This window comes from Bacillus sp. PK5-006, assembly GCF_054161415.1.
This window is the reverse complement of sequence record NZ_CP096414.1, coordinates 3394631-3452301: the sequence shown is the minus strand read 5'-3', so window position 1 is coordinate 3452301 and position 57671 is coordinate 3394631. Positions and strand designations below refer to the sequence as shown.

General features: G+C 43.2%; 54 protein-coding genes (2 of these 54 running past the window's edge). 45 read left to right on the top strand and 9 right to left on the bottom strand.

Annotation, left to right across the window (positions count from 1 at the left end; all coding sequences use genetic code 11):
• Positions 1-648, top strand: the 3' portion of a protein-coding gene (locus M1D84_RS17520; protein WP_133744713.1) for a glucose 1-dehydrogenase. Its footprint begins 132 nt before the window's first position; only the last 648 of its 780 coding nucleotides appear in the window; its start codon lies beyond the left edge, outside the window; it ends in the stop codon at positions 646-648.
• A 20-nt stretch (positions 649-668) separates the two neighbouring features.
• Here the strand turns inward: M1D84_RS17520 and M1D84_RS17515 are convergent, their stop codons facing one another.
• Together M1D84_RS17515 and M1D84_RS17510 are read right to left on the bottom strand one after the other, a co-directional pair.
• A complete protein-coding gene (locus M1D84_RS17515) occupies positions 669-1709 on the bottom strand; it encodes an acyltransferase family protein (protein WP_458106353.1) in 1041 nt (346 codons plus the stop codon).
• 211 nt (positions 1710-1920) lie between these two features.
• Positions 1921-2913: an LLM class flavin-dependent oxidoreductase gene (locus M1D84_RS17510; RefSeq protein WP_458106352.1), complete on the bottom strand. Its 993-nt coding sequence runs from the start codon at positions 2911-2913 to the stop codon at positions 1921-1923.
• A gap of 412 nt (positions 2914-3325) precedes the next feature.
• Between M1D84_RS17510 and M1D84_RS17505 the strand changes: the two genes are divergently transcribed.
• The 15 genes from M1D84_RS17505 to M1D84_RS17435 all read left to right on the top strand — a co-directional run bounded on the left by M1D84_RS17505 (position 3326) and on the right by M1D84_RS17435 (position 18483).
• Positions 3326-3928 carry a TerD family protein gene (locus M1D84_RS17505; RefSeq protein WP_024427228.1) on the top strand — a complete coding sequence of 201 codons (603 nt, stop codon included), beginning with the start codon at positions 3326-3328 and terminating at the stop codon, positions 3926-3928.
• Positions 3929-3948: 20 nt separating this feature from the next.
• Positions 3949-4530: a TerD family protein gene (locus M1D84_RS17500; RefSeq protein ID WP_044333579.1), complete on the top strand. Its 582-nt coding sequence runs from the start codon at positions 3949-3951 to the stop codon at positions 4528-4530.
• 41 nt (positions 4531-4571) lie between these two features.
• On the top strand, positions 4572-5150 hold the full coding sequence (locus tag M1D84_RS17495) for a TerD family protein (protein WP_007498343.1): 579 nt from the start codon (positions 4572-4574) through the stop codon (positions 5148-5150).
• Positions 5151-5290: 140 nt separating this feature from the next.
• Positions 5291-6070: a TerC family protein gene (locus M1D84_RS17490; protein ID WP_024424355.1), complete on the top strand. Its 780-nt coding sequence runs from the start codon at positions 5291-5293 to the stop codon at positions 6068-6070.
• Positions 6071-6169: 99 nt separating this feature from the next.
• Positions 6170-7357 (top strand): HpcH/HpaI aldolase/citrate lyase family protein, encoded by a 1188-nt coding sequence (locus M1D84_RS17485; RefSeq protein WP_151040490.1) that lies wholly within the window; start codon positions 6170-6172, stop codon positions 7355-7357.
• On the top strand, positions 7347-8678 hold the full coding sequence (locus tag M1D84_RS17480; RefSeq protein ID WP_151040648.1) for a phosphoribosyltransferase family protein: 1332 nt from the start codon (positions 7347-7349) through the stop codon (positions 8676-8678). The genes M1D84_RS17485 and M1D84_RS17480 overlap by 11 nt, the downstream gene beginning before the upstream one ends.
• Positions 8671-9780 (top strand): cysteine protease StiP family protein, encoded by a 1110-nt coding sequence (locus M1D84_RS17475; protein WP_172881259.1) that lies wholly within the window; start codon positions 8671-8673, stop codon positions 9778-9780. Before M1D84_RS17480 ends, M1D84_RS17475 begins: the two co-directional genes overlap by 8 nt.
• A complete protein-coding gene (locus M1D84_RS17470) occupies positions 9777-10592 on the top strand; it encodes an HAD family hydrolase (protein ID WP_024424351.1) in 816 nt (271 codons plus the stop codon). The genes M1D84_RS17475 and M1D84_RS17470 overlap by 4 nt, the downstream gene beginning before the upstream one ends.
• Before the next feature lie 70 nt (positions 10593-10662).
• On the top strand, positions 10663-12279 hold the full coding sequence (locus tag M1D84_RS17465) for a YceG family protein (RefSeq protein WP_024424350.1): 1617 nt from the start codon (positions 10663-10665) through the stop codon (positions 12277-12279).
• A gap of 14 nt (positions 12280-12293) precedes the next feature.
• Positions 12294-13388: a toxic anion resistance protein gene (locus tag M1D84_RS17460; protein ID WP_024427234.1), complete on the top strand. Its 1095-nt coding sequence runs from the start codon at positions 12294-12296 to the stop codon at positions 13386-13388.
• Positions 13389-13787: 399 nt separating this feature from the next.
• Complete coding sequence (opuAA, locus tag M1D84_RS17455) at positions 13788-15053, top strand: glycine/proline betaine ABC transporter ATP-binding protein OpuAA (RefSeq protein ID WP_024424349.1); 1266 nt, start codon at positions 13788-13790, stop codon at positions 15051-15053.
• A 10-nt stretch (positions 15054-15063) separates the two neighbouring features.
• Entirely contained in the window at positions 15064-15909 is an 846-nt protein-coding gene (opuAB, locus tag M1D84_RS17450; protein WP_024424348.1) for a glycine/proline betaine ABC transporter permease subunit OpuAB, read from the top strand.
• Positions 15909-16790 (top strand): glycine betaine ABC transporter substrate-binding protein, encoded by an 882-nt coding sequence (locus M1D84_RS17445; RefSeq protein WP_341080285.1) that lies wholly within the window; start codon positions 15909-15911, stop codon positions 16788-16790. Before opuAB ends, M1D84_RS17445 begins: the two co-directional genes overlap by 1 nt.
• A 107-nt stretch (positions 16791-16897) precedes the next feature.
• On the top strand, positions 16898-17650 hold the full coding sequence (locus tag M1D84_RS17440) for an alpha/beta fold hydrolase (protein ID WP_024424346.1): 753 nt from the start codon (positions 16898-16900) through the stop codon (positions 17648-17650).
• A gap of 110 nt (positions 17651-17760) precedes the next feature.
• The gene (locus tag M1D84_RS17435) at positions 17761-18483 is read left to right on the top strand and encodes an SDR family NAD(P)-dependent oxidoreductase (RefSeq protein ID WP_044333557.1); all 723 of its coding nucleotides are present in this window, start codon (positions 17761-17763) and stop codon (positions 18481-18483) included.
• A gap of 47 nt (positions 18484-18530) precedes the next feature.
• On the opposite strand, the gene M1D84_RS17430 is transcribed toward M1D84_RS17435, so the two are convergent.
• The gene (locus M1D84_RS17430; RefSeq protein ID WP_034623963.1) at positions 18531-19658 is read right to left on the bottom strand and encodes a M20 peptidase aminoacylase family protein; all 1128 of its coding nucleotides are present in this window, start codon (positions 19656-19658) and stop codon (positions 18531-18533) included.
• Positions 19659-19811: 153 nt separating this feature from the next.
• Between M1D84_RS17430 and M1D84_RS17425 the strand changes: the two genes are divergently transcribed.
• The 3 genes from M1D84_RS17425 to M1D84_RS17415 all read left to right on the top strand — a co-directional run bounded on the left by M1D84_RS17425 (position 19812) and on the right by M1D84_RS17415 (position 24077).
• On the top strand, positions 19812-21242 hold the full coding sequence (locus M1D84_RS17425; protein WP_024424344.1) for a YfcC family protein: 1431 nt from the start codon (positions 19812-19814) through the stop codon (positions 21240-21242).
• A 221-nt stretch (positions 21243-21463) separates the two neighbouring features.
• Positions 21464-22411, top strand: a complete 948-nt coding sequence (locus M1D84_RS17420; RefSeq protein ID WP_122631524.1) for an L-lactate dehydrogenase — start codon at positions 21464-21466, stop codon at positions 22409-22411.
• Between the two features lie 43 nt (positions 22412-22454).
• Positions 22455-24077 (top strand): L-lactate permease, encoded by a 1623-nt coding sequence (locus M1D84_RS17415; protein ID WP_103132604.1) that lies wholly within the window; start codon positions 22455-22457, stop codon positions 24075-24077.
• 249 nt (positions 24078-24326) lie between these two features.
• On the opposite strand, the gene M1D84_RS17410 is transcribed toward M1D84_RS17415, so the two are convergent.
• The gene (locus M1D84_RS17410) at positions 24327-25316 is read right to left on the bottom strand and encodes a LacI family DNA-binding transcriptional regulator (protein ID WP_122631523.1); all 990 of its coding nucleotides are present in this window, start codon (positions 25314-25316) and stop codon (positions 24327-24329) included.
• A 109-nt stretch (positions 25317-25425) separates the two neighbouring features.
• On the opposite strand from M1D84_RS17410, the gene M1D84_RS17405 reads away from it, so the two are divergent.
• The 7 genes from M1D84_RS17405 to M1D84_RS17375 all read left to right on the top strand — a co-directional run bounded on the left by M1D84_RS17405 (position 25426) and on the right by M1D84_RS17375 (position 31997).
• Complete coding sequence (locus M1D84_RS17405; RefSeq protein WP_151863117.1) at positions 25426-26751, top strand: DegT/DnrJ/EryC1/StrS family aminotransferase; 1326 nt, start codon at positions 25426-25428, stop codon at positions 26749-26751.
• Positions 26726-27592 (top strand): HAD-IIB family hydrolase, encoded by an 867-nt coding sequence (locus tag M1D84_RS17400; protein ID WP_171463921.1) that lies wholly within the window; start codon positions 26726-26728, stop codon positions 27590-27592. Before M1D84_RS17405 ends, M1D84_RS17400 begins: the two co-directional genes overlap by 26 nt.
• Complete coding sequence (locus M1D84_RS17395) at positions 27589-28635, top strand: Gfo/Idh/MocA family protein (protein WP_024424339.1); 1047 nt, start codon at positions 27589-27591, stop codon at positions 28633-28635. The genes M1D84_RS17400 and M1D84_RS17395 overlap by 4 nt, the downstream gene beginning before the upstream one ends.
• Positions 28636-28689: 54 nt before the next feature.
• Positions 28690-29880, top strand: a complete 1191-nt coding sequence (locus M1D84_RS17390) for an MFS transporter (RefSeq protein WP_268415553.1) — start codon at positions 28690-28692, stop codon at positions 29878-29880.
• 92 nt (positions 29881-29972) lie between these two features.
• Complete coding sequence (locus tag M1D84_RS17385) at positions 29973-30602, top strand: LysE family translocator (protein ID WP_024424337.1); 630 nt, start codon at positions 29973-29975, stop codon at positions 30600-30602.
• A gap of 191 nt (positions 30603-30793) precedes the next feature.
• Complete coding sequence (locus M1D84_RS17380; RefSeq protein WP_249117545.1) at positions 30794-31090, top strand: UPF0715 family protein; 297 nt, start codon at positions 30794-30796, stop codon at positions 31088-31090.
• 148 nt (positions 31091-31238) lie between these two features.
• Positions 31239-31997 (top strand): YqcI/YcgG family protein, encoded by a 759-nt coding sequence (locus M1D84_RS17375; protein ID WP_073203702.1) that lies wholly within the window; start codon positions 31239-31241, stop codon positions 31995-31997.
• Here the strand turns inward: M1D84_RS17375 and M1D84_RS17370 are convergent.
• Positions 31992-33308: an amino acid permease gene (locus M1D84_RS17370; RefSeq protein ID WP_029706583.1), complete on the bottom strand. Its 1317-nt coding sequence runs from the start codon at positions 33306-33308 to the stop codon at positions 31992-31994. The genes M1D84_RS17375 and M1D84_RS17370 overlap by 6 nt on opposite strands.
• 112 nt (positions 33309-33420) lie before the next feature.
• Here M1D84_RS17370 and M1D84_RS17365 point away from each other — a divergent pair, with 112 nt between their 5' ends.
• The 9 genes from M1D84_RS17365 (at position 33421) to M1D84_RS17325 (ending at position 43313) form a co-directional block, all read left to right on the top strand.
• Complete coding sequence (locus M1D84_RS17365) at positions 33421-34017, top strand: DUF1989 domain-containing protein (protein ID WP_024424336.1); 597 nt, start codon at positions 33421-33423, stop codon at positions 34015-34017.
• A gap of 198 nt (positions 34018-34215) precedes the next feature.
• On the top strand, positions 34216-35037 hold the full coding sequence (nadE, locus tag M1D84_RS17360) for an ammonia-dependent NAD(+) synthetase (RefSeq protein ID WP_024424335.1): 822 nt from the start codon (positions 34216-34218) through the stop codon (positions 35035-35037).
• A gap of 315 nt (positions 35038-35352) precedes the next feature.
• Positions 35353-36210 carry a citryl-CoA lyase gene (locus M1D84_RS17355; RefSeq protein WP_458106351.1) on the top strand — a complete coding sequence of 286 codons (858 nt, stop codon included), beginning with the start codon at positions 35353-35355 and terminating at the stop codon, positions 36208-36210.
• Complete coding sequence (locus tag M1D84_RS17350) at positions 36207-37640, top strand: aldehyde dehydrogenase family protein (RefSeq protein WP_458106350.1); 1434 nt, start codon at positions 36207-36209, stop codon at positions 37638-37640. Before M1D84_RS17355 ends, M1D84_RS17350 begins: the two co-directional genes overlap by 4 nt.
• A gap of 9 nt (positions 37641-37649) precedes the next feature.
• Positions 37650-38423 carry a type I 3-dehydroquinate dehydratase gene (gene aroD / locus M1D84_RS17345; RefSeq protein WP_458106349.1) on the top strand — a complete coding sequence of 258 codons (774 nt, stop codon included), beginning with the start codon at positions 37650-37652 and terminating at the stop codon, positions 38421-38423.
• Positions 38424-38461: 38 nt separating this feature from the next.
• Positions 38462-40222, top strand: a complete 1761-nt coding sequence (locus M1D84_RS17340; protein WP_133744725.1) for a thiamine pyrophosphate-binding protein — start codon at positions 38462-38464, stop codon at positions 40220-40222.
• Positions 40223-40245: 23 nt separating this feature from the next.
• Positions 40246-40626 (top strand): cupin domain-containing protein, encoded by a 381-nt coding sequence (locus tag M1D84_RS17335; protein ID WP_024424330.1) that lies wholly within the window; start codon positions 40246-40248, stop codon positions 40624-40626.
• A 125-nt stretch (positions 40627-40751) separates the two neighbouring features.
• Positions 40752-41954 (top strand): CaiB/BaiF CoA transferase family protein, encoded by a 1203-nt coding sequence (locus M1D84_RS17330; RefSeq protein ID WP_024427254.1) that lies wholly within the window; start codon positions 40752-40754, stop codon positions 41952-41954.
• 45 nt (positions 41955-41999) lie between these two features.
• On the top strand, positions 42000-43313 hold the full coding sequence (locus M1D84_RS17325; protein ID WP_039176349.1) for an MFS transporter: 1314 nt from the start codon (positions 42000-42002) through the stop codon (positions 43311-43313).
• A 39-nt stretch (positions 43314-43352) separates the two neighbouring features.
• Here M1D84_RS17325 and M1D84_RS17320 read toward each other — a convergent pair whose 3' ends face one another.
• Positions 43353-44468, bottom strand: a complete 1116-nt coding sequence (locus M1D84_RS17320; protein WP_458106348.1) for a hypothetical protein — start codon at positions 44466-44468, stop codon at positions 43353-43355.
• A 392-nt stretch (positions 44469-44860) separates the two neighbouring features.
• Here M1D84_RS17320 and M1D84_RS17315 point away from each other — a divergent pair, with 392 nt between their 5' ends.
• From M1D84_RS17315 to M1D84_RS17295, 5 genes are all read left to right on the top strand, one after another.
• Positions 44861-45634 (top strand): IclR family transcriptional regulator, encoded by a 774-nt coding sequence (locus M1D84_RS17315; protein WP_133744727.1) that lies wholly within the window; start codon positions 44861-44863, stop codon positions 45632-45634.
• A gap of 85 nt (positions 45635-45719) precedes the next feature.
• On the top strand, positions 45720-46277 hold the full coding sequence (locus tag M1D84_RS17310; protein ID WP_003214270.1) for a shikimate kinase: 558 nt from the start codon (positions 45720-45722) through the stop codon (positions 46275-46277).
• 344 nt (positions 46278-46621) lie between these two features.
• Entirely contained in the window at positions 46622-47569 is a 948-nt protein-coding gene (locus tag M1D84_RS17305) for a dihydrodipicolinate synthase family protein (protein WP_024424325.1), read from the top strand.
• 77 nt (positions 47570-47646) lie between these two features.
• The gene (locus tag M1D84_RS17300; protein ID WP_024427258.1) at positions 47647-48654 is read left to right on the top strand and encodes a LacI family DNA-binding transcriptional regulator; all 1008 of its coding nucleotides are present in this window, start codon (positions 47647-47649) and stop codon (positions 48652-48654) included.
• Positions 48655-48775: 121 nt separating this feature from the next.
• On the top strand, positions 48776-50152 hold the full coding sequence (locus M1D84_RS17295; RefSeq protein ID WP_025092801.1) for an MFS transporter: 1377 nt from the start codon (positions 48776-48778) through the stop codon (positions 50150-50152).
• A gap of 211 nt (positions 50153-50363) precedes the next feature.
• Here M1D84_RS17295 and M1D84_RS17290 read toward each other — a convergent pair whose 3' ends face one another.
• On the bottom strand, positions 50364-51137 hold the full coding sequence (locus M1D84_RS17290) for a class I SAM-dependent methyltransferase (RefSeq protein WP_185854073.1): 774 nt from the start codon (positions 51135-51137) through the stop codon (positions 50364-50366).
• Positions 51138-51253: 116 nt separating this feature from the next.
• Here M1D84_RS17290 and M1D84_RS17285 point away from each other — a divergent pair, with 116 nt between their 5' ends.
• Positions 51254-52159, top strand: a complete 906-nt coding sequence (locus tag M1D84_RS17285) for a LysR family transcriptional regulator (protein ID WP_185854515.1) — start codon at positions 51254-51256, stop codon at positions 52157-52159.
• A 243-nt stretch (positions 52160-52402) separates the two neighbouring features.
• Here M1D84_RS17285 and M1D84_RS17280 read toward each other — a convergent pair whose 3' ends face one another.
• Entirely contained in the window at positions 52403-53188 is a 786-nt protein-coding gene (locus M1D84_RS17280; RefSeq protein ID WP_024424321.1) for a carbon-nitrogen family hydrolase, read from the bottom strand.
• 211 nt (positions 53189-53399) lie between these two features.
• On the opposite strand from M1D84_RS17280, the gene M1D84_RS17275 reads away from it, so the two are divergent.
• The gene (locus M1D84_RS17275) at positions 53400-54356 is read left to right on the top strand and encodes an acetylxylan esterase (protein WP_024424320.1); all 957 of its coding nucleotides are present in this window, start codon (positions 53400-53402) and stop codon (positions 54354-54356) included.
• A gap of 35 nt (positions 54357-54391) precedes the next feature.
• On the opposite strand, the gene M1D84_RS17270 is transcribed toward M1D84_RS17275, so the two are convergent.
• Complete coding sequence (locus M1D84_RS17270) at positions 54392-54706, bottom strand: hypothetical protein (protein WP_024424319.1); 315 nt, start codon at positions 54704-54706, stop codon at positions 54392-54394.
• A 92-nt stretch (positions 54707-54798) separates the two neighbouring features.
• Here M1D84_RS17270 and M1D84_RS17265 point away from each other — a divergent pair, with 92 nt between their 5' ends.
• The 3 genes from M1D84_RS17265 to pruA all read left to right on the top strand — a co-directional run.
• Complete coding sequence (locus M1D84_RS17265; protein WP_034624023.1) at positions 54799-55569, top strand: nucleotidyltransferase domain-containing protein; 771 nt, start codon at positions 54799-54801, stop codon at positions 55567-55569.
• A 161-nt stretch (positions 55570-55730) separates the two neighbouring features.
• Positions 55731-56648 carry a proline dehydrogenase family protein gene (locus tag M1D84_RS17260; protein ID WP_151863125.1) on the top strand — a complete coding sequence of 306 codons (918 nt, stop codon included), beginning with the start codon at positions 55731-55733 and terminating at the stop codon, positions 56646-56648.
• A 23-nt stretch (positions 56649-56671) separates the two neighbouring features.
• On the top strand, positions 56672-57671 hold the 5' portion of the coding sequence (gene pruA, locus M1D84_RS17255) for an L-glutamate gamma-semialdehyde dehydrogenase (protein WP_024424316.1). The gene runs 548 nt beyond the window's last position; the window shows 1000 of its 1548 coding nt (coding positions 1-1000); its start codon is at positions 56672-56674; its stop codon lies beyond the right edge, outside the window.

Sequence of the window (57671 nt, the reverse complement as noted above, 5' to 3'; positions counted from 1 at the left end):
GCTGAAGAGACCGTAAAAGCCATTCAGCAGCACGGAGGTGGGGCGGTGAAAGTACACGCAGATGTCTCCAAAGAGGAAGGCATCCAAGCCATCATGGATACAGCACTGGAGCATTTCGGTACAGTAGATGTATTCGTCAATAATTCAGGCTTCAACGGCGAAGAAGCGCTGCCGCATGAGATGACGCTGGAGCAATGGCAAAACGTCATCGATGTGAACATAACAGGTGCATTTTTAGGCGCAAAGGCTGCGCTCGCCTATATGATGGAGCATGACATCAAAGGGTCTATTTTAAATATTTCCAGTGTCCATCAGGAAATTCCGCGCCCGTTCAATGTTCATTATTCCACTTCAAAGGGCGGAATGAATATGATGACGAAGACGCTGGCTCTTGATTATGCCGAAGCAGGTATTCGAATCAACGCGATTGCGCCGGGTACCATGGCAACCGAATCGAATGATGATTTACAGGATGAATTGAAAAAACAAAAGCAGCTTGAGAAAATTCCGATGAGAACCTTTGGTGAACCGAAGGAGATTGGGGCCGCTGCTGCATTCCTCGTTTCTAAGGAAGCGGCGTATATCACAGGCACCACCTTATTTGTGGATGGTGGAATGACACTTTATCCTTCTCAAATCAATGATTAATCCAAAAAACATCCGCCTGTTCATCCGGCGGATGTTTTTTGTTCGTAGCGTTGAGCGGCTTTGGCTGGTTTGCCGAGCAGCACCGGGTACTTGCTCAGGAAGGAGATACATGGCACCATGAGCAGCAATGTGCCAATCGTATAAAAAAGTGTCCAAGAGAGCTGTGCTGTATCAGTAATATTGATACCGAGTCCATAAAAAACAAATGCTTTCATGATATCGATGCCGGCAAACTGCAAGACAAGAATGACAATAGAATTACGTCCTAGATACGTCAAAATAGGGGATGTTTTCAATTTAAAGCTTAAATAAATCACGGCAGCTGAACCGAGCAGAGCACATGCATAGAAAATAAAGAGATCACCGTAGTCGTTGACGCGCATATCGATCCGTGAATTAAAGCTTTGCATGTACGCCGTTAGCACAAGCAGACCTGTACATAAAAGAAGGGTTGGATCTGTTTTTAATTCCACAAACCATTGCTTTGCTAAAAATCCAATCGAATAAAACACAACAGCCGTCAAGGCGACATTGGCGTTCCAAGGAAGACTTTGATCTAAAAGCAAGGTAGAGGCATATCCAGCACCTCCGCAAAGAACAGTTAGCAAGATCACGGCAGCAGGTTTTCCTTTAGAAAGACGATGCATAAAGAAAAATAAAATTTCCACTAAAAAGAGCGTCGTTAAAAACCAAATCGCTGGGTTATGTGTGAGTCTTGCTTCATCTGCATTGGATATGAAAATACCTGTAAACGGAACGAAAGGATCAATATCCGTTTGTCCCTTGAATGCGAAAAAACGGGTAACGGAGAACCAAAATACATACGTAATGATGGAGAAATAGAGATAGGGCAAGAGTAAGCTTTTGGCTTTTTTCTGAATAAATGACAAAGCAGGGGATGAGGATGATCGAAACATCATGCCTGATAGTAAAAAGAAAAGCGGCATATGAAAAGAGTAAATGAATTGCTTGAGCGAATCTGGAATGGGCACATGCGCCATGACCACGAGCAGAATGCCAATTCCTTTAGCTGCATCAACCCAATCGAGTCTCTTTTTCATGTCTGTCATCTCCTTCTTTCTCAGCTTCGTAAACCGTTCTTTGAATATGTACCTCTACTATATAAAAGGTACACCTCTTATGCGTTTACAGTTCGCTAACGATTAGAAGACACATTTGCGATCAGATGACAGACGGAAGGATTTTGACATCTTGATGTTACATTTCCCATTTTTTATGACAATGTAAAAAAAGAAGCCTGAAAAGCTGGCTTCAAAATAATTCTGCTATTCGTTTGTAGGAGCGTTGTTTTTCGATCGGATCAAAGGAATTGTTCAGAATCATGATGTCATTCGTTTGATAGCGTTCTATCAAGGTCTGTAATTGCTCTTTCACCGTTTTCTTCGAGCCGACAATCATCCGCTGGCGGTTTTGCAGCACTTTTTTCTTTTCCTGTGTGGTGTAGTGATAGGCGCTTGCTTCTTCTATAGAAGGAACGCGGCTGTCCAGTCCTTTTTCAACACGAAGCAGCCATAAATCTGTACTGCTGGCGATTCGGTCTGCTTCTTCATCTGTTTTACCGCAGATGACAAAGATGGCAAACATAGATTGTGGCTGCCTAGAAAAGACAGATGGAGAAAAGTGTGATCGATACGTCTCAAATGCTTGTTTGCCGCGTGCAGGATGAATAAAGTGGCCAAAAATATAGTTGATTCCAAGCTCCGCCGCCTGTATGGCACTATTTTCTCCTAGTCCAAGCAGCCAAACCGGAGGATGAGCATCAACAAGCGGAGCAGCTTTCACGCCTGCATGCGGATGACCAGAAGGCAGGCTGTCTGATAAGTAAAAAAGAAGGTCCTTCAGCTGGCGGTCAAACTGAGACAGATCTTTAGGCACGCCGTCCGTCAAAGCGAGCCTCGTCCTTTCGATCCCGCCTGGAGATTTGCCGACACCAATCTCAATCCGTCCAGGATAAAGGGCTTCAAGCTGCCGCGTGACCTCTGCTACTTTAAAAGGACTGTACTGAGGAAGTAAAATACCGCCAGATCCGGTACGCAAGGTCGTTGTATGAGCCGCAATATGAGCCATTAATATTTCAGGCGCTGTACTAGCGAGCCCCCTTGTGCTGTGGTGTTCAGCGAACCAATAGCGCTCATACCCAAGCGTTTCAGCCAGCTGAGCCAACTGCGTTGTATGAATCAATGTCTCCTGAGCAGACTGACCTTTAGGAATGGCGACTTGATCTAATATATGAAGTGATGGCATCATCAACATCCTTTCATCAACATGCTGAATATAAGTATAAAGAAATCCATGGATGGAAGGAAACGAAAGGATTTATCCTTTGAACACATGCTTTTATCTTTTCTATATCAACATATGAAACCACATCTTACGCTCCTTATCAGCAAGAGCTGTTCATCGGGAACTTTCGACAATGTTTCACATGAAACACTTCATTAACGACATGAACCATTCCAATGTGCATCTTTCGTTAAAAAAATATAAAGTGTTTGAAACCTATCTTGAACATAGATCGTATATACTAGTAAATAGAAAAAAGAGTAAGAGGCTCCAATGTCATTTCATGAATTTTGTCGAATTTTCATGTATGATGATTTTAATAGGGTCCATCGCTTAATAAATAGATTTTTATTATGCTGGAGGAGTGATTGATTTGGCGATTACATTAGAAAAAGGTCAACGTATTGATTTAACAAAAGGGAAAACAGGGCTAACAAATATTCTTGTTGGACTTGGCTGGGACCCTGTATCACAAGGCGGCGGATTTTTAGGAAAGCTGTTTGGCGGCGGAGGCGGCGCTGATGTTGATTGTGATGCTTCAGTGCTCATGCTGAAAAATGATAAGTTTACGGAAAATAAAGATTTGATTTATTTTGGCAACCTAAAGAGCAAATGCGGCAGTGTTGAGCATACAGGTGACAACCTGACTGGCGAAGGAGACGGAGATGATGAACAAGTCCTTGTCAACTTGAGCAAGGTGCCGGGTAATGTGAATAAATTGGTGTTTGTCGTCAACATTTATGATGCCCTTAGAAGGAACCAACACTTTGGTATGATTCAAAATGCTTACATCCGTATCGTTGATCGTTCAAACAATCAAGAATTAGTGAAATATAATTTAAAAGATGATTATGCAGGAAAAACATCATTAATCGTCGGGGAGCTTTATCGTCACGAGAATGAGTGGAAGTTTGCGGCGCTTGGAAATGGTACAAATGATGCGAAGCTTGCAGATATTACGAGAAACTATATTTAAACAGAAGGGAGAGGTTCCTAGTGGGAATTTCTTTAGCGAAAGGTCAAAAAATTGATTTAACAAAAACGAATCCGGGTTTAACAAAAGTAGTCGTCGGTCTTGGCTGGGACGTCAATAAGTATGACGGCGGACATGACTTTGATCTAGACGCAAGTGTATTCCTTTTAGATGCGTCAGGTAAAGCAAGCTCTCCATCTGACTTTGTCTTTTACAACCAAACAACTGGCGGAGGCGGCAGTGTCGTACATACAGGCGATAACCGCACTGGCGAAGGGGACGGAGATGACGAGCAGGTCAATGTTGACCTTGCAGCTGTACCAGCAAGTATTGAGAAGATTTCATTTGTCATTACAATTCATGATGCAGAAGCGCGCAGTCAAAATTTCGGACAAGTGTCTAACGCATATGTACGTATTTTAAATGCAGCATCGAATGAAGAACTCATTCGCTACGATTTGGCAGAGGATTTCTCAATTGAGACAGCCATTATTGTAGGTGAATTATACCGTCACGGCGGGGAATGGAAATTCTCAGCTGTCGGATCAGGCTATCAAGGCGGTCTTGCCCGCATTGCAACGGACTTTGGCTTAGATATCGGATAACGCAATAGTTTCCTATTTTCAAAGACAGGAGAGATACGAATATGGCGATTCAGCTTTCAAAAGGACAACGTGTCGATTTAACCAAAACCAACCCAGGGCTGACGAAAGTGATGATCGGTCTTGGCTGGGATACGAATAAATATTCTGGCGGAGCCGAATTTGATTTGGACGCTTCGGCTTTCTTGGTGGATGCAAACAATCGTTGTCAGCAAGATACAGATTTTGTGTTCTATAATAACCTTCAGCATCCGAGCGGCAGTGTCACTCATACAGGTGATAACCGTACGGGTGAAGGAGATGGAGATGACGAGCAAATTCTCGTTGATTTCTCGAAAATTCCTGCTAACATTGATCGTATCGGAATTACAGTTACGATCCATGATGCAGAGGCGCGCAGCCAGAATTTTGGACAAGTCTCTAATGCATTTGTTCGTGTTGTAAATGAAGAGGGCGGGGAAGAATTGATTCGCTTCGATTTAGGCGAAGACTTCTCAATTGAAACAGCTGTTGTGGTATGTGAATTGTACCGACACGGAAGTGATTGGAAGTTTAACGCGATCGGAAGCGGATTCTCTGGCGGACTTGCAGCTCTTTGTCAAAATTATGGGTTAGAAGTGTAAATAAGAGAAACAAATCAGTTCAAGAGATGCTGTCAAAAGCTCATATGAGGGCCTTTTCCTAAGTGAGAAAGAAACAGTGATCAAGAATAGCAGCAGGCGAAAGCCTGCTGATGCTTCTACACTTATAGGAGGAAAACCAGTTGGACATTTTGAAACATATGTTGGATACATATGCCTCGTTTTTTGATTGGCATATGTGGGCAGAGGTATTAACAGACCCTGTCTCTTGGGGGCTTATTGGGACTCTTGTCGTGCTTGAAGGATTGTTATCAGCAGATAACGCACTTGTATTAGCTGTGATGGTGAAACATCTACCAGAAAAGCAGCGTAAAAAGGCATTAACCTACGGATTAATTGGCGCTTATTTCTTCCGTTTTCTATTCATTGGCGTAGGGATGCTGCTTATTAAGTTCTGGTGGATTAAGGTTCTTGGAGCTGCTTACTTAGCATGGCTTGTTATTAAGCACTTCTGGTTAGGTGACGGCGATGATGAAGCGAAGGAACTGAAAAAAGAAGGCTGGTTGATTCGAGTCTTTGGTGTGTTCTGGGCAACTGTTATTTCTGTTGAAATTATGGACCTTGCCTTCTCGGTTGATAGTATTCTTGCAGCATTCGCTGTATCTGAGGAAGTATGGATTCTACTATTAGGCGGAATGCTTGGAATTCTCATGATGCGTACAGTCGCGCAGTTATTCCTTGTTCTCATTGACCGTATTCCAGAGCTTGAGAATACAGCGTTTATTCTCATCGGGATCATTGCGATCAAAATGGGCTTGAGTGCTGCTCACATTGAAATCCCGCATCTTGTATTCTTTGCGATTATTATCCTAGCATTTATCGGAACGTTTATCGTTCATAAAATCAATAAAAAGAAACATCAAGAAGTGACAAACGAAGCTGCGGCTTCAAAAGAAGAATAGGACGATCAAAAAGGAATGGAGTTGATTAGCGGCTCCATCCTTTTTTGAATCATCAAGTCATTTGTTCGATTTTCTCTCAACAACAGGAGGTGGCACAGCATGCGGTATTTTCAGTTTTTATCAGAGGCGAGGCAGCACGATATTTTTTTCAAACGGCCGGGGGCGATGCATTTGATGACGCCAAGGCACGTACTTGCGCATGCATTAGGTGCTACTTTGTATATGCCTGCGACAAGACAGGATATAGCAGCCATGCTGCTGTCGCAGAAATATGAAGCGCTTTGCTCTGTTGTATTTTGTTTAGAGGATGCCATCGGTGATCAAGAAGTGGAAATGGCTGAACAGAATCTAGTGGTACAACTCGCCAAACTGTCGGACAAATTAACGCATACACCTGAAATGGCTGAACAAATGCCGCTTTTATTTATTCGGGTTCGTTCGCCGAAGCAGCTGCTGAAAATGGCAGATTTGCTTGGTCCATCTCTTCGTTTATTGACGGGTTTTGTATTTCCAAAGTGTTCTATTCATAATGCGAAGGATTATTTGGACAGCTTGAAACAGGCGTCCGCACAAACGAAGACAACGCTGTACGGTATGCCCATTTTGGAAACACCCGATTTATTAGAAAAAGAAACAAGATATACGGTGCTGTCTAAGTTAAAGCAGATCATGCTGAATGATGAAGAATATATTTTGAATATTCGTATTGGGGCAACTGATCTTTGCGGCTTATATGGCATTCGCCGTGATCGCGACACCACCATCTATGAAATCAGATTGATTGCTGATTTGATCACAGATATTATCAATTATTTTGGCCGTTCCTTTGTTGTATCAGGTGCTGTATGGGAGCATTTTGGCCCTGCAGGAAAGGAACAAAAACCATTCATCCGTGCGCTTTCTAAGGGCGGTGAGCTGTCCTTATCTGAATTCGATGACGTACAAGGTTTACTCAAAGAGACAAGACTCGATGTAGCCAACGGCATACATGGAAAGACAGTGATCCATCCAACACATCTCAAGCCAGTGCAAAGCATGTACGTTGTGACAAAGGAAGAGTACTTGGATGCATTAAGCATTCTAGAACATGCTGACGGCACAGTTGGCGTGATGAAGAGTGCTTTCTCTAATAAGATGAATGAAACAAAGCCGCATTACAGGTGGGCAGAGCATATTTTAATGAAGTCAGACATTTACGGGGTGTTTCATGAAAATAGAAGCTATATCGACATACTCACAGAATCAGAAGCAGCATACGCTGAACATCTTGGAACATATGGAGGTTGAGCTTGATCTCAAAGAAGGTGCACTCCAGCTGGAAAAAGAGCATCTTTTTGAGATGGCGGCAAGGGTGAACAAAAAAAGAGCCTTTTTATTCGTGAGTAAGGTGCTTGGAAAGCATATTCCTGTTCATCCAGTAAAACCGCTTCTTGTCTCGGGTCTTTTAGCGATGGCATATGCCAAAGAGCAAACGGGACAGACGCCCCCGCACCAAGATCTTCTTGTAGAGGCACTCAAGACGGATGATTACACGGTGTTAACGGCAGCCTATGAAACACTCAAAAAAGAAAAGCTTTCAGCTGGCAATGAGCCTGTCGTCATCGGCTTTGCGGAAACAGCAACAGCCCTTGGACATGGTGTGTATGATGTGATAGAAGGCGCATCATACATTCATACGACACGTGAACAGCTGCTGGATCTTGACCCGTCATTGGTATTTGAAGAAGAACATTCGCATGCAACAGATCAGCTTTGTTATGCAGACGAAGCATTCCTTCGCACAGACCGCCCCATCGTGTTAGTAGATGATGAAGTCACGACAGGCCGTACCAATATCAACATCATTCGTGACCTTCATGCAAAGTATCCAAGGCATTCTTATACCATTCTTTCCATTTTGGACTGGCGGATGGAGGAGCATGAGAAAGCCATGAGCCAGCTTGAAGAGGAGCTTGGAATTCACATCACATCATTGTCTTTATTAAAAGGGCAGATGATTTTTCGAGGCAAAACGCTCGATGAGCCAGCTTATTCGTATGAGATTGCGGAGCAAGAGAAGCAGCCAAGTCTCTCTTTTCACTCTCTTCAACCTTTCTTTAAGCAAGTGCCCTATTCACTTTCTCATGCAGCAAATTCGGCAGGTCATTCGCCATATATACATGAAACGGGTCGTTTTGGTTTAAATGCAGCAGATACGGAAGCGCTCGACCAAGCAGCTGCTAAAGCGGGATTGAGGCTGCGGCAGGAACGCAAAGGAAAACAAACACTCTGCTTAGGGACAGGTGAGCTGATGTATGTGCCGATGAGACTGTCTGCACACATGGGGGAAGGCGTTCTCTTTCATTCAACAACGAGAAGCCCTATTCACCCAGTCGATAAGGATGGATACGCTGTCCAAAATGGGTTTACCTTTATGAATCCAGAGGATGCCCGAATTCAGCACTACGTGTACAACATTCCAAAAGGTGAATATGATGATGTATTTCTCTTTTTTGAGAAAAAGGTTTCTCAGGAGGCATTGCTTCCGCTTGTTCACTTATTTGCTGAGCGGCATGTGAAGCATGTGCATATTGTGACTTTATCAGACGAGGTGAAGGTGAATGGCTAATGTGTATACAAAGATGGGGAGCTATCCAGAGCAGGATGTAACCTTCTTACTCAAAGATTTATCCTCTATTGAGATGGAGAAAAGTACAGAAGAGCGGGAGCGTTCGATTCAGAGCGGCGCGCATTATTCAGAAATGCTGCCAATTGAGTACAAACCAACGGCATCTTATATGACTTTATTCTATCAATCTCTTGAAGAAAGTAAGGAAAAGGTAGCAGAAGCAGTAGCTGTTGTAGCAGAACAGATTGTGAAGAAGCGAGGTTTCCAAACCGTGCTTTGCAGTTTGGCGCGTGCAGGGACACCGATCGGGGTGCTGATCAAACGATATATTCGAAAGGCGTATGGTGTCGATCTGCCTCATTACAGCATCTCTATTATTCGCGACCGCGGAATAGACGAGAATGCACTGCATTATATGCTGAAAGAACATCCAGGTTTTGAAATTGCTTTTATCGATGGATGGACTGGAAAAGGGGCGATTTCGAAAGAGCTCCAAAAAGCTGTTCTTGATTTTGAAAAAAAGTATGGTGTACGTCTCTCGAGTGAGCTGGCTGTGCTGGCAGACCCCGGCTATTGTACACATGTATACGGAACGAGGGAGGACTTTCTCATTCCAAGTGCCTGCCTGAATTCGACAGTATCAGGGCTTGTCAGTCGTACGGTATTAAACAACCGCTGGATCAATGCCGATGATTTCCATGGGGCAAAGTATTATAAAGAGCTACTTGATGAAGATGTGTCCAATCTATATGTGGATACAATTGAAGAAGCATTTTCCAGCCTCGGACCAAATGTACAAGAGAAAGCAGAAACCATACTTACGCAAGGAGCACCGGCAGATTGGCGGGGAATGGCATCCATTGAAGCAATCGGTCAGGAGTTTCAAATTGAAAATACCCACTTGATTAAGCCGGGTGTTGGTGAAACGACCCGCGTGCTGCTTAGAAGAATCCCTTGGAAAATCTTGATTCAGCCTGAATCTCAGGAGAAGCTGAAGCATATCTTGCTTTTGGCAGAGGACAGAGGTGTTCCTGTCATTGAATATGCCAATATGTCTTACACGTGCTGCGGGTTAATTCGTCCGCTGGAGCAAACGTCATGAAGACATTTGCATTTGCCAGTGATTTAGACAGGACGCTGATTTACTCACATCGAGTGCTTGACCAGTATGCGTATGAAGGAGAGTATGATTTAGTTGAGGTGCTGGACGAACGGCCGCTTTCCTATATGTCTGTTAAAACGAAAAAATCTTTGCAGACGATTCATCAATCAGGCTGGTTCATTCCAGTGACGACAAGAACAACCGCACAGTATGAACGAATCACCTTCTTTGAGCAAGAGCTTAAACCGGAGTATGCCGTGACAACAAATGGGGGCTGTATTCTTCACCATGGCAAGCCGCTTGAGGATTGGCAGGCCATTGTTGATGAGAGACTTAGGGAGTGTATGCCAGTCAGAGAGATGCTGAGGGCGATCTCGGAACTTCCGGTTGCGGCATGGGTGAAGCGTACCCGTACAGCAGAGGGAAGATTTCTTTATTTAATTATGAAAGAGGAGTATCTATCTCACATTCCGCTTGCTGAATTGAAGCTGTGGGGCGAGGAGAGAGGCTGGCAGGTTTCTCTTCAGGGACGGAAGCTTTATTTTATTCCACAGCCGCTTAATAAGTGGGATGCTGTTGCTTTTCTAAAGGACAGGCTGCAGCTTGAATACGTCTATGGTGCGGGTGATTCTCTGTTAGATGCAGGGCTCATTCGTCAATCAGATATGGGCTTTGCCCCAAGGCATGGAGAAGTTCTGGACTTTGACCCATCACTTGAGCCGACAGCAGCATCTGGCATGGCCGCAGCGGATGAAATCACCGCTTCTGTCATCGATCAGATGATGAACGCAAAAAAGCCTTCGATTCGATAGCAGAAGTAGAAGACTGAATGATATGATAGTAGTAGCTTTCGAGAAAATATAGGAGAAAGGAAGGAGCGGCGTGAGTTATAAAGAAATCAATGTCACCCATACACGGGCGGAGCAGGAAGCCTGGAAAAATGTGCTGAAAAAGCCGCTCCCTGAAAGAGACGGTTATGTAAAGGACGAGCATACGTTGTCCTTGCCGCGTCTCGCCGCCCGGGTCCTTGGAACTCCGCATGATGCAACCGATTATTTTATTTATTTACATGAATTATACGAAACAGACGGCATGCATATTTTAAGTGAAACACTCAATCGTCATATTGAGCCGGAGCATTTTCAAGCGCTGCAGCGTATTCATTTGATTAACCAAGAAGAAAAGGGATTGTCCGTGAATCGCTTTGTTGCTTTTTTAGATGGTGAACAGCTGATTGTACGCCATCCAAACCCTGTGATGAACCGGCATATCCGTCTTTCATTGATCAAGGTATTTGAGCATTTCAAGCAGCTGCACGAGGGTGGATTTCAGCATCCTGATTTCCGCCGGGTCCTGCTGGATGTCGTGAAGTTTTCAAATAACCATCTAGGTCCATGGCTGAAGGAAGTCAATATCGAAGAAAAAATGCCGGCTGTCATTTGGTATGGAGAGGCGAATAAAAGTCAGCTTTATTTTCTTTACTATGTCATGCTGATTGGCTGTGATGTTGTGCTATTTCATCCAGAAGGCGAGGATTCGTTCCGCGAATTAGATCCAGAAGAAAAGCTGACTTTTATTGATCAGTACCCGGGGACTTCAAAGCTTGAGCCGTTCCCTACTGAAAAGCCTGAGAGGAAATCAACGGTGGCGTACCGCTCGACAAGAGAGCTTGAAGAGGTGCTTCACACGGAAGATTCAATGCTGTATAAGCCGTGGCAATTCAGAGATCATACTCCTCATTCTATTACACTGAAGACCACGTATGATGAGCTGTTTTTAATTGCAAAGGAACGATCCTTTATCCGCCCGAATTTTAAAGCAGACCGGGACACGATACAGATTCCGAATCTTTTTGCGAAAATGATGGGTGTCACACGAGACAAGCGTGAATACTGGGATCGCATTCACACGTTAATGGAGGGGAAAGAGACGAAGACCATTCGCCATTTTCCTTTTACGAAAGAAGTGACTTCGAATTATCAATTTCATTATCAGCATGCACTTTCTTCTAATGGAGAGATTGATCCTGACTTATTAATGAAAAGCAATGTGTGGCAGTTTTCTCATCTATATGAGGGCACGCAGCGTGCGATAGCAGAGGCGATATCTCGAATCTGTCAGCATCCGAAGCTATTAAAAGAAGGCAATGAAACCGAATTAGATGTCCGTATTTATTTATTCAAGCAGGTTCTGCATTTAAGCCAGGATCTCATTGAACTGATTCAAACCTTTGATTACGCACAAACCGTACCGAAAGTGATTTTATACCATACGGAATATAATGGAGAGCTGACTCGTTCTGATGCGGCCGCCCTGATTTTCCTAAATGAAATGGGTGTGGATCTCTTCGTATATCATCCGGCGGGATATCAGTGTATCGAACGGTATATCGATGACCAACTATTTGATACCCATTGGCTTGATGAGATGGTCATGAACCAGGAGTTTAAAGAGCCGTCCATCGTTAGAAAGTTATTTCAATCCATTAAAAACCGATAAGGAGATCAAAGCTTATGACAAATACAAACGGAAATGACATCATTTCAATTGATAAAGAGGAAATCACGATTGAGAAGGCAGACGATATTCGCGTTCAGCTTCGAAACGAACCAGAAGTGCAAAATATTGCGAGACAGATCGATGCGAAAAATCAGCTGGAACTTCTTGAATACGGAAAACAGCCGGCCGTTGAAATCTCTAAGTTCTCTGATCGTATCCTTTCAATGATGCGTTCAACAAGCGTCACTGACTCAGGAACAATGCTGACGCAGCTTGGTAAGATTATGGATCGCTTTGATAAAAATGATTTTGACGAACCGAAGGGTGGTTTGTTGTCAAAAATCTTTAAGCGCGGCGGCAGCATGATCGAAAAGATTTTTAGTAAATATCAAACGCTCGGTGCAGAAATTGAAAAAATTAATGTGGAAATTAGTAAATATAAAGATGAAATGACCAAATCGACTGTGACGCTTGAAGAAATGTATGAGCATAACATTCAATACTATTTGGAGCTGGAAAAGTATGTCGTAGCCGGTCAAATGAAAATCGAAGAATTAAAACAATTGGTTCCTTCATATGAAGAAAAAGCAGCTAGTGGAAACCAGCTGGCACAAATGGAGCTTGATACGCTTCGTAATGGCATTCAAGCGCTTGAAGAGCGTGTGTATGACCTTGATATGGCACGAATGGTGGCGCTTCAAACGGCACCGCAAATCCGTTTGCTTCAGCGTGGGAATACGAAATTAATCGGTAAAATCAACTCTGCCTTCATCATCACGATTCCAATTTTCAAAAATGGGATCATTCAAGCTGTTACAGCGAAGAGACAAAAGCTTGTGGCTGATTCTATGAGTGAGCTGGATAGAAGAACAAATGAAATGCTGAAACGAAATGCTGAAAACATTTCAAGTCAAAGTGTGGAGATTGCCAAATTATCTGGCCGTCCAAGCATCGACATTGAAACGATCGAATCTTCCTTTAATACAATTGTACAAGGGATGAAAGAGACGAAACAGATTGAAGAAGAGAACAAGCGATTACGCGAAGATGGAACAAAACGTATGCTTGAGCTTCAAGATAATATTAAGCGGGCTGCCCTAGAGTCCTAAAAAAACAAGCTGTCTGTAACTAAAGTTGCAGGCAGTTTTTTTATGAATTTAAATAAAATTTGAGGAAAAAGGTTTTTATGTGACCATTTTCGGGTAAATCCTGTTAAGGGGAATGGTTCGCCCATGATTCAAAAAACCGCTATGACGAGGATTCGACTTATTTTTTAGCACAATTAGGAATTTCCAGTAAAATATTGTCTGATGAGAGGAAATACCCCGTAAAATATGTAGTTTATGAAGCATTCTATAGGATTTACGAGTAATACGGCGTATAAACTCTAATGACCAGACCTCTATATGGAATTCATACATATTGTGGGGAAATAAGCGAATTCTAAAGATTGTTCGCATCATAACGCTTATGTTACGGTTATAAAGATGCTAATTTGGAGGGAAAATATGAATTCTGAAGAGAGAAATATCAAAATCAAGATAAATAATGTATCTAAAATTTTCGGTAAAAATGCTAAAAAAGCATCTCAAATGCTTGAAAAAGGGAAAACAAAAAGAGAGATCCTAAAAGAGACCGGCGCAACAGTTGGTGTCAATCGAGCAAATTTTGATGTGTATGACGGCGAGATATTTGTCATCATGGGGCTATCAGGGAGCGGAAAGTCCACACTTGTGCGGATGCTAAACAGGTTAATCGAACCAACCTCCGGTGAAATATATATTGATGGGGATATGATAACAAATATGTCAAAGGATCAATTGCGTGAAGTCAGACGGAAAAAGATCAGCATGGTTTTCCAAAACTTCGCATTGTTCCCGCACCGTACAATTCTTGAGAACACTGAGTATGGTCTTGAATTGCAAGGTGTCGATAAAGAAGAGCGCAGACCAAAAGCGCTTGAATCTTTAAAGCTTGTTGGACTTGAAGGCTTTGAAGAGCAATATCCAAATCAATTAAGTGGTGGTATGCAGCAGCGTGTTGGATTGGCACGTGCGTTAGCAAATGACCCTGACATTTTATTAATGGATGAAGCATTCAGCGCACTAGATCCATTAATTCGTAAAGATATGCAGGATGAATTGCTTGAGCTTCATACATCTGTAGGAAAAACGATCATTTTCATTACCCATGATTTAGATGAGGCGCTTCGTATTGGTGACCGCATTGTCCTCATGAAGGATGGAAATATCGTTCAAATCGGAACACCAGAAGAAATTCTGATGAACCCATCGAATGAATATGTTGAACGCTTCGTTGAAGATGTTGACCTTTCTAAAGTATTAACCGCTGGTCATATTATGAAACGTGCAGAAACAGTTCAGATCGATAAAGGGGCACGTGTTGCGCTTACGCTCATGAAAAACCTTGGGATTTCGTCTATCTATGCAGTAGATAAGAAAAAGCATTTATTAGGTGTCATTTCTGCCCAAGCAGCGAAAAAGGCAGCAGAAACGGGAGCGTCACTTGAAACGGTTCTCGATAAAGAATTTACGACAGTGTTGGAATCTACGTATTTGACAGAGATCTTTGATGCGGTGTCTGATGCGAATATTCCGATTGCCGTTGTCGATGAGAAAAACAGAATGAAGGGCATTGTGGTCAGAGGTGCATTGATTGGTGCATTATCAGGAAATGATGAGTATATCAACATGTCTTCTAACAAGCTAGAGGAAATTAAAGCACAAGAGCCTTCTGCACAGGAGGTAGAATAAGATGTTTAGTATGAGTGATTTACCTAGAATTCCGTTTGCGGAATATATCGATCAATTTGTTGACTGGTTAACATTAACGTTTGGTGGTTTCTTTGATGGCATCACAAATGGATTAGCAGGAACAGTAAATGGGATTGTGGCAGCACTTGGCGTCATTCCATCCATTATTTTAACCCTTATCTTTGCCGGCATTGCCTGGTGGATTAGTACAAGAGGAGTTGCTCTTTTCACACTTATTGGATTTTTACTGATCGACTATTTAGGCTACTGGCATCCAATGCTTCAAACACTTGCACTCGTTTTGACCGCTGTGGTCATTTCCATTGTGATCGGGGTTCCGATCGGTATTTGGGCATCACAGAAGGAAACTGTGCGTAAAATTGTGACACCTATTTTAGATTTAATGCAGACAATGCCTGCATTCGTTTATCTATTACCAGCGATCTTCTTCTTTAATATTGGGGTTGTTCCTGGGGTTGTGGCATCGGTTATTTTCTCCATGCCGCCAACGATTCGTATGACCATTCTCGGTATTAAACAAGTACCAGCTGATTTAATTGAAGCTACCGAAGCATTTGGTTCAACGACATTCCAGCGTTTATTCAAAGTTCAGCTTCCACTTGCAACAAAAACCATCTTAGCTGGTATTAACCAAAGTATCATGCTGGCTCTATCAATGGTCGTCATTGCGGCAATGGTAGGTGCACCAGGACTTGGTTCAGAAGTATATAGTGCGGTAACGCAGCTGAAAACAGGTATTGGTTTTGAAGCAGGTATTGCCATTGTGATTGTGGCGATTACACTTGACCGTATTACACAAAACATTAAAACGAAAAAATCCAGGGGGAATGCTTAATGTGGAAAAAGTCTCTCTACATTGGGATGACCGCCCTGCTTGTCTTTTTACTAGCCGCTTGCGGTGCGCAGACAGATTCAAATGCGAGTGCCGCACAGCAGGTGAATAAAACCATTATCGGAATCGATCCTGGTTCAGGGATTATGGCACTGACAGATCAAGCGAAAAAGGATTACGGCTTAGAGGATTGGACGGTTGTGTCTGCATCAAGTGCAGCCATGACGGCAACGCTTAAAAAATCTTACGACCGTAAAAAGCCAATCATCATCACTGGATGGAATCCACACTGGATGTTTTCCCGCTATGATTTAAAATATTTAGATGATCCAAAAAAATCTTACGGTGAAGCGGAAGAAATTCATACGATTTCACGTAAAGGCTTTGCAAAGGATCAGCCGGAAGCAGCCAAAATGCTTAGTCAGTTTAAATGGTCTCAAGATGACATGGGCGAAGTCATGATTGATATCCAAGATGGTGTGAAACCAAAGGATGCCGCCTTAAAATATGTGAAAAAACATAAAGACCAAGTAGCGAAATGGACAAAAGGCGTGAAAAAGTCGAATGGTGGAAAAGTCAATCTGGCCTATGTTGCATGGGATAGTGAGATTGCAAGTACCAATGTTGCGGCAGAAGTATTGCGTGAACTCGGGTTTACGGTGACTTTGACTCAGGTTGAAGCAGGTCCAATGTGGACAGCAATTGCAACCGGAAGTGCGGATGCATCATTATCCGCTTGGCTGCCAAATACGCATAAAACGTATGCAGCGAAGTTTAAAGGGAAATATGATGACCTTGGTACAAGTATGAAAGGTCTTCGAATGGGGCTAGTTGTTCCGAAATATATGAAGAACGTAAACTCCATTGAAGATTTGAAAAAATAGTCAATGATATAGTGGTTCCCTTATAATAGAAGGGAGCATGTTGAAAAAGCAGTCTGCTCAAAAAGCGGCTGCTTTTTTCTTATATAGAAGGATGGAGTTGTCGGACGATGGATAAGTCAATCATGATTTTTCTGCATGGTGGAGGAGTAAGCAGCTGGATGTGGCAGGAGCAGGTTGAAATATTGAAGGACACGTATGAATGCTTTGCTCCTGATCTCATTGGACACGGGACAAGAGCAAAAGAACAGATATTTTCAATGAATGAAAGCACCCGTGAAGTCATCTCATGGATCAAGGAAAATGCGAATGGGCGTCAAGTGATTCTGATTGGATTTTCTTTAGGTGCGCAGATTGCAGTTGATGTGTTATCAAGAGAGCCAGATATCGTAGACATAGCCGTCATCAATAGTGCCCTTGTGATGCCTTTGCCATGGCTCCATTTCATGGTGAGACCCCTCTTGCCACTGACGTATCCATTATTAAAGAAAGATTGGTTTATCCAGCTCCAAGCTGAAAAGATGGGGCTCTCGCAACATGTACTGCATCATTATGCGGCGGAATCGAAACATCTGCAAAAGAAAACCCTTCTTACGATGTTTCAAGAAAACCTTCATTACAAGCTCCCTGACACGTTTCAACAAGCGAAGGCACGCATTCTTGTCACAGTGGGAGAAAAAGAAAAAGGCATTATGAAACGGTCAGCAAAAAAAATAACGAATTCACATCCGAAGGCAACAGGCTTCATCGTTCCCGGTATTGGACATACATTTACTTTTGAGAAGAAAGAACTTTTTACAGAAATGATCAAATGCTTTATAGAGGCACGTGCATTACCAGTCGAATTAAAGGAAATCCAGTAGCCGCGCCAATCAATAAGTGAAGACGAGCATAAAAGGGGCGCCGGTCTCTTTGAATCTGTATGATATAGGTATAAAACGCTTACAGTATGTGTGCCATAGAAGGAGGAGCTATGAGTAAAAACTATATCATATTCGGTGCAAGTCAAGGATTAGGAGATGCTTTTGTAAAGGGTCTCCCTTCAAGTGGAGATACAGTTTGGATTGTGTCGCGTAGTGAACCAAGCAGTTTGAGCATAGATGACGGTGTACATAGAATTTGGCTGAAAATCGACTTATCAAGCCGAACGCATATCCCTTATATGCTTGAAGCCCTTGAGAACCAGACGATTGATGTACTCATCTATAACGTCGGTTTATGGGAAAAACGAGGCTTTGAAGGCGATTATTCCTTTGATCACGATCAGCCAGAGGATATTGCACATTTAATCAATGTGAATGTCACCTCAACCATTACATACATCCAGGCACTGCTTCCGCACGTAAGGAAATCAGAGAATGGGAAAATCATCGTGATTGGCTCAACGGCTGGACTCGACCATACAAACCTGCCGCAAGTCTCGTTTGTTGCATCTAAATTTGGCCTGCGCGGAATTGTGAATGCACTGAGAGAGCATGTGAGGAAAGATAAAATATCCGTCACCTGTATCAATCCAGGAGAGCTGGCGGCGGAGGTTCCGTATGAGGATGGAGCCGAAAAGGCCATCACTCTATATGATGAAACGAGAATCCCTGTCCAGGATATTGTGGAGCTTGCGAGATGTGTGATTCATTTATCAAGGGTATCTTGCGTAAAAGAAATCAACGTTCCAGCCATGGCAGATCTGAATGCATAATATAAAGCAGACCACCCGCTTGATGAGAAGGCGGGTGGCTTTTTCATTTATGATGAATGCTGCTGGAGTGTTTGATAGACAGCTTCGGTCAAAATCTCAATGCCGGTAAAGATTGCAGAGCGGTCGAAGGTCATATACGGATGATGAAGACCAGGCTTTAAATCACAGCCTAAACCGAGCATCGTGGATTTGATATGCGGAAGCTTTGCTGCATAAAAGTGAAAGTCCTCTCCACCTGTTGTGACAATCGGGGGATCAAGCTGCTCTTTACCTAAAACCTGTTCAATTGCATGAGACATGATCTGGACAGCTTCCTCATTTAAGGTGGCGGCAGGCAGACGATGGTCTGTTGAAAGTGTAATGGAAGCGCCAAAGGCATCCGCTACAGAATGAACCGCTCTTTCAATTTCTTTTTCTAGCTCATCCATTACTTCGTTTGTTTGCGCCCTTACATCTAATGTAAAAGAAGCTTTCCCTGGGATGATGTTTGAGCTGCCCCCGCCAGCATGTAAATTGGTCATTTTGACAGAATGCGCGACTCTTGGATCGACATGGATATGCGCGAGTCTCTGCACTAGAGTTGAAGCCACTTCTATTACGTTGACGCCAAGATGTGGGCGTGCGCCGTGCGCTTCCTCGCCAATAATGGTGCCGACGTAATGATTACTTGATCCGTGCAAAATAGCAGGAGCGCAGCGTCCGTTTAATGTTTCTTGAATTGGGCGCACATGTACGCCATATAAGTAATCGACATCTGCGAGCACACCTTTTTCAATCATTTTCAGCGCACCGCCGCCTCTTTCCTCAGCAGGCTGAAAGATGAAACGGATCGTGCCGTTCGGTCGTTCTTTTTCCTTTAATGCCATGAAGGTGCCAAGAGCCATTGTCATGTGTGCATCGTGGCCACATGAATGATTGGCTTGAAACTCACCATCTACTTCCTGCCAAAGTGCATCAATATCAGCTCTCACAGCGACCACTGGTGCGCCTTCTCCAATTTCACCGATCACCCCTGTACAGTCGTCAAATGTTTGAGTTTTGCAGCCCAATTTTTTCAATATATCTTCAATATAAGCGGTCGTTTCTGTTTCTTCCCAGCTGATTTCTGGGTGGGCATGCAAGTGTTCAAAGATGTCTGTCACGGTTTGTTTCATTTCGTTTGTCAAAGTTGTCATGAGAAGCCTCCTTGCTGACAGATAATCTGCCAAAACATTATTTTAATGAAATAATATTGCTCTTAAATATCAACAGTGTTTATAATATAACACATCATTTGATTATTCTGAAAATTAAGTGAAATTCTGATCGGGACAAAGGGGTTTTGACACATGAAAACAGCGACAGTATCAGCACCAGAGAAACAAAAACGAAAACTTCAAATGCCAGATGCGTATGTTCTCTTATTTATGATTGCACTGATTTGTACAATAGCAACGTATTTTGTACCAGCGGGTGAGTTTGACCGAAAGACATCTGGGGAGATCACAACAGCCGTTCCTGGCAGCTATCACCGTATTGATCAATCACCAGTGAGTCCAGTTGGCTTTTTTACAGCGATACAAGAAGGAATGGTAGGGTCCTCTTCTATTATTTTTCTGATTCTATTTACAGGCGGAACCATTGCCATTTTGGAGAAGACAGGTGCTATTAACGGGATGATTCACCATGTCATCAGCCGGTTTCAAACGAAGCAATTATTGTTTATTTGTATTGTTGGGGGATTATTTTCAGTCCTTGGAACGACCGGAATTGTCGTGAACTCTGTCATTGGATTTATTCCAATCGGCATCATTGTAGCACGATCCTTGAAATGGGATGCTGTAGCAGGAGCGGCTGTCATATACATCGGCTGTTATGCAGGATTTAACGCAACGATTTTATCTCCATCTCCATTAGGTTTATCACAAACGATTGCAGAGCTGCCGATCTTTTCCGGCATTGGCCTGCGTGTCATTATTTATCTTTGTTTTCTTATTTCTAGTATTGTGTACATCTATTTATATACAAGACGTCTGAAGAATAAAGAAAAGGGAAGCATTCTTGGCGATCAATGGTTTCCTGCTAAGGGGCTTGGCGGAGCCGATGCGGAATCTGTGGACAAGCCTGCATTTACTGGCAGACATAAGCTGATTTTAGCAGTGTGCGGATTGTCACTTGGAGGTTTCTTATATGGCGCACTTCAGCTTGGCTGGACCGATAAGGAAATGGCGGGTGTGTTCATTTTTATGGCTATCGCTGCTGGCCTGCTCGGCGGTTTAGCGGCCAATGATATTGCGAAAACGTTTATTATTGGGTGCCAAAGCCTTGTATACGGCGCACTTATTGTTGGGATGGCACGCTGTATTTCGGTCATTTTAGAAAACGGGAAGCTGCTTGATACAGTGGTTAATGGCTTGGCGAGTATGCTGACAGGCTTTAGTCCAATCGCTGGTGCGATCGGGATGTATATTGCGAGTGCGCTTCTTCACTTTTTGATTTCATCAGGATCAGGAGAAGCTGTTGTCTTTATCCCGATTCTTGCGCCGCTCGCTGATTTAATGGGTATCACAAGACAGGTAGCTGTAGAAGCAGTGATGCTTGGCGAAGGGGTAGTCAACTGTATCAATCCGACTTCTGGTGTATTGATGGCTGTGCTTGCTGCAAGTGGTATACCTTATGTAAAGTGGCTGCGTTTTATGGTGCCGCTTGCCCTCATTTGGTTTGTCATCGGTCTTGTATTTATTTGTATCGGGGTCATGATCAACTGGGGACCTTATTAAATATGAATGTAGGAAGCTGCCGACGAGTGTTTGGCAGCTTTTTTCTTGTGGAAATATGTATGGAGCCAGCGCTTTGAAAGCACAATAAATGTGTTCACAAATTCGCTACATATTTTTTTTGAGCAGTCCCCTTGCAAAAGTTTGTGAAATGTTGCACAATATGAATGTGAAATACTTCACATAAGAAAAACAGCCTAGTTTTACTCAGGAGGATGAGATAAATGACAAACGAAAAAGTAAACAAAGTAGCCCTTATTGGAGCAGGTTTCGTCGGCAGCAGTTATGCCTTTACATTAATAAATCAAGCAATCACAGATGAATTGGTTGTCATCGATTTGAATCAAGACAAAGCAATGGGTGACGTGATGGATTTAAACCATGGAAAAGCATTTGCCCCGCATCCTGTGAATACATGGTATGGAGATTATGAGGATTGTAAGGATGCAGATATCGTCTGTATCTGTGCTGGTGCAAACCAAAAGCCAGGTGAAACAAGACTTGACCTTGTTGAGAAAAATTTAAATATATTTAAAGGCATTGTAGAAAACGTAATGAAAAGTGGATTTGATGGCATTTTCTTAGTTGCCACAAACCCAGTCGATATTTTGACATATGCGACTTGGAAATTCAGTGGACTTCCAAAAGAACGAGTGATTGGCAGTGGTACGACGCTTGATACGGCAAGATTTAGATACATGCTTAGTGAGTATTTTGAAGCAGCGGCACACAACGTGCATGCTTACATCATTGGCGAGCATGGAGATACAGAGCTTGCTGTTTGGAGTCATGCGAATATCGGAAGTGTACCAATTACAGAATTAATGAAGAGAAATGAGCAATACAAACAAGAAGACTTAGATGAAATCATGGAAAATGTTCGTCATGCCGCTTACCAAATCATTGAGAAAAAAGGCGCTACTTATTACGGCGTAGCAATGAGTTTAGCCCGCATTACAAGAGCGATCCTGCACAATGAAAACAGCATTTTAACTGTCAGCACTTACTTAGATGGAGAGTACGGAGCAGAAGATGTCTACATTGGTGTACCAGCCCTTGTGAATCGAAATGGTGCAACAGAAGTGATGGAGCTTGCTCTGGATGATACGGAGAAAGAAAAATTTGCACACAGTGTAAATGTGTTAAAAGAGATTTTGGCTCCTCATTTTTAATCAATCAAAAGCAACCTATCTGAGCAGAAAAGGATGAATCACTATGTGGCAGCAAATATATGATCCGTTTGGTAATGAATTCGTCAGTGCATTGGTGGCAATGCTTCCAATCTTGTTTTTTCTTCTTGCATTAACCGTTTTTAAGCTAAAAGGTGTTTTAGCCGCTTGTTTTACCTTAATCGTCAGTTTTGTAACAGCTGTTTTCTTCTTTCATATGCCAGTTGAAAAAGCATTATCTGCTGTGCTGCTCGGTATATCTAATGGGCTGTGGCCGATTGGATATATCGTCATCATGGCGGTATGGCTCTATAAAATTGCCGTGAAATCTGGTAAGTTCGATGTCATTCGATCTAGTATTGCAGGAATCTCTCAAGATCAACGTCTTCAGCTCTTATTAATTGGTTTTAGTTTTAACGCATTTTTAGAGGGCGCTGCTGGGTTTGGTGTACCGATTGCGATCAGTGCCGCTCTCTTAACAGAGCTTGGGTTTAAACCGCTGAAAGCTGCGATGCTCTGCTTAATTGCCAATGCTGCGTCTGGTGCATTTGGTGCTGTAGGCATTCCGGTGATTACAGGGGCGCAAATGGGCAATATGACGCCGCTTGCGTTATCTCAAACCCTTGTATATACGATCCCATTTATTTCATTCTGTATTCCGTTTCTCCTCATTCTGATTGTAGATGGATTGAAAGGGATCAAAGAAACTCTGCCAGCCTTGCTTGTTGTGAGTGGTACCTATGCTATTTTGCAAGCTGTCACAATGGTGACGATGGGTCCTGAGCTTGCCAATATTATTTCTGCTTTAGCAAGTATGGGAGTTTTGGCTTTATTTCTTCGGAAATGGCAGCCAAAACACATTTATCGTGAAGAAGGAGCGCCAGATATTGAACAGAAACAAACGTATCGCGGCGTTGAAATACTGAAAGCATGGTCTCCGTTCTATATTTTAACTGCTGTTATTACGGTATGGAGTCTGCCGGCATTTAAAGCATTGTTTGCTGTAGGAGGACCGCTTAACTGGACGACCATTTTAGTGAAAATGCCATTTTTACATCAGCAAATTGTGAAATTACCACCAATTGCACAAACGGAAACACCTATTGATGCGATCTTTAAAATTGATGTCATTAGTGCAACGGGGACCGCCATTCTGATTGCGGTCATGCTGACAGGGCTGTTTAGCAGACATATTACATTAACAGAAGGCGCTGTCTGCTTAAAAGCAGCGGTGAAAGAGCTTTGGGTTCCTGTTCTGACTATTTGTTTTGTTATGGGCTTTGCCAACCTAGCGAACTTTGCTGGATTAAGTTCAGCGATTGGACTTGCTCTTGCCAAAACGGGCGATTTGTTCCCGCTTGTCAGCCCGGTGCTTGGCTGGATCGGCGTGTTTATTACGGGGTCTGTCGTGAGTAACAACGCCTTATTCGGTAACCTTCAAGCGGTCACTGCTTCTCAAATCGGTTCACAGGCAGGTTTGTTAATTGGGGCGAATACGACCGGTGGTGTGATGGCGAAATTAATTTCTCCACAATCAATCGCTATCGCTACAGCAGCTGTTGGAGAAACAGGGAAAGAATCTGAGCTCTTCAAAAAGACCGTGAAGTACAGCTTCATCTTGCTCGGTATTGTATGTATATGGACATTCATTCTCGCTCAATTTGTATAGGTTGATAGATAGGTATAAAAAAGACTGAGATCTCTCTCAGTCTCAGCGTGTAGACAAACCCTCGCATTCTTTGTCAGGTCTGCGCTCCAGTGCTCACGAATGTTTCAATTCGCTCCGCTCAGGTGCTCGTCCTTCCTAGACTGCAAAGGTTTTCTATCACGCTGAAAAGAAGACAAAGGGCTAAAATAAAGATCATTTTAGCCCTTTGTCAACAATCTGAAGGACTGAGATCTCTCTCAGTCTTTTTCTTTATGTAGATTCTCTTGTCACGAGCCGGGTAGGCAGCTGGATATGTTCGCGCTGTAATGGTTTTTGATCTTGCAGGAGTGCGATCATTTGCTGTACAGACCGCTGGCCAAGCTCTACGATCGGTATGTCAATTGTGGTGATCGTTGGAGCAGTCACCTCACAAATGTCTTGGTTGTCATAGCCGATGACCGCTAGATCCCCGGGGATTTGATAGCCGTATGAAATAGCCTGTTTAATGAGTCCTGCTGCGACTTGATCATTGCCGGTGAAAATGGCATCAGGCGCTTCCTTCATGTGATGGATGACCTCCATTAAACGAAAGCCGTCTTCAATGGTAAAAGCCTCTCCAAACAGCCAATCATCTTGCAGCGGCAAACCGTGAGCAGAGAGTGCATCAAGATAGCCCTGTTTCCTTTGTTTCTGCGCTTCACTGCTTTCTGTATCAAAGCAAAACCCAATCGATTTTCGCCCCGACCGAATCAAATAGTCCACCGCTTTATAGGCGGCTTCCCGTTCATCGTATCCAATAATCGGGATGTTTGCTGTTTGGTGATATTCATTTGCCATGACAATGGGGCCGTTCGTTAAAAATGGCTCAATTTCCTCCCACGTATTTTCTAACGCACCCAATATAACCCCATCTACTTCTTTTCTTTTTAATAATTGAAGCCCTTCAAGCTCTAATGCTTCTTGATAAAACGTCTGGAGCACGATGGCTTTATATCCTTGATCCAGTGCTTCCTTTGAAATGCCTTTAATCAATTGTGCAAAAAAAGGATGATCCACAGCTGGAACAGACACAGCAATGGTTTTTGTCTGATGTGACCTTAGTGTGCGGGCTGCTGAACTCGGTGTATATTCCATTTCTTTCATCACCTGTAAAATGAGCTGCCGCTTTTCTTCTGACACATATGGGTGATGGTTTAGCACTCTGGAAACGGTGGTGGTTGAAACCCCGCAGCGTTTAGCAATTTCATAAATTGTACACATATTAACAAATCCTTTACACAAAGTTATTGTTCTGAAATCGATAACATCATTTACAATGTGAAACAAGTTAAATATTAACAAAAGGAATTGATTAATTGGAGGGAATGGAATGCAAATATTGACGAAGATATCAGGTAAAAGCAAGGATTATCTTCCTTTGCTGGATATGATCAATCAAGGTGTTCAAGTTAAGGCTGATTCAGTTGAAAAGCATCTAGCAAATGAAAAACTGGTGTCGTTCCTTGAGCAAGATATAGAGCGCACAGGTTTGGAAAAAATTCTCTTCCATTATAAACAAAATAAGGAAAAAAAGATACCGTTTCTGCCAGTTGACAAACTGATTTCAGAAGATGAAATCGATGATATTATGCTGGTGCTGAAGGAAGTATTGAGCTCTGGCCGTTTTACTTCAGGGCCATATATTCCGACATTTGAAAAGGCGATTGCTGAGTACTTAGGGAAAAAATATGTCATTGCCACGTCAAGTGGAACAGATGCATTGATGATCAGTCTCATATCAGCAGGCGTCCATCCAGGAGACGAGGTGATTTTGCCGGCCAATAGCTTTGCTGCCACAGAAAATGCAGTGCTTGCCATTGGGGCTGTTCCGGTATATGCCGATATTGATCCTGAAACCTACTGCCTCTCACCGAGTGAAATAGAGAAGCATATCACAGATAAAACGGTATGCATTCTACCGGTTCATTTATATGGAAAGCAAGCGGATATGAAGGAGATTTCGGCGATTGCGAAACAGCATGGGCTGAAAATCATTGAAGACGGCTGTCAGGCGATTGGCAGCAGCGGCCTTGGCGCTTATGGAGATGGACTTGTTCTCAGCTTTAATCCATACAAAAACCTTGGGGTCTGCGGAAAGGCAGGAGCCATCGCTACAAATGATGAGGCCTTAGCGGAAAAATGTATGGAGATCAGCTATCACGGCTTTGAAGCTGGAAAGAAAAATGTCAAACGCAGTGACTATGGCTTTAATTCGAAAATTGATAATTTGCAGGCAGCGATTGGACTTGAACGAATGAAGTATTTAGGATTGCAAAACTTTAAACGTTTTTACTTAGCCAAGCGATACATTGATCAGCTGCAAACGCTTGAGGATGAAGGATATATGAAGCTCCCGACGCTGACAGATGATCATGTATGGCATCTATTCCCGATTAGAGTGCTGAAGGGAGACCGAGATGAACTGGCAGCAAAATTGCTGGAAATGGGCATAGAGACGGATGTCTATTACCCGGTTCTATCGCATCAGCATCAAACAAATCTTGTTTCTCAAAAATATAGACAAACGACACTTCCACACACGGAAAAAGCAGCACAGCAATTACTTCACTTGCCACTTTATCCAGGAATGCCGCTGCAAGATCAGGAGAAGGTCATCGAGGGGGTTCATCATGTTATCAAGTCTTCCATTCAATAAAAAACTGCTGAATCTGCCGAAGAATCCGCAGTGGATCGTCTTCTGTGATTTTGATGAAACGTATTATTCTCACGGAATGACAGAGGAGCAGAGAGAGGATGTCAAGCGGCTGGAAGCCTTTGTAGCAGAAAAGAGTGAAGCGGGACAGCTCTTGCTGGGCTGGGTGACGGGAAGCAGCCTCGATTCTGTCACGAGCAAAATGGAAAAAGGCGGGTTTCATCAATTCCCGCATTTCATTGCGTCGAACTTAGGGACTGAGATTGTATATACGTCGGATGCCCATTTTGGACAGCCAGATGCAGAGTGGGTGAAGCGGCTGGATGCACAGGGCTTTTCAGATGAAAAAATCGAAGACATCCTGGAAACCATCCGAGGAAAGGGCATTTCCCTTAGACCGCAAACGCAGCTGGGCAGTTCAGGGTATAAGAAGAATTTCTATTATCAGGAGCAGGATGAACGGACAGATCTTCATCATCTATCATTTATCCAAACACTGGCGAAAGAGCGAGGCGTGGCGGTCAATATCAACAAATGCAACCCGCTTGCAGGAGATCCTGCGGATTGCTATGATGTCGATTTTTTACCAGTCGGAACAGGGAAGGATGAAATTGTCCGTTTTATGCTGAACCAATATGATTTATCGAAAGATCAAGGCTTTGCCTTTGGTGATAGCGGGAACGATTTGCGGATGCTTCAATCCGTCACACACGGTTTCCTTGTCCAAAATGCGACAGCCGAAGCCAAACGGCACCATCACCAAATTTGTCATCATGGGTATGCAAAAGGAATCTATGAAACACTGAAAACAGTGATGTATAAACATGAGGAGGCACATTCATGAAGAAAATTGGAATTGTTGGAGCAGGGAATATTGCAAAAGCACATGCAAGAGCATTATCAACGATCAAAGGTGCAGAATTATCCGGTGTCTATGATTTGCATGAGTCGGTCGCACAGGGATTCATTAAACAGTACGGCGGACGTGTGTATTCAAGTATCGAGACACTGGCAGATGCATCTGATGGATTGATCATTGCATCCCCTAATTTTTGTCACAAGGACCATGCCCTTCAGTCGCTAAGAGCAGGACAGCCGATTTTATGTGAAAAACCGATGGCTGTGTCGCTGAAGGAAGCGAAGGAAATGGTGGAGACAGCCAAACAGTTCCAAGTTCAAGCCAGTATGGGCTTTAACTATCGTTATTTATCCTTTGTGAATATATTGAAAAACTTGATTGCCAACGGTGAATTAGGCCGCATTTTAACCGTCAGAACTCATTTTAAGAAAAACAGTGCCCTTAGAAGAAAGACTTTTTCATGGAGAGACAGCGGCGAAAGTCTGCGTACGAGCGGTGCACTAGGGGATCTTGGCATTCATTTGATTGATATGCTGTGGTACTTATTTGGCAGTGAAATGAAGAAAGAATCACTTAACACCAAGATGCTGACACATGTAAAGGAAAAAGAAGAGAAAAAGGTTCAGGTGGATGATCATACCGAAATTTTCGGGCAGATGGAGAATCAAGTGTTCTTTCATTTGGTGACATCCAAAAGCACGCAGCCTGAGGAATGTGGATTTAGTGTAGAAGTCGTTGGTCATGACAAGGTATTCAAATACCATACGAACATGAAAAACGAATATGAGATCAGTGATGGATTGTGTGTGGAGCGTCATCAAATGCCGCAAACTTTGCTGACAGATCCGCCAAATGAATTTTACGGATGGTCCGATACATTCCGCGATCAGTTGATGCATTGGGTGAATACTGATCCATACCCATCTCATATGAAGGTCGCTGATTTTGAAGATGGTTATCGCGCTCAGGCTGCGCTCAATACATGCTTTGAAAGGGAAGAGGCAGTCGTCTCTGCCCAGGCATATTAAAGAGGTGGAGCGGAGGATATCATGACTCCGCTCCTTTTTAGAGGAAGTGAAAAGATGAAAAAGGTATTTTATTTTGGCTGTGTCTTTTATTTTTTTATTGGGACCATTCATGTGTTTTTTGGCAGCTTAACACCTTATTTGCTGTCTAGTTACGATAAAGGCCCCGGGGAATTATCATCTTTAATTTTTTTTCAGTTTATTGGTTTTTTGACTGGTGTTCTGTTATCCCCCATTCTAGTGAGAAAAAAAGGCTATGGCGCTGTGCTGACGATGGGTCTTTTGCTGATGATCGGCTCACTTCTGCTGGGGCTATTGGTGCCGGGCTGGACAACGCTTGTGCTGGCAGGTTTTTTTCTTGGGAGCGGCGCTGGCAGTCTTGAGACAACAGCCGGTGCGTATGTCATTTCGATGGCTAATAGTGCAAAGCGAATCAGTATTATGGAGGTCTTTTTTGGACTAGGTGCGCTGTTATTTCCGCTAGTGATTCTGCTGACTGTCACAGAACAGACATGGCAGTATGTGTTTTTATTTCAGGTGGGTGCGCTGACATTTTTCCTTATGCTCTGGCTGGTTTTTATGAACAAACTGCCTCATGGACAGATGGATGCTCCTTCTACAGGGGGGACGCGGAAACCGTCTTTACTTGTTGATCGAAATAATCGAATGATTGTGGTGATCATGATTTGCTTTGCCTTTTTCTACGCAGGGATTGAAACGAACTTTGCGAATTTTTTGCCGTCAATCATGCTGGAAAAAGGGGGAGAAAATTGGGGACTCTTCGCAGTCTCTACTTTCTGGACAGCGATCGTCATTGGCAGAACCGTGATCGCGAGAAAAGCTGATCAGCTGCATCCGCTGCGTTTTTTAAAGCTAAGTGCATCACTGATGATTTTGCTGCTTGTGATATTCGCTCTGACAACCCACATGACCGCGCAGCTGATTCTCATCTTTTTCATCGGCCTTTGCGCAGCTGGCATGTTCCCAATCGCACTGACAGCGTCTGCCTTAATGATTGAAAATGCCATCGATGAGGCGACAAGTTATTTTATTGCAGCTGCGAGCTTAGGCGGAGCCTGCTTGTCTTTTTTGATTGGATTTAGTCTGGAATGGGCAGGAGCGGCTAGTGCCGTCTTTGTATTTGCCTTCTTAGCTGTTCTTCTGTTCGCAGCTGCGATTCAAATGAATCGTTCTAAGAAAAAAGAAACGGTACACGCGCAGCAGTCAGCACTGAAAGCAGACCGCTAAGCCTCCACCTGAAATGATGACAAAGGACTTGTACTAAAACGCAGAAAGTTTGAATAACATGTACAAGTCAGCATCAAAAGGAGGACGTCTATGTGGCGGTGTTTTTTGGTTATATCTTTTTAGGGTTGTCACTTTCAGCGCCTGTTGGGCCAGTCAATGCAGCCCAAATCGACAGAGGGATTAAAAGTGGATTTTGGCATGCGTGGATTTTTGGTGTGGGGGCTATGGCTGCGGATATTGTCTATATGCTTCTCATCTATTTTGGTGTCGCCCAGCTTTTGACTGCACCTCTTGTCAAAACCTTTTTGTGGCTGTTCGGCTTTTTCGTTTTGACCTATACCGGCATTGAAAGTCTGCGTAAAATCAATTTACAGGAGAGTCCGAAAAAGGACAGCGAAAACACATCAATTGGCAAATCGTTCATGACCGGATTTTTCATTTCTCTATCTAATCCGCTCAGTATTTTGTTTTGGCTTGGCATCTATGGCAGCATCTTAGCCAATACGATCGAAAAGTATGGAGCTTCCCAAATGCTCATGTACAGTATGGCTATTTTTATCGGCATGCTGATCTGGGATTTCAGTATGGCGCTGCTTGCTAGTTCGTTTAGGCGTTATTTAAGTGAACGTGTGTTACATGGCTTATCCGTTCTTGCAGGTCTATCTTTACTTGGTTTCGGTGCCTATTTTGGGTATCAAGGGATTATGGCGTTGATTGGGTAGAAAAACAGACTGACACATTCAGTCTGTTTTTTTGTAAGTATTTACATATATAACACATTCTTGAATAATGATGGAATAGAAAATGGTTTGAAGGAGCTTCTGCTATGCGACTATTTTTGCCAGTATTCAACTATGTGTGTATGTAAATTTTATCAGTCATCACAGCAACATTCATTTATACGTTTTTATTCATGCCGCCTGAAGTGGGCTTGAGTTATGTGGAGATGACCAGTCTGTTCATTTTGCTTGCTTATGTCATTTTTGCTGCACCGATTCAGCTTGTTTTACACCGCCATCCTAAGAGGTTTCGAAGCCGTGACTTATTGATTTATTTTATTGCGGCATGGGTGGTTTGTTCGGCTTTGGCTTTATGGATTGATTATGGGCTTGTTGTGTTCATCAGCTATAAAGTCTATTTGTTTAGCTTCTGCGCAGCCCTTATTTATTGGGTGCTGGATTCCGTCTTTTTGATGAAGAATCCATCGTAGGTATGACGAAAGGCTCTCTATTAACTTTCACTAGTCTGATCATAGGAAACCCATCTTGTCATACGCTAGGAAGTCGTGGAAGGACAGTCACCACAGCCATTTGCATCTCATAGGCTATGGAGAAGACGCTAAAACGAGGTGTAAGGAAATGGCCCAGCTGTATGCGAAAAGTTGCCTTGATCAAAATCTACGATCACTAGAAGAATGGAAGCAGGATGCTTTCACACAATTTGGCGAGATGGTAGGAGATGAAGCCGATACATTCCCTTGTGTACCCGGAAGACAGGGATTTTTTCTCGATCATTTACGCTATGGGTTTGTTGGTGACCCGAGGGAAGAGGAAGCGGTGGATGAATTAGCGCAGCTGCTGAGAGAATATCAAGGCTGTGCGAAAGAAACCGGTCAATATGCTTCATTTATCTGTTTTTTTGAAACACCGCAGGATTTAAAGGAAAGCTCGCTTGAAGAGTTTGAGCAGCAGTTTTGGTCGCTGCTTCAACGGCTACATCATAAAGATGAAGAACCGTGGCCTGAGGAGATTCCGCTAGATACTCATCATCATGAGTGGGAGTATTGCTTCCATGGGGAAGCGTATTTTATTTTGTGCTCCACACCTGCTCACAAACTCAGAAAAAGCCGCCACTTCCCTTATATCATGATGGCGTTTCAGCCTAGATGGGTGTTTGAAAAATTGAATGGATCGACCAAGTTTGGACAAAAAATGAGCCAGCTCGTTCGCAAGCGGCTCAAAGCATATGATGAGGTCAGTGTTCACCCATCATTAAAATGGTACGGGGACCCGACCAATCATGAATGGAAGCAATACTTTCTCCCAGATGAAGAGGCGGAGAAACCAGCCTCCGCCAAATGTCCATTTACTGCATTAAAAAACATGATGAAATTATGATGCGGTCTGATCCTGCTTCCACTTTTTCCTCATAAATAGCACCATGATGGCAATCACTGCAATGATCCCAAGGCTGATAAAAAAGCCAGGTCGTCCGCTTGCCTCTGTTAATGTGCCTGATACAGCGGCTCCAATTAAGAGCAGCGCAAGAATCATTTCGCACGTTTGGCGGGTGGATGGCTTGGATAGCTTTTTACTTGAGAACAGAATAAAAATCCATGTGTACAGCAAGGTAAGACCGGCTGCTGTTGTGAGATGCTCGTAGATGTGTTTGGACAAAAAGAGTGCAAGCAAAATCGAGACAATTAAGCCAGCAGCAGTTAAGATAATCGAAGACCATCTCACATGCGATGGATCTTTTTGTTTAAAACAAGCAGGTGCATCCTGATGCTCTGACATTGTGCCGAGCAGCGTTGTGACCGCATAGAGAGAGGCAACCAATGTCGAAAAACCAGCAATAATGAAAATGCCATTAAAGATATGAAGAAAGATCGATAAATGAAACGGCTCTAATGAAGTAATAAATGGACTGCTGTTCTCATTAAAGGCTGTCACTGGGACAAGCAAGAGAGCAAGTCCGATCGAGACGATATAGATGACCGCTAGAATGATCAGCATGACACGTCCAGCTTTTGCCGCATCCTTCGGGTCCTTTAAATGAACCGCCATCAGCCCCATGACTTCAATTCCCCCAAATGCATAAAACGCATAAATCAATCCATTCCAAAGACCAAGCGGACCAAGAGGCATCCATTCGTGATCCTTGTTAGGCAGATGAAGGGTCGGTTTATGTTCTGTCAAAATGCCGAATAATACAAGCACCGCAAGAATCATAAATAGAAAAATCGCCGCTGTTTTCAGTACCGCAAGAACATTTTCTGTCTTTTGAAAAGAAGAAAGCCCAATGATAATGACGAGCAGGGCAAGAGCGGAATAAATCGCAGAAAACACCCAAAGCGGAACAGAAGGAAACCAGTGGCGGGTAAACAGAGAAATGGCGGTTAACTGACTTCCTGTAATCAGCATTTCTGCAAACCAATACACCCAGCCATTGCTAAACCCTGCCCAGCGTCCGTATGCTTTACGAGCATAGGAACAAAATGACCCTTTATCAGGATTATCGGCTGTCATCGCAGCTAAATGTTTAAAGACGAGATACGTTCCGGCCGCAGCAAGCAAAAAGGAGATGCAGACGGAATAACCGGATTTTGTAATGGCGATGCTGGAACCAAGGAAGAACCCAGTGCCAATTGTACAGCCGACTCCGATGAGAGAAAGCTGCCACCAAGATAAAGATTGTTCTTCTTTCAATGCAAGTGCAACACCTTTCTATTTCAATGACATTAGCTTGTGACCGCGTCTTTTTTTTATACATGATCAAGGGGACATTTTGGGCATACTGTCATGGAAAGGAGTGCATGTGATGAACGGAGAACACGTCATTTTACCAAAGGGTAGACTCGGCTTTCGTTTAGGAAAAGGCCAATGTATGCGAGTGGTTGATGTCGAAGGCCAGCAAGTAGCAGATGTGATGGCCTATCATGAAAAAGATTTTTATGAAAAATTTGACCAAGGTGCGACGATGGACAGTTTGTTCTCGTCTAAAGTGAAAAAAGGCGATAAGCTCTATTCTAATTTATATAAACCGATGTTTACGATCATTGAAGATACAGTAGAATGCCATGATTTATACATGCCCGCCTGCCGGCAAGAGATGTATCAGCTTTTATACGGCCGGACGCACTTAGAGGTCATGCATACATGCTACGACAATTTGCGGACTGCCTTTGAGCCCTTTGGAATTCCAAAGGAGGATATGTACTATCCTTTTAACGCCTTTATGAATACAGTCATTGATGAAAAAGGAAAGCTGTCTGTGGAGGAGCCAAAATCGCTGCCTGGTGACTACATTCGCCTGCGGGCTGAAATGGACCTCATTGTGGCCGTGTCCGCATGTCCTGCTGATATTGGGAAGTGTAATGGATCAAGCTGTACATCTATACGGGTAGAAATTGATTAAAAAAGAAAAGGACCAGTCCATAAAGACGTGGTCTTTTTCACTTGTGAATGTTTGATCATCTAAGAAATAGGGGAACGTCTAACAAAATGTTCTTGATGAAAACATGGTATAATGGAGATTCAAAAAACGTTGTTAAATCAATGAATTGTGAGTAAAACCTGTTCTCTTCATGTAGAGGATGCTTAGGAGGAAAAGTGTATGAGTTTGCAGAAAAAGATCAGCCAAGAGTTGCATGTGCAGCCCTCAATTGACCCAAAGCAGGAGATCGAAAAACGGGTTGGATTTCTAAAGGAATACTTGAAAAAAACCGGGGCAAAAGGATTCGTACTCGGCATTAGCGGGGGGCAGGATTCAACGCTTGCCGGACGTCTTGCACAGCTTGCTGTCAGTGAGCTTCGTCAAGAAGGAAAAGAGGATGCGGTCTTTATTGCGGTACGCCTTCCGCATGGTGTGCAGCAGGATGAAGATGATGCACAGCTCGCCCTATCATTTATTCAGCCAGACAAGTCGTGGAAATATGATATTGCACCTGCCGTGTCAGCATTCAGTGATCAATATCAAAAGGAAACGGGCGGCCCATTGTCTGACTTTAATAAAGGGAATGTCAAAGCACGCATGAGAATGATCGCGCAATATGCTGTAGGTGGTGAGGAGGGATTGCTTGTCATCGGTACAGATCATGCAGCTGAAGCAGTAACCGGCTTCTTCACGAAGTATGGTGATGGCGGTGCAGATGTTCTCCCGCTCACAGGTTTGACAAAACGCCAAGGCCGTGCGCTTTTAGAAGCCCTAGAAGCACCGGAACGCCTGTATTTAAAGAAACCAACAGCCGATCTGCTGGATGATAAACCTCAGCAAACGGATGAAACAGAACTCGGCATTACGTACAATGAAATTGATGATTACTTAGAAGGAAAACCAGTGTCAGATCAAGCCGCCGAAGCGATTGAAAAGCGTTATGTTCAATCAGAGCATAAACGCCAAGTACCCGCTTCCATGTTTGATGACTGGTGGAAATAAAAAAGAAACCTCTCCAGAAGATGGAGAGGTCTTTTTATGTCGAATTGAGTTTGACAAAATAACCAAAAATTCATTAAATTAGTAGAACGATATACTTAAGTCCATTTAACTAAAAATCAATTTTTTTGATCAAAAAAAGCAAACATAATTAGTTCGATTCACTTAATTTCGCTCCTATTGACAGTATTTTCAGAAAAAAATAATTGACGAATAAAAAGAATGCGCTTACAATGAAACCACATTCCGAAAAGTGAAATTAGATTCCGCTGGATGGAATAAAGGGGGTGGTTTACCTCCAAATAAGAAGCTAAAGGAATGATTCACACAATGAAAAATCGAAGTGCACTGGAAATTTACAAAGAGGGAGGCACTTGGTGGGAGACTGAGATTAGTCATATTCAAAAAAATTCAATTGAACTACGAGGGTATCCGATTGAAGAACTGATTGGTGAATTGTCGTATCCACAAATGCTCTATTTACTGCTTGTTGGTGAATTATTGGATGATTCAAAAGCAGCTCTTTTTGAAAGTGTTCTTGTCGCAGGTGCGGACCATGGACCAAGAGCACCATCTATTGCAGCAGCTAGAATGGCGGTGACTTGCGGCATTTCGTTTAATTCCTCTGTAGCAACAGGGGTGAATCTATTAGGTGACATTCATGGCGGAGCTGGAGAGAAGGCCATGCGCATGCTATACGAGGCTAAAGCGATCTACGATGATCAAAAGGATATACACTCTGCGGCAAAGCAAGTGTGTCAAACATGGTTAAATCGCAAGGAAAAAATCCCGGGAATCGGCCATCAGCTTCATGATGATGATCCGAGGGTGAGACGTCTATATGAGCTGAGTCACAAACATGTCCAGCAAGGTCTTATCAGCGGCACATATTTACGGTTAGCCGAAGCGATTAGGCATGAGCTTGAACAACTGAAAGGGAAGAAAATCACGATGAATATAGATGGTGTATCTGCTGCCATCCAATGTGAATTAAACATTCCAGCAGAAGCAGCAAAAGGCATTTTTTCCTTGTCCAGAGGAATGGGCATCGTGGCGCATGCATATGAGGAGCTGACAAAAGGAGCCCTCGTGAAAGGACCTTGTCCGAATGAAGAAAGATTGGTTCGTTATGCAGGACATGGAACACGGCACTTGAAGGAGGGAGAAAAAATTTGAGGGATTTAAAAGCGTTGTCATATATAAACGGCGAGTGGCTGGATACCGGTCGTGTGAAAACTGATATCATCAATCCTTACTCAGGAGAAAGGCTCGGTACATCCTATCTCGCCTCATCAGAAGACATAGAACAGGCACTTTCTAGTGCGCAGCATGCTAAAAAACAAATAGCGGGATTATCGGCAATCGAACGCTCAAAGCTACTAACAAAAGCAGCCACATTGCTTGAAGAACAAAAAGGCCATTTTGCAAAACTGATTTCGCTAGAATTAGGCAAACCGCTTAAAAATACAAGAGATGAAGTTTCGCGATCAATCGAGACGCTGGCTCAGTCGGCGGAAGAAGCGAATCGATTAATAGGTGAGACCATTCCTGGCAATGTATCATCGCGCGGACAGGGAGCAATGGCCATGACATTTAAAGTTCCAGTCGGAGTTGTGCTGGCGATTACCCCTTTTAATGCACCGCTCAACTTAATTTGTCACAAAGTCGGTCCGGCCTTTGCGGGAGGGAATGTCATCATTTTGAAGCCTGCACCGCAAACATCAGCTGTTGCCACAGCGTTTGTCGAACTCCTTCTCGAAGCAGGATTTCCTGAGGCTGGTTTGCAGCTTGTGATTGGCGGGGTCGACGCCGGGAAACAGTTAGTCACTGATGAAAGAACGAATCTCATCTCTTTTACCGGCGGGGCTGCCGGAGGTGAACATATTACAACCTCTGCGGGATTAAAAAAAGTACTGCTCGAACTCGGAGGAAATGGTGCGACGATTGTTCACCACGATGCAGATATTGAACAAGCCGCATCCATGTGTGCCAAAACAGGCTTTAGTAATTCCGGTCAAAGCTGTATTTCTGTTCAAAGAATTTATGTCCATCAAGAAATGATGCCGTCGTTTACTGATGTATTAAAACAAAAAGTAGAACAGCTTGTTGTTGGAGATCCGCTGTCCAGTGAGAGTGATATCGGTTGTATGGTCGATGTACAGGCCGCGCAGCGTGTTGAGGCATGGATACAAGAGGCAGAGAGCATGGGTGCCCAGCTTTTATGCGGGGGAAAAAGAAATGGAGCGAGCATCACACCGGCTATTTTGCTAAACCCTCCGAAACAGGCCAAGGTCGTCTGTGAGGAAGTGTTCGGCCCAGTTGTCAGCATTCTCCCTTATGAGGAGCTGGAGGAGGCAATTAAAGAAGCAAATGATAGTCGATATGGTTTGCAGGCAGGGATCTTTACGAATCAGCTGGATGTGGCATTACACGCAGCAAAAGAGCTTGAAGCTGGCGGGGTTGTCATCAATGGGACATCGAATTTTAGACTGGATCATTGGCCTTATGGCGGGATTAAACGAAGTGGCCTTGGAAGAGAAGGTCCGCGTTTCGCCATCGAGGAGATGACCGAAACCAAAATGGTCGTGCTTCCAAATGGTCTGTGAAAGGGGCGTATGGATGTGAATGCATTTCAGCAAAAGGTAAAAAGTGTGCAGACAGGCGGTCAGCCGATGATTTGTACGCCGCTCATCGTACAAACAAAGGAAGAATTGTTTCATGAGGTCGAGGTGTTAACAGAGAAGAAGCCTGATGTGATCGAGTGGCGGGCGGATTTTTTTCATCACCTTCATGACAAGAATCAAGTGATAGAAACCCTTAAGGGAATGGTAGAAAAGGCAAAGGGTATTCCATTTTTATTCACCATTCGTTCTGAAAAGGAGGGAGGCGAAAAGATATCACTCTCAGAATCTGAGAAGGTTTCTCTGCTTGCCGAGCTTTGTTCCACACAGCTTGTGGACGCCGTTGATTATGAATTAATGCATGATGTGACACATATACAGCAAGTCAGTCAGGCTGCTAAAAGACATGGCGTTACCATGATTGTGTCGTATCACGATTTCGATCGCACCCCTGAGGTGGATCGTCTCGTGCAGCTATTCGTCAATGCAGAATCAGTCGGCGCCGACATCGCAAAGATCGCAGTGATGCCGCATTCCTATGACGATGCATTAACACTGCTCTCGGCGACCAGCCATGCGAAAAAGCAGCTGTCAATTCCCGTTATTTCGATGGCAATGGCGGAATACGGGGCTTTTACAAGAATGATTGGTGGACTTTTTGGTTCTGTGATGACCTTTGCTGTAGGGAAAGAAAGCTCAGCTCCTGGGCAAGTGGCGATACAGGATTTGAACAATGTTCTATCTATTGTGTTTTCAAAGAATAAGTGAGTAGCAGATTCATAGCTGCACCGTGAGAGGAGAGAAACATGAAGAAGAATATTTCTACACAGGTTATTCAGTACTTAGAAAATCGGGGAGTCGAGCATATTTTCGGTCTCTGCGGTCATACGAATATTGCTTTTTTATCAGCGCTTGAAAAAAGCTCGATTCAATTTGTAAATGTCAGGCATGAACAGATAGCGGCACATGCAGCAGATGGTTATGCGCGGGCGAAGAAACAGACGGCTGTTGTTCTCAGTCATCTAGGACCTGGACTCACCAATGCGGCAACAGGAGTAGCGAATGCAGCACTTGATTCCATTCCAATGGTTGTCATTGCAGGAGATGTCCCAAGTCATTATTACGGAAAGCACCCACACCAAGAAATCAATCTTCATTCCGATGCCTCTCAATACGAAATTTACCGGCCGTTTGTGAAAAGAGCATGGCGAGTCGATATTCCAGAATTATTTCCAGAGATTTTATCAAAAGCATTTCAGTTAGCTGAAAGCGGCCGTCCTGGCCCGGTGCTTATTTCTGTTCCAATGGATGTGTTCTCAAAAGACCTAGATGTGTCCCTGTTTGAACAAATCAACCATCATACACACACCATTGAAAAACCTTCTATTGATGATCAAACGGCCAACCGGATATTAGATCGATTGCTGCAGGCAGAAAGGCCGCTCTTATATGTAGGGGGAGGCATTTTATTAGCTGATGCAGCTGAAGAATTAAAGGCTTTTTCTGACCATCTAAGTATCCCTGTCGCCCATTCTTTAATGGGGAAAGGAGCCATGCCGGATGATCACCCAATGACCCTTGGAATGACAGGATTTTGGGGGACGAAATTTATCAATGATCAGTGCAAAGAGGCGGATTATATATTGGCTTTAGGCACTCGTTTTGCTGAAGCTGATGCGAGCTCGTGGGAATCAGATTATACGTTCCGCTTCCCATCAACCAAGCTCATTCATATTGACATTGACCCGAATGAAATTGGACGTAACTATCCTGTTGAAATTGGAGCAGTAGCCGATCTTAAGCAAGCCTTGACTGTACTCAATCGAGTGGCGAGAGAAAGGCTGCCAAAAGGACTGAATCGTCCTGAATTGAAAAAGGAAATTGCGGCATATCGTAAGGATTTTCACGCTAGCAATCTGACGAATATTCAAGATGAATCCTTCCCAATGAAGCCGCAGCGTATTTTGCAGGAAGTGCGGGAAGTATTGCCGCCAGATGCGTTTATTACAACGGATGTTGGCTGGAACAAAAATGGGGTCGGACAGCAATTTCCAGTGTTGACGCCAGGAACCATTTTAACGCCAGGCGGCTTTGCAACGATGGGATTTGGAGCCCCTGCCGCACTTGGGGCGAAGATTGCCCAGCCTGACCGTGTTGTTGTGTCACTCGTTGGAGACGGCGGCTTCGGTCAAAATCCATCCGTTCTCGCAACAGCCGTTGAAGAAAACATTCCTGTTGTGTGGATTGTGATGAATAACAGTGCGTTTGGTACAATAGCCGGCTTGCAAATGGCGCACTATGAAACGACGTACGGCACTGTTTTCAGAAAAGATGGAGAAAGCTATTCACCGGATTTTGCTGCCATTGCGAGAGGTTATGGAATGAAGGGGATTAAAATCACCTCAGCTTCTGAATTCAAAGAAGCTTTAGCTGAAGCCATTGCTTCTCAGGAGCCTTGCGTTATTGATGTCGCAATGAAAAATGATCCTGTTCCTACGGATGGACATTGGAATATTAATGACATTTATTCACCAAATTCAAAGCGCTCACATGTCAGCGTGAATTAATCAGAACGAGGGAGGAATTAACAATGAAAATTAAAGTATTGAATCCGTTTCAAGATGGGAACCCATTATGGTTAGGCTTAGATCGTCCAGAGGAGCAAATGGTTCGAAAGGTATTTCAAACCATTACACCGGATACAGTTGGTTCAGAACATATGATGGCGGGTCTCACCATTTTTGAACCAGGGGAAGCAAGTTCAGTGCACAATCACCCGGGTTCAGAGGAATTTGATTTTGTGATTAAAGGATCTGGCGAAGTCATTTGTGATGGAGAAAGGCAGTCCTTTAAACAAAATGATTTTATGTTCATTCCTGACGGTGTCCCGCACCAGCATGTCAATACAGGAGATGAACCTTTATGGCTCATTTGGCTCTACACACCGCAAGGGCAGCTTCCGAAGGATTAAACAACTGTACCGGTAAGCCCTCTTTTTGAATCATCAGGGCTTTCCGGGTCAATCAGAAAGATGAAAAGGGCTAAAATTAGGAATGATTTTAGCCCTTCATCACTTGAATGAAAGGGAGTCAAGCAATGAATATGAACACACCGCTCGAAGGAATAAAAATATTAGACGTCTCTACGATGATTGCTGCACCCTATGGCGCGGTGCTTCTAGGGGATTTTGGAGCAGAGGTCATCAAAGTTGAGATTCCTGGCAAAGGCGATACGCTGCGGCATGTCGGTCCTTTTGCAGATGGGGAACCACTTAGATGGTCTGGTCTCTCACGGAATAAGAAATCCCTTACACTGGATCTGCACAAAGACGAAGCAAAGGACATTTTTAAAAAGCTTGCGGGTCAGGTCGATGTGCTGATTGAAAATTTCCGCCCTGGCACCCTCGAAAAATGGGGCGTTGGGTACGATGTGTTAAAAGAAATCAACCCTCGTTTAATTATGATTCGTGTATCAGGTTATGGTCAAACGGGCCCGTTTAAGGACAAAGCCGGATTTGGAACACCAGCGACTGCGTTTAGCGGCTTTACATATATTCAAGGGTTTCCAGACCGGCATCCAGTCAGCCCTTCCTTTTCTCTCACTGATTATATTGCTGGCATCTATGTGGCGTTTGCTACTGTGACAGCGATGTATTACAGGGATACACATCCAGAAGGAACTGGGCAAATGGTGGATTTGGCCCTCTATGAATCTGTGTTTCGTATGTTAGAGTTTTTGGTTGCAGAATATGACAAGCTTGGGAAGGTGCGTGAGCGTTCACCGGGGTTGAGTGGACATTCAAGCCCTGCCGGCACCTATGAGACAAAGGATGGTCATTATTTGGTTCTTGTGACGAGTACAGATTCGACCTTCAATCGATTGGCAGAGGCGATGAATCGATTAGATTTACTAGAGAATGAAAAATTCGCGGTCAATGCATCCAGGCTGAAGCATAACAAAGAAATGGATGCGATCGTCTCTGAATGGATCGCGTCGAAAACAAGGGATGACGTATTAGAAATTTTAGATACACATGGTGTTCCTGTGAGCCCAATCTTAAGTATTCGGGATATTTTTGAGCATCCGCAATTTAAAGCACGAGAGAATATCGTCGAGGTGCATCACCCTCGTCTTGGAAAAGTGAAGGTGCCTGGGATCATTCCAAAGTTTGAAAAAACACCTGGAAGTATCCGTCACATTGCACCTGATTTAGGCGAACATAATTATGAAATTTTAACAAATATGCTTGGCTTAACAGAAGAAGAGTGTAAGCAGTTAGAAGAAAAAGGGGTAATTTAATACGCTCAACCGAACCGCACGCTGCGGAAACAAAGGAGGATGGTTATGAAAGTGCATTCAGAACTGAAGGGGAATGAATTGCAGCCCGCATATGTGAAACCAACGAAAGCCCGTTTTGGTATATTGATTCTGTTGTTTTTTATTACCGCTATTAATTATATTGATCGAGCCAGTGTGTCCATTGTTGCTCCTGCAATTCAATCTTCATTGCAATTAAATCCTGCCTTATTAGGCCTGATTTTTTCGGCATTTAGCTGGACATATACAGCGATGCAAATACCAGGCGGTTTTATTCTCGATAAATTTGGCTCAAAGGTAACGTATGGGATATCACTCGTTACTTGGTCTATTTTCACAGGCTTACAGGCGTTTGCGAACAGCTTTGCCTTTTTATTCGGCTGCCGTTTGTTTATTGGGATTACAGAATCTCCCGCTTTTCCTGCAAATAACCGTATTGTCACCACATGGTTTCCAAGGCGGGAACGGGCTTTTGCAACAGGTGTTTATACTGCTGGAGAGTATGTGGGTCTTGCATTTGCGACACCTCTTCTATTTTGGATCATGACGACTTTCGATTGGAGAACCGTCTTCATTACGGCAGGTGCGCTCGGTATCATATTTGCTTTCTTTTGGTACAAGTATTATCACGAACCGAAAGAGCATCCGAAGATAAATGAAGATGAGTTAGAATTAATCCGGCAAGGCGAAGGGCTGACAGTCGCATCACAGGAGAAGCTGAAATGGGCAGACTTTGCCGCCCTTCTAAAATATCGTAAATTGATCGGGCTTTATATTGGCCAATTCTCTGTTGCGTCTACCCTTTTTTTCTTTTTAACATGGTTTCCGACCTATTTGGCAGAGGCGAAAAATATGGCGTTTCTCAAGGTAGGTTTTGCTGCGTCTCTTCCTTATATTGCTGCATTCTTTGGGGTCTTGTTTGGAGGTTATGTGTCTGATTGGCTGCTTAAAAAGGGCGTATCAGTGAATGTAGCGAGAAAGCTGCCAGTAGTGGTTGGCTTGCTGATGACGAGTACCATTGTTTTAGCAAACTTTACAACAAATATCCCGCTTGTGCTGACCATTTTATCCATCGCTTCATTTGCGCAAGGACTGTCTAATATCTCTTGGACGATGCTGTCTGAGGTGGCACCGCGGGAAATGGTGGGGCTGGCTGGCGGCGTATTTAACTTTTTTGCTAATTTAGCTGGGATCATCACTCCGCTGATTATCGGATTCATCGTGTCGGCGACAGGCTCTTACAATGGAGGCATTTTATTCGTCAGTTTAGTCGCTTTAGGCGGGGCATTGTCGTACATCTTTATCGTAGGTAAAATTGAACGTATTCAATTAAAGCCATAGAGAGAAAGCAAAAGAGAACTCAAGGATGAGTTCTCTTTTTTATGTATAAAAGAGAACGGTGATGATCGCTGCACATGCGATACCCATGCTGATATAAAGGCTGGCAAACCATATATTCCAGCGAGTGATACGGTAAGGATTGACCTTCATCAAATCAGCTAATAGGGAGACAGAAACATTAAAAGGACTAAACATAACAGTTGATGTGCCAGCAACGATCAGCATGATGGCAATGGGAAGAGCAGGCAGTTCATGGAAGACTGGTGCCATCATGCTGACTAACAAAGCAAGTGAGACGAGCGGGTGAAAACCGCAAAGGGCGGTGATCAGAAAATACAACCCAATGACACAATAAACCCAAATGGCATGGTCTGATATACTGACAATAAATGCTTGAATCGGCTGCATACTGTTTGTCGCAAGGAGCATATCAACAAAGAAGCCTGCACTTAAAAATAGACACATATAGTTGGAGAGCTGACGGGTTCTTTCTTTCCAATGAGGCACAGAGACAGCGATATATTGTTTTCTTTTTTTGATAACAGAAGAGAATAATAGAGCAAATGGAATAATCGTCAGTACTACAGCGAATAAATAGCCTTTCCCAATCCATGCATCGACAAGTGAGACGACTGTCATAAAACCTAGCAGCATGAAAGCGAGCTGAAGGGTTTTTCGTTTAATTCGATGAGGATTGGCGTTTGTTTCTGAAGACTGAATGATGTTTGGTAATCGTTTGCTTTGACGAGAAAAAAGCATCCAATCTATCGCCAGCACGACGACCATTAAACCAAAAGTAATAGGTGCAATTTGATAATATTTTAGTTTGGTTGCATCAATGGTGACGCTTACCAGTACTTCAACAGGACTCCAGCTTAAACATAATGCATATGACCTTAAGAGGTTGCGTGTATAAAGATGTTGTTTCACTTGTTCTTTTAGGGATTCAAGCGACGGTTTGAGCGATGTATATAGTAAAGGAATCGTCGCGATATTTAAAAACATGCCGAGTATATGAGTGACAAATGAACTCTTGCGATAAAGCTGATTTGAGCTCGTTGTATGCAGTGTGAGCAGTTTATTTAATTGTGTATCGAAATGTCCAACATGTATGAGAGAATGAATAAAAGGCAGCATGAAAAAGAGAGAAAGCAAGCCCCCAGCATGGAATGAAAGTGAAGAAAAAACGTGTGCAAAGGCTGGCCGGATAAGAAGAATAAGAACAACCCAATGATGAGAAATACAGCACCTGTTTTCAAATAAAGCCCGCTTGCTTTCTTAAAAGAAATGGTGAGCGAAGCAGCGGCCAGCAGACCAACAAAATAGGAGAGTATGGGAGCAGGAAATAGTTGATGAACTATATATAGACTGATAAGAAGTGTAAAAACGAGCAGGTACATTCAAATATCTCCTCCATCAAATATCTTTATTGATTTTATTCCGACTGGTGGAATTTGTTTTCTTTTAGTGGAACGTTTAAAATGGATTATAGCAAAATCGATCGTTGATGTCGATAAGAAATCAAAGGGGAAAAGGAGAAAGTGAATATGACTGATAAAAAGTCAAAAGAAGAATCAGGACTGCGTACAGTTCAGCGTGCTTTGGATATTCTGTATTGTTTTAGTGAAGAACGTCAAGAGCTGACGCTAACGGATATTTCAAAAGAGATGAATTTAGCAATGTCTACGACAACGAGACTGCTCAAGGCACTTGAAATGAATCATTTTGTGGAAAAGAATCAAGAAACAATGAAATACCGATTGGGTCAAAGGCTTTATCTCCTCGGATACATTGCAGGGAAGTCCATTAAATTGAGGGAACTGGCTAAACCACTCATGTACTCACTTCGTGATGAAACAAAGGAAACCGTCAATCTGTATGTACTGGATTCAACAAGCAGGGTTTGTATTGAACAAGCGGAAGGGCTGCAATCGATTCGGCATCTTGTCAAGATTGGTGAGAAGCTGCCATTGTACGCAGGTGCAGGCGGAAAGGTATTATTGGCATTTCAAAGTGAAGAATTTCAACAAAAGGTATTTACGTCTGAGGCTGATCATGTGGTGAAGGGTGATTGGCAAAAGGAACGTAAACATATTCTTGACACGTATACTTCTTGCAGCATCGATGAGCGCGAGGTAGGATCTGCGGCAGTAGCGGCACCAATCTTTAACATTCATGGTGAAGTGAAAGCCTGTTTATCCATATCTGGTCCAACCCATCGGTTTACTGAAGAAGTCATTCCTCAGTTGCAGCAAAAAGTGAAAGAACAGGCACAGCGGCTTTCTGAACAGCTCGGCTACGTCGTCAAACACAATTTTTAAGATTGCCTATCTTTTCGCGCTCCATTTATCATATAATAGAAACATTATGTAGCATTCCTTGTCGTAGGGAGGACGTGTCACGACCATGAAAATCAATAGAGAAATTCCTGTAAGACAGCGGAATATTGTCCTCATTGGCTTTATGGGTGTTGGGAAAACAACCATTGGGCAGCTGGTTGCCAAAAAGCTATATAGAGATTTTATTGATGTCGATCAGGAGATTGAGAAAAAGTACAACATGACGATTCCAGAGATGTTTCAGCAAAAAGGAGAAGCATTCTTCAGGCAGGCTGAAAAGGATTATATCGTCGATTTATGTGAACATACACAGCTCAAGATCGTTTCCCTTGGAGGCGGTGCATTCAAACAGGAAGAAATCAAACGCGCCTGCTTGAAGCATTGTACCGTTCTTTTCCTTGATCTATCGTGGGAGAATTGGAAGCAGCGGCTTGATATTTTAATCGAAAACCGCCCTGTTCTTCACAACCGGACACTTGATGAGATGAAAGAGCTGTTTGAAGAGCGCCGGGAGATTTATTCTCTTCATAACTCAAGAGTGGAAACAGATCATTTAGAGGCTGAGGAAGTCGCCAATTATATTGTGGACACACTCAAGCTTGGCTGGGATTTATATTCGAAATAAAAAAAGTCTACCGTTGAGGGTAGACTTTTTTTCTATTGAATTCTTTTCCTTCGTACATATGATGATGCTTTGACAACCAAAATGTATTTATCCTTTTTTTGGTGTGCAGCCGTTTGGAAAAAGCGGTGATTCTCCTTCAATCAGTTCATGGTGATGAGGCTTTTGATATAGATCATTTTCTTTTTCGGAAAAATAAAATAGTATCTAAATTTTAATAAGAGTTTTTTGAATTATTATAATATTTAAAAAATAATGTTGACATCTTCCGTGAGGACATTCTATGATTGTTTACGTAAACGCTTACGGTAAACGTTTACTATAATCGAATGGGGAGGAATTTGTTGATGAAAAATAAAGAAAAATGGAGCGGTGTATTCCCGGCGGTCTTAATTCCTTTTAAAGATGACTATTCAATTGATGAACCTGCTTTTCGTAAGCTTGTTCGCTGGGTGGCGGAGCACGAAGGAATTAACGGGATTGTTGTCAATGGACATACTGGCGAGATTATGACTTTGCTGCCACATGAACGAGCTGAGGCTGTGCGTATTGCAGCCGACGAATTAAAAGGGGAAGTACCTGTCATTTCCGGGGTTTCAGCTGAAGGGACAATTGAAGCGATCCAGCATGCAAAAGCAGTTCAAGAAGCTGGCGGAGAAGGTATCCTTCTCATGCCGCCGCATTCATGGCTGAGATTCGGTATGCAGCCTGAATCACCTGTCCAATTCTTTAAAGATGTTGCTGAAGCGATTGACATTTCAATCATCGTCCATCAATATCCAACGTGGACAAAAACCTCATATACAACGAATCAATTACTAGAAATGTCGGAAATTGAAAATGTTGTCTCATTCAAAATTGGTCAAAGAGACATGGCACAATATGAAGTCGATGTGCGCGCACTGAAAAAGCATGCACCAGATGTATCGCTGCTCACATGTCACGATGAATATTTATTGCCAACATTAGTTCAAGGGATTGATGGGGCGCTTGTCGGTTTCGGCTGTTTTGTGCCAGATTTGATCGCTGAACTTGTGAAATGTGTGGAAGAACAAGACCTTGCAGCAGCTAATAAAGTGTACGATAGAATCTTTGAATTAAAGCATGCTGTATATAAAATGGATGAACCTTCCTCTACCTCTCATCTGCGAATGAAGGAAGCGATGTTCCAGAGAGGTTTGATCAGCAGTTCGCTTGCTAGAAAGCCGGTATTACCTTTAACTCAAAAGGAAAAAGAAGAGATTCGCCAGGGCCTTCAAAGTGTTGGTTTGCTTAAGGAAAACGTCAGTAGATAACAGACCATTGATTTCATGATGAAGGTGAGTCAGGTTATAATAGGGTATAAAACAACAGACTCCCGGAGGTATGAAATGTGTCAGTAAGTATTAAAGATGTAGCATTGAAAGCAGGAGTGTCTATAGCCTCTGTTTCCCGAGTATTAAGTGGTAAACCAGGAGTAGGCGCTCAAACGGCTGAAAGAATCAAGCAAGTGATTGATGAGTTAGGCTACCGCCCTAATTTAGGAGCGAGAGGGCTCGTGAAAAGAAAGACTGGGAATATCGCTGTAGTGGTTCCCCGCGGTTCATATATTTTGAATAATCCATTTTTTTCAACGATTTTAGATGGCATAGCGAAGGAATTAGATGAGACCGAATTCAATATGCTGATGTCATTTACATCTGTGCAGCAGCAGCGGTTACTTGAGACGCAGGCTGTAGATGGTGCCATTTTATTTTCTCCAAGAAATGAAGAATTGAGCATGGATTGGCTAAAAAGTTTGGCTATTCCCATTATCGTTGTCGGAAGTTACTTAGAGGATTCACCATTTCCATGTGTCAGGCCGGATGATGAAGAAGGTGTTTGTCAATCTGTAACGGCCTTATTTGATAAAGGCCATCGAACCATTGGGCTGGTCAATGGTCCAATGAGTTCGATGCATAGTGTGAGGTATTACAAGGGGTATGAGCGCACACTGAAACGTTTAGGATTAACATTGAACAAAGAGCTTGTGTTTGAGTTAGATGAATTTGATGGGGGAAAAGTAGTAGAAGTGGTTTCTCAATTTCTCCAAGGAAACCAGCACATGACTGGAGTTGTTTGCTCTTCAGATTTTTTGGCGATAGGGGTCATGAAAGCGGCAGAAAACGCAAATGTTTCAATACCTCATGATTTGTCTGTCGTTGGTGCCGATGATGTGCCCATTGCAAGTTTCCTAACCCCTTCTTTATCTTCTGTTCATGTTGATTTAGTTGGAATGGGAAGAAAAGCTGTTTCTTTACTAACACAGTTATTAGAAGGAGAACAGTTAGAGGCGATGGAACATATCTTCCCTATGTATTATATAGATCGGGGTACCACGGGAACGCCAAAAAAGATTTGATAGATGCTGAAAACTCGTATGAACGCTGCAGAATTTCAGCTTGATTTAAAATGTAAGCGATTTCTTAAGCGCTCTTCGGCATGTACTTTTGCATCATTTCCTCTAATAAGGAGGAGATACCATGACGTTAGAACTCAGCGGAAATTCAAATTCTCAAGGTGGGCAAGTTGTTGATAGAGCTTCACAACTATTGACTAGGATGGAAAGTGTACCTTTTTCGAGATGGCATTTAAAACCTCGAATCATTATGGGATCTGCTACTTTTTTTGATGCTTTTGATGCGCTATCTTTAGCGTTTGTTCTCCCGGTCCTCATCGGCATGTGGAATTTATCACCTGCTCAAATTGGCCTTCTTATTGGGTCTGGTTATATAGGACAAGCGATTGGTGCTATTTTCTTTGGGTGGTTAGCAGAAAGGCGCGGCCGTGTATTTAGTGCAAAGTGGACGGTGTTCCTCATGTCTATTATGAGTATCGCATGTGTATTTTCAGGTAATTTTATGGCCCTTTTTATTTTCCGCTTTATACAAGGGATTGGAGTTGGAGGAGAGGTGCCGGTAGCAGCCTCATATATTAATGAGTTGTCCCGAGCCCAAGGAAGAGGCAGATTTTTTATGCTTTATGAGATGATTTTTCCATTAGGATTAATGATCTCAGCTCAAATTGGGGCATTTGTTGTACCTAGCTTTGGGTGGAAATGGATGTTCTTGATTGGAGGCATTGGAGGTCTAATCGTCTTTGGATTCTTTTTCATGCTGCGTGAATCGCCAAGGTGGCTTATTTCGAAAGGCAGGTTAGATGAAGCCGAAAGAATTATTGAAGAAATTGAAGCTAGTACTGACAAACGAATGCCTGTCGCAAATCAAGTATCCAGCAGTACTGAAAAAGGCGACTGGAAAGAGCTATTTTCAACTTTTTACCGTAAAAGAACATTGGTCGTATGGGGACTATGGTTTTCTGCCTACTTTGTATCGAATGGTTTAAATAACTGGTTACCGAGTCTTTATAATACTGTTTACCATTTGCCAGTTGGAGATTCATTAAGGGCAGCATCTCTCACAAATATTTTACAGACCATAGGGGTATTCGCTTGTGCATTTTTAATTGATAAAGTGGGACGGAAGCGCTGGGCAACCATTGCATTTGTATTAACAGGTGTTTTATTAACGGCTTTATGGATCAGCGGAGCGACTTCACCAGAAAGCGTCATCTATTTAGGATCTGCTGCTTACGGAATGATGGGGACAATTACAGTTCTCCTCTATCTATATACACCTGAAATTTATCCGACACGTATGAGGGTGATTGGAACGGCATTTGCTACAGCGTGGCTTAGACTGGCCTCAGCGATCGCTCCTATTATGATAGGTTTTATTTTAGAGGTAAGCGGTGTTTCAACTATTTTTATTCTTTTTGCAAGTGTGACGGTAGTGGGAGCAATTCTTGCTTTTAAAATGATCGAAACGCGCGAGAAAGTATTAGAGGATATTGCACCGTAAGTTACGCATGCAGTAAAGAACTTATTCCAAAGAGGGTAGGTTCTTTTTTTATTCAGAGGATCTAAAATGCCTCACCTATCTTCGTTCATTTATCATATAATAGAAACATAATCTAGTCGTGAAGAGAGACGTGTCACGAACATGAAAAGCCACCTGTGAAACAGTGAAGATTAAAAAAGTCTACCGGCGATGGTAGACTTTTTCTATCAGTTTAATGCTTGATTCCCTGAAGCAGTGCAGCTTTTAAACAGAAGGAAATGGGCTGATGCTGCGCATCGAATTGAAGCTGAAACAGCTGCTTTGTGTCAGGGTCTGCGGCTTGAAGGTGGGAAACGATCTCCTTTTGAATATTCTCTGGCGTGCGTCCACGTATAATCCAGTCCTGATAATCAATATGCAGATCCCAGTAACGAATCTCTTTCTGAGTCAATTGGTTGTCATCGAAAAGCTCTTTCCATTCTGATAATGAGCTTTCCCGCACATGAGAAGGGTCTCTCATTCTATTTAAGTGATTAATATATGAATCCTGTGCAGGGTTTTCAGGTGCATAATGGTCGACGAGCAGAAATTGGCCGCCTTTTTTTAAGACTCGGCTGATTTCAGACATGGCTGCCGGAAGGTTTGGAAAGTGGTGAGCAGCAAATCGGCACGTCACTAAATCAAATGATTCATCAGAGAAGGGCAATGCTTCTGCGGCTGCCTGCTCAAAAGTAATGTGGTTCAGGTGGCGTTCTTCCGCTAGTGCTGCTGCAATCTCGATCATTTTTTGCGTGACATCAATGCCTACCCCTTTAGAGATAACGTCTGAAAAGGAAAAAACGGTATGTCCTGCCGCGCAGCCAATATCAAGTAAATGCTCATGTCCCTTCGCATTTGCTGTTGTTTTCATCCATTCCAGCTCTTCTCCGGCTGCAAATATAGGTGAATCTCGATAGTTCTCGGCATTTTGTGAAAATTGGTTCTCGGCTTTAGCATATGGATTCATTTCTTTTCCCCCTTTGTGGTCTCTTTATCGTAGAATTCCTTCTGTTATTTGTCTAAGACATAAAAGATATGACATGGATAGTTAAAACCTATGAGGTGATGAAAGTGGATATACGAATGATGGAATATGTCATTGAAGTGTACCGGCAGCAAAGTTTTACAAAAGCAGCGGATCAACTTCATATTGCACAGCCTTCTTTAAGCCAGCAAATGAAGAAGCTGGAAGAGGAATTAGACACACCGCTATTTATTCGAAAGTATGGACAAGTAACGCCCACACCTCAAGGGAGACGATTCATTAAAAGGGCTGAGAATATTTTGAAGGAAAGAGATGATTTGCTGCGTGAAATGGGAGAAGCAGCTTATGAAATCGGGAGAGAGCTGAACATTGGAGCGCCAGCAGTGACTGGGGGATATGTCTTGCCCGGTTTATTAAAAACCTTTTGTCAAACGTATCCTCATGTTCACGTTCAACTGATAGAAGAGTCTCCTCGTGAGCTTGAAAAACGTCTATTGGCTGGAAAACTGGATTTGGCTATTTTATCTATGCCTGTCGAGCATGAATCATTGAAAACGAAACAAATGCTGACAGAGCCGCTCCTTCTTGCAGTTCCACAAGCTGCTCAGCCTTGGTTATCAGAGGAATTGAACGAGATCATCAAGCAAGCAGGACAAAAAGAAATGGTTCCCTTTCAACTTCTTGAAGGTATCCCATTTATTATGCTGAAAGAGGGATACGGTTTTCGGCATGTGGTCATGGAACTGTGCCGTCATCACGGTTTTCAGCCAAAAGTGGCTTTTGAAACAAGCCATATTCAAACAGCACAGGCATTGGTCAAAAACGAACTAGGTGTGACCGTTGTGCCGAAAATGGTGGCACAAGAGGATAGGAACCAAGTTATTTATTTAAACATTGATTCATGCCCAACCCGAACACTTGTATTTGCATATGTTGAAGAAAGGTATTTAACGAAAGCCGCTCAAGCCTTCATGGACCTTTATCAGAACCAAGGGAAAGCTTAAACAAACGTTTAATTAAACGCAAACAGCAGGGGAGCACCCTGCTTTAAGATTGGTGACAAAGGGCTAAAATGATCTTGGTTTTAGCCCTTTGTCTTCTTTTCAGCGTGATAGAAAACCTTTGCAGTCTAGAAAGGGCGAGCAGCGGAGCGGAGCGAATTTGACATTCGTGAGCACCGGAGCGCAGACCTGACACCGAATGCGAGGGTTTGTCTACACGCTGAAAGCAGGGGAGTACCCTGCTGTTTAATATAAATCCAGACGCTGATCCGTCATAACCGGAATTTGCTGTCTGACTTCATCCACCAGCTGAAGATCAATTTCCGCATAATAAATATCTTCGTCATCTTTTGTTTCAAGCAGGATGCGGCCGAGTGGATCAATCACCATAGAGTGTCCAGGGAATGCCGTGTCTCTGCTTGTGCCTGTTCTGTTAACAGCAATCATAAATGACTGGTTTTCAATCGCTCTTGCGATGAGCAGGCTGCGCCAATGGTCCACTCTTGCTGACGGCCATTGCGCCGTATTGACAAGCACCTTCGCTCCTTTGTTCACAAGTGTTCTGGAAAGCTGCGGGAAGCGGAGGTCATAACAAATCATCGCACCAATCGTCACAACTTCACCATAGTCAAATAAACCAAGCTGATCACCAGCGGTTAAATAGTTGTGCTCATCCATTAAGCGGAATAAATGAATTTTATCATAATCTAACACAAGCTCACCTTGGCGGTTAAAAACATACATTGTGTTGGTAATGTGTTCATCTTCTGTCCGTTTATTTAACACACTGCCTGCGATGAGATACACTTGGTGGTTGCGGGCAAAGGAGGAGAAGAGCTGCTTTGTGCGTTCACCGTTTATATCTGCAAGCTGCTCGGCTTGTTCAAGGGCGTAGCCGGTATTCCACATTTCGGGTAAAATGATCAGATCAGGCTGCTCGCGGACTGCTTCTTCTAAAAACGCTTCTGCTTTTTTAAAATTCACTTCAGGTTCTCCAATTTGTACGTCCATTTGGACAAGGGCGATTTTCATATGGGTTCCTCCTTTATTCGCTATATGTCATGTGAAAATCATGAATGTATGTAATGGTTTATTTTAGTCTTCAAGGCCAGTTTCTTTATCATAAAGGTTTCCATCATCTTTGCCAATAGAAATGTCAGAAGGTTTTGTTAAATGACTTTCTCAATCAAGAAATGAGTGGTATGATACCTATAACTAATAAAACAAAGGGGAATAGTATGATATGCAATTGTTCGATTTATCACTAGAAGATCTAAAAAAATATAAACCAAAGAAAACTGCACGTCCTGATTTCTCAGACTTTTGGAAGAAATCGCTCGAAGAACTGCGCCAAGTGGAGGCAAAGCCAGCACTTGAACCGTATGACTATCCAGTGAAAGGCGTCAAGGTGTACCGCCTGACGTATCAAAGCTTTGGACATTCTAAAATTGAAGGCTTTTATGCTGTACCTGATCAATCTGGCCCGCATCCAGCGCTCGTTCGTTATCATGGCTATAATGCCAGCTATGACGGCGGCATTCACGACATCGTCAACTGGGCGCTCCACGGCTATGCAATTTTTGGTATGCTCGTCCGCGGTCAAGGCGGCAGTGAAGATCAGACAGTGACACCAGGCGGTCACGCTTTGGGGTGGATGACAAAAGGCATTTTATCAAAAGAGACCTACTATTATCGCGGTGTTTATTTAGATGCGGTTCGTGCACTCGAAGTCATTCAGTCCTTCCCTGAAGTGGATAAACATCGGATCGGCGTAATTGGTGGAAGCCAGGGAGGCGCATTAGCGGTAGCAGCTGCAGCCCTTTCAGATATTCCGAAGGTCGTCGTGGCAGATTACCCTTATTTATCAAACTTTGAGCGTGCAGTGGATGTGGCATTGGAGCAGCCTTATTTAGAAATCAATTCGTACTTTCGAAGAAACAGTGACCCGGAAGTGGAAGAAAAGGCATTTGAGACATTAAGCTATTTTGACTTAATCAATTTAGCTGGATGGGTCAAACAGCCAACTTTGATGGCGATCGGTCTGATTGACAAAATTACCCCGCCATCTACTGTGTTTGCGGCATACAACCATTTAGAAACAGATAAAGACCTGAAGGTATATCGCTATTTTGGACACGAGTTTATCCCGGCTTTTCAAACAGAGAAGCTTTCCTTCTTACAAAAGCATTTGCTCAAATAAAAGAAAAAAGAGGCCGCTCTAGGAGGGCCTCTTTTTTAATAACTCGTATTTTGTCTCGTTTTTTCATCAGGTACTAACGCGGTGATAATAAGGGCAAGAGCTGTGATGATATGAAGGATGAATCCAAGTATCGGAATCCAGGCGAGGCAGGATGTGATAATCCCAATGATGCTGCCAATCATTGGTCCTTGGTCTCGCTTCGATAAGACGAGTGTGATAATATGCAGAATAAGCATGACCATGAGCGGTGAATAGCCATTGCTAATAATAAATAGTCCTCCGATGACAGGGATGGCAAGACAGGCTTCAAAAATTCCGGTGATCCATTTCATGATGCGAGATATAGACATGAGATCCAACTCCTTTTTCATATATGTCTTATTCGTATTTTACCAAAACGTGAAGAAGTCATGCAGATTTCTATAGAAAGAGTTGATGGATGATGAGAGAGAGAATCAAGGAAGAGCTGAAAATCATCGAAGAAACGTATGACGTGAAAATTTGCCTCGCGGTCGAATCAGGCAGCAGAGCATGGGGATTCCCCTCGACTGATAGTGATTACGATGTTCGTTTTTTATATGTTCCTCGAAAAGAATGGTATTGGGCAATGGAAGAACATCGTGATGTCATTGAACGGCCGATTGATGATGTGCTTGATATCAGCGGCTGGGAGCTTAGAAAGGCACTTCGCTTATTCAATAAATCGAATCCGTCCATCATGGAATGGCTGTCGTCTGACATCATCTATGCTGAATCCTTCTCTTTGGCAAAGCAGCTAAGAGAATTAAAGGACCGAGCGTTTTATCCTCCAGCATTGATGTATCATTACCTCAATATGGCGAAGCGGAATGAAAGCCGGCATTTACGAGGAGAGCAGGTGCGAATCAAGAAGTATTTCTATGTGCTTCGTCCGCTGCTTGCCTGTCAATGGATTGAACGATACCGGACGGTTCCGCCGATGGACTTTCATGAACTGCTCGAGGAACTAGTGGAGGAAGGTCCGCTTTTAGCGGAAATCCATGAGCTGCTCAAACGTAAAATGGACGGAGAAGAAATGGATGTAGAAAACCGCCTCGCTTATGTCCATCCATTTATCGACAAAGAGCTCGCGCGATTTGATGAATTGGTGAAAAGCTACAATCAGCCGAAAGACAACCTGTTGCAAGAATTAAATGAGCTGCTGCAGTCTACCCTTGATGAGGTGTGGGCGTAAGCAGGGAAGAGCCAGCCGGATCACGGCAGGCTCTTTTTTATCTCTTATTGTGATAAAACCACAAAAAAAGTCAGAATTTTTGTCATCTTCAAATATTGTAGCGGACAGCTTATGAGCTTTACAATAAAGACATAGCTTACAAAGAGTGGGAGGTGCCCTTTATGGAGTCGGTCACAAGAAATTTCTTCTTGTTTTTGTCAAAGAGCAGTCTCTTGAACCATATTGCTCGTAATTGGGGAAGTGCTGTTGCATCTAAGAAAATCATCGGAGGGAAGGACTTTGAGAGTGCCATCCCTGTTATCAAGCGATTAAATGACCAAGGAATGGCTGTGACAGTTGATCACCTTGGTGAGTTTGTTACAAAGTCAGAAATTGCCAATGAGCGGACGGCTGAGTGTATACAAACCATTCAGCGGATTGCTGAGGCGGGACTCAATTCCCACGTGTCACTCAAAATGACATCACTTGGCCTGGATATTGACGATGACCTTGTGTATCGCAATATGAAACGTATTTTAGATACGGCAGAGAAGCACCGTATCATGGTGACAATCGATATGGAGGATGAACAGCGCTGTCAAAAAACGCTGGACATTTTTAAAGAGATGAAATCGCAATATGAGTATGTCAGTACGGTCTTGCAGGCGTATTTGTACAGAACAGAAAAGGATCTTGATGACCTAAATGAGCTGCAGCCATTTTTAAGACTTGTAAAGGGTGCCTATAAGGAATCCGCCGAAGTGGCGTATCCAAACAAAAAAGACGTTGATCTGAATTATCAAAAGCTGATCGAAAAGCAATTGCTCTCAGGAAACTATACAGCCATTGCGACACATGACGATCGAATGATTGAGTTCACGAAAAATATTGTGAAAAAACACAATATACAGACAAGTCAGTTCGAATTTCAAATGCTGTACGGCATGAGATCAGAAACGCAGCAGGCACTTGTGAAAGAAGGCTATCAAATGAGGGTCTATACTCCGTATGGACGAGAGTGGTATGGCTACTACATGAGACGTCTTGCAGAACGGCCGGCAAACATTGCCTTTGCTCTAAAAGGGATGACGAAAAAATAATTTGAAACGGGAGCGTGACAAAAATGACAACACCTTACAAGCATGAACCATTCACGGATTTTAGCCAGGAAGAAAACCGCAAAGCTTTTGAACAAGCATTAGCAAAAGTAACAGAATCACTTGGTCAAACCTATCCGCTCGTGATTAATGGAGAAAGAATTGAAACGAAAGACAAGATTGTTTCGATCAATCCAGCGAAAAAGGATGAAGTGGTTGGAACCGTATCGAAGGCCGGCAAGGAAGAGGCAGAACAGGCGGTTCAAGCAGCAGCGAAAGCATTCGAAACATGGCGCTACACGTCTCCAGAAGAAAGAGCTGGCGTATTATTCAGAGCTGCGGCAAGCATTCGCCGTAAAAAGCATGAGTATTCAGCCCTTCTTGTCAAAGAAGCAGGTAAGCCGTGGAATGAAGCAGATGCAGATACAGCAGAAGCGATTGACTTTCTAGAGTATTACGCCCGTCAAATGCTGGAGCTGGCGAAAGGAAAACCAGTGAACAGCCGTGAAGGGGAACGCAATCAATATGTGTACACACCAACTGGCGTGACGCTCGTGATTCCGCCGTGGAACTTCTTGTTTGCGATCATGGCAGGAACAACAGTAGCGCCAATCGTCACTGGGAATACAGTTGTTTTAAAACCAGCGAGTGCGACACCTGTCATTGCAGCCCGTTTTGTGGAGGAGCTTGAGCAAGCCGGTCTTCCAAAGGGTGTTGTCAACTTTGTACCAGGAAGCGGAGCAGAGGTTGGGGATTACTTAGTAGATCATCCGAAAACAAGTCTGATTACATTCACTGGATCAAGAGAAGTAGGGACACGTATCTTTGAACGCGCGGCAAAAGTGCAGCCAGGCCAGCAGCATTTAAAACGTGTCATTGCTGAAATGGGCGGTAAGGATACAGTGGTTGTCGATGAGGATGCAGATGTTGAATTAGCGGCTAATGCCATTTTCACATCAGCCTTCGGATTTTCAGGTCAAAAATGTTCAGCTGGATCTCGGGCTGTCGTCCATGAGAAGCTGTATG

Bases quoted from the DNA above. Each gene is read 5' to 3' on its own strand.
- M1D84_RS17515 (WP_458106353.1), bottom strand. From the start codon at position 1,709: ATGAAAAAGAGACTCGATTGGGTTGATGCAGCTAAAGGAATTGGCATT.
- M1D84_RS17510 (WP_458106352.1), bottom strand. From the start codon at position 2,913: ATGCCATCACTTCATATATTAGATCAAGTCGCCATTCCTAAAGGTCAG.
- M1D84_RS17495 (WP_007498343.1), top strand. From the start codon at position 4,572: ATGGCGATTCAGCTTTCAAAAGGACAACGTGTCGATTTAACCAAAACC.
- M1D84_RS17485 (WP_151040490.1), top strand. From the start codon at position 6,170: ATGCGGTATTTTCAGTTTTTATCAGAGGCGAGGCAGCACGATATTTTT.
- M1D84_RS17480 (WP_151040648.1), top strand. From the start codon at position 7,347: ATGGAGGTTGAGCTTGATCTCAAAGAAGGTGCACTCCAGCTGGAAAAA.
- M1D84_RS17475 (WP_172881259.1), top strand. From the start codon at position 8,671: ATGGCTAATGTGTATACAAAGATGGGGAGCTATCCAGAGCAGGATGTA.
- M1D84_RS17470 (WP_024424351.1), top strand. From the start codon at position 9,777: ATGAAGACATTTGCATTTGCCAGTGATTTAGACAGGACGCTGATTTAC.
- M1D84_RS17460 (WP_024427234.1), top strand. From the start codon at position 12,294: ATGACAAATACAAACGGAAATGACATCATTTCAATTGATAAAGAGGAA.
- opuAA (WP_024424349.1), top strand. From the start codon at position 13,788: ATGAATTCTGAAGAGAGAAATATCAAAATCAAGATAAATAATGTATCT.
- opuAB (WP_024424348.1), top strand. From the start codon at position 15,064: ATGAGTGATTTACCTAGAATTCCGTTTGCGGAATATATCGATCAATTT.
- M1D84_RS17445 (WP_341080285.1), top strand. From the start codon at position 15,909: ATGTGGAAAAAGTCTCTCTACATTGGGATGACCGCCCTGCTTGTCTTT.
- M1D84_RS17440 (WP_024424346.1), top strand. From the start codon at position 16,898: ATGGATAAGTCAATCATGATTTTTCTGCATGGTGGAGGAGTAAGCAGC.
- M1D84_RS17435 (WP_044333557.1), top strand. From the start codon at position 17,761: ATGAGTAAAAACTATATCATATTCGGTGCAAGTCAAGGATTAGGAGAT.
- M1D84_RS17430 (WP_034623963.1), bottom strand. From the start codon at position 19,658: ATGACAACTTTGACAAACGAAATGAAACAAACCGTGACAGACATCTTT.
- M1D84_RS17425 (WP_024424344.1), top strand. From the start codon at position 19,812: ATGAAAACAGCGACAGTATCAGCACCAGAGAAACAAAAACGAAAACTT.
- M1D84_RS17420 (WP_122631524.1), top strand. From the start codon at position 21,464: ATGACAAACGAAAAAGTAAACAAAGTAGCCCTTATTGGAGCAGGTTTC.
- M1D84_RS17415 (WP_103132604.1), top strand. From the start codon at position 22,455: ATGTGGCAGCAAATATATGATCCGTTTGGTAATGAATTCGTCAGTGCA.
- M1D84_RS17410 (WP_122631523.1), bottom strand. From the start codon at position 25,316: ATGTGTACAATTTATGAAATTGCTAAACGCTGCGGGGTTTCAACCACC.
- M1D84_RS17405 (WP_151863117.1), top strand. From the start codon at position 25,426: ATGCAAATATTGACGAAGATATCAGGTAAAAGCAAGGATTATCTTCCT.
- M1D84_RS17400 (WP_171463921.1), top strand. From the start codon at position 26,726: ATGTTATCAAGTCTTCCATTCAATAAAAAACTGCTGAATCTGCCGAAG.
- M1D84_RS17395 (WP_024424339.1), top strand. From the start codon at position 27,589: ATGAAGAAAATTGGAATTGTTGGAGCAGGGAATATTGCAAAAGCACAT.
- M1D84_RS17390 (WP_268415553.1), top strand. From the start codon at position 28,690: ATGAAAAAGGTATTTTATTTTGGCTGTGTCTTTTATTTTTTTATTGGG.
- M1D84_RS17380 (WP_249117545.1), top strand. From the start codon at position 30,794: ATGCCGCCTGAAGTGGGCTTGAGTTATGTGGAGATGACCAGTCTGTTC.
- M1D84_RS17375 (WP_073203702.1), top strand. From the start codon at position 31,239: ATGGCCCAGCTGTATGCGAAAAGTTGCCTTGATCAAAATCTACGATCA.
- M1D84_RS17365 (WP_024424336.1), top strand. From the start codon at position 33,421: ATGAACGGAGAACACGTCATTTTACCAAAGGGTAGACTCGGCTTTCGT.
- nadE (WP_024424335.1), top strand. From the start codon at position 34,216: ATGAGTTTGCAGAAAAAGATCAGCCAAGAGTTGCATGTGCAGCCCTCA.
- M1D84_RS17355 (WP_458106351.1), top strand. From the start codon at position 35,353: ATGATTCACACAATGAAAAATCGAAGTGCACTGGAAATTTACAAAGAG.
- aroD (WP_458106349.1), top strand. From the start codon at position 37,650: ATGGATGTGAATGCATTTCAGCAAAAGGTAAAAAGTGTGCAGACAGGC.
- M1D84_RS17340 (WP_133744725.1), top strand. From the start codon at position 38,462: ATGAAGAAGAATATTTCTACACAGGTTATTCAGTACTTAGAAAATCGG.
- M1D84_RS17335 (WP_024424330.1), top strand. From the start codon at position 40,246: ATGAAAATTAAAGTATTGAATCCGTTTCAAGATGGGAACCCATTATGG.
- M1D84_RS17330 (WP_024427254.1), top strand. From the start codon at position 40,752: ATGAATATGAACACACCGCTCGAAGGAATAAAAATATTAGACGTCTCT.
- M1D84_RS17325 (WP_039176349.1), top strand. From the start codon at position 42,000: ATGAAAGTGCATTCAGAACTGAAGGGGAATGAATTGCAGCCCGCATAT.
- M1D84_RS17315 (WP_133744727.1), top strand. From the start codon at position 44,861: ATGACTGATAAAAAGTCAAAAGAAGAATCAGGACTGCGTACAGTTCAG.
- M1D84_RS17310 (WP_003214270.1), top strand. From the start codon at position 45,720: ATGAAAATCAATAGAGAAATTCCTGTAAGACAGCGGAATATTGTCCTC.
- M1D84_RS17305 (WP_024424325.1), top strand. From the start codon at position 46,622: ATGAAAAATAAAGAAAAATGGAGCGGTGTATTCCCGGCGGTCTTAATT.
- M1D84_RS17295 (WP_025092801.1), top strand. From the start codon at position 48,776: ATGACGTTAGAACTCAGCGGAAATTCAAATTCTCAAGGTGGGCAAGTT.
- M1D84_RS17290 (WP_185854073.1), bottom strand. From the start codon at position 51,137: ATGAATCCATATGCTAAAGCCGAGAACCAATTTTCACAAAATGCCGAG.
- M1D84_RS17285 (WP_185854515.1), top strand. From the start codon at position 51,254: ATGATGGAATATGTCATTGAAGTGTACCGGCAGCAAAGTTTTACAAAA.
- M1D84_RS17280 (WP_024424321.1), bottom strand. From the start codon at position 53,188: ATGAAAATCGCCCTTGTCCAAATGGACGTACAAATTGGAGAACCTGAA.
- M1D84_RS17275 (WP_024424320.1), top strand. From the start codon at position 53,400: ATGCAATTGTTCGATTTATCACTAGAAGATCTAAAAAAATATAAACCA.
- M1D84_RS17270 (WP_024424319.1), bottom strand. From the start codon at position 54,706: ATGTCTATATCTCGCATCATGAAATGGATCACCGGAATTTTTGAAGCC.
- M1D84_RS17265 (WP_034624023.1), top strand. From the start codon at position 54,799: ATGAGAGAGAGAATCAAGGAAGAGCTGAAAATCATCGAAGAAACGTAT.
- M1D84_RS17260 (WP_151863125.1), top strand. From the start codon at position 55,731: ATGGAGTCGGTCACAAGAAATTTCTTCTTGTTTTTGTCAAAGAGCAGT.